Source organism: Henriciella mobilis (assembly GCF_003576315.1).
Classification (GTDB): Bacteria; Pseudomonadota; Alphaproteobacteria; order Caulobacterales; family Hyphomonadaceae; genus Henriciella; species Henriciella mobilis.
In genome coordinates, this window is sequence record NZ_QWFZ01000033.1 from 1 (window position 1) to 55017 (window position 55017).

Below are 55017 nucleotides of genomic sequence, written 5' to 3' on the forward strand. Positions count from 1 at the left end.
CCACCACCGCCGCCGCCTCCGCCACCGCCGCCGCCGCCACCGCCGCCGCCTCCACCGCCTCCGCCGCCGCCACCGCCGCCGCCGGAAGAGGTTGAGGAAGCGCCGGTCGCAGCCTGCTCGACGCTGAACCAGGCCTTCGTGGTCTACTTCGAGTGGGACAGCTCCGACCTGACGAGCCAGGCGGCTGCCGTGATCGACCAGGCTGTTGCCAACATCCGGGCGCGTGAAGACTGTGCCCCGGGCTCGGTGACGATTGTTGGTCACACCGACACCTCGGGTGCAGCGACCTACAACGCCCGCCTGTCGCAGCGCCGTGCGGCTTCTGTCGCAACAGCACTGACGTCGCGTGGCATCGGGTCTGACATGATCTCGACCGAAGGCCGTGGTGAGAACGATCTCGCCAAGGCGACGCGCGACGGTGTTCGCGAGCCGCTGAACCGTCGTTCGGAAGTCACGATCATCGTCCGCTAGGACGGCGATCCGACAACCAGAAACAGGAATGGCCCGGCAATGCGCCGGGCCATTTTTTATGGTGCAGACTGTTGGAAACTCCGGGGATGGATGGGGCCGAGGGCGACCCGTCCGACGGTGTTTGAACGGTCTTATTTCCGTATGATTCCAGTACAATTTCAGTCTGATTCCGGTCTGGACCGGCGACCGACGCGCTGCCGGCGATAAAAAAAGCCCGCGCCGATCCTGCCGGCGCGGGCTTTCCTCATTTTCTTCCGGGACGTCCCCGTCCGGTCAGTCTTCGGCCGCGCGCGAGACGTCGAGCCCCTCGGCCTTGCCGACGGCGGCGAGCGCGAAGGCGTATTCGACCGCCGTTTCCTTCAGGCCTTCGAAGCGGCCGGTCGAGCCGCCATGGCCGGCGTCCATGTTGATGCGCAGGAAGTAGGGCCCGCCTTCAGGGGCTTCATGGCGCAGCTTCGCGGCCCATTTCGAGGGCTCCCAATAGGTGACGCGCGGGTCCGACAGGCCGCCCGTGATGAGCATGGCCGGATAGTCCTGATCGGAGACCTGGTCATAGGGGCTGTAGGCCATGATCGTGTCATAGGCCTCTGCATCGGTGATCGGGTTGCCCCATTCGGGCCATTCCGGCGGGGTGAGCGGCAGGCTCTCATCCGACATGGTGTTGACCACATCGACGAAGGGCACGGCCGCGACGATGCCGCCGAACAGGGCCGGGTCCATGTTCGAGACCGCGCCCATCAGCAGGCCGCCAGCCGAGCCGCCCATGCCGACCACGCGGCCTTCAGAGCCATAGCCATTCTCGACGAGATAACGGCCCGAGGAGACGTAGTCCTTGAAGGTGTTCTCTTTCTTGTCGAGCTTGCCATCGAGATACCACTGATAGCCCTTGGCCTGCGACCCGCGCACATGCGCGATGGCATAGATGAAGCCCCGGTCGACCAGCGACAGCCGTGACGAGGAGAAGCTCGCCGGGATGGTGATCCCGTAGGAGCCATAGCCGTAGAGCAGCAGCGGCGCGGAGCCGTCGACCGGCGTATCGGCGCGGCGCAGGATCGTAACCGGCACCGTCTCGCCGTCCCAGGCCGGTGCCTGCAGGCGTTCGACGACATAGTCTTCCGGATTATGGCCGGACGGGATCTCGCGCGTCTTGCGCAGCACCCGCTTGCGCGTTGCCATGTCATAATCATAGGTCTGGTCGGGCACGGCCGGGGATTCGTAATTGTAACGCATCACCGTCGAGTCGTATTCGCCCGAGCCGAGGCCCAGCTGGTAGGCGGCCTCGTCCATCTCGATCGTGTGCTCGTCGCCGGACTCGCGTTCGCGGATCACGATGCGGGGCAGGGCGTTCTCGCGCTCCAGCCGGACGAGGTGGTCCTTGTAGGCATCGAGGCCGAGGACAAGCGTGCCCGGCCGGTGCGGAATGACTTCTTCCCAGTTCTCGCGGCCCGGCTGGTCGATCGGGGCCTTCATGACCTTGAAGTCGACCGCGCCATCGGCATTGGTCAGGATATAGAAGGCGTCGTTCCAGTGGGTGACGTCGTATTCTTCATCTTCCTTGCGCGGCGCGATGAGCTTCGGCTCAGGCGTGCGCGCATCGGCGGGGAAGAACCAGACTTCGCCCGACGTGTGCCCGCCGGTCTCGATCATGATGTAGTCTTCGGACTCGGTCTTGCCGACGCCGACGAAGAAGCCAGGATCCTCTTCGCGATAGATCTCAACATCCTCACCGGTGTTCAGGTCGCGCTGGAAGACAGCCGTCGGGCGGCCCATATCGTCTCGCTCGACCCAGTAGAGCAGGTCGGAATCAGCGCCCCATTCAAAGCTGCCATAGGTGCCCTCGATCGGTGTGCCGACCGGCTCGCCGGTTTCGATGTCGCGGACGCTGATCGTGTAATATTCGCTGCCCTGGGTATCGATGGCATAGGCCAGCCGCTTGTGATCGGGCGAGTTGTCCATGCCGCGGATCGAGAAGTAGCTCTTGCCTTCGGCTTCCTTGTCGCCGTCGAAGAGCAGGGTTTCGGGCGCCGAGTCGTCAAAGGCCTGATCGGCCGGACGGCGGGCGTAGATCGGATATTCGCCCCCCTCGCGATAGCGCACATAATAGGCGTATGGGCCATCCTTGGCCGGCACCGAGCTGTCATCTTCCTTGATGCGCCCGCGCATTTCCTTCAGCAGCGTTTCGCGCAGGCCTTCGGTCGGATCTTCGAGGGCGGCCTTGGTGTAGGCATTCTCGGCTTCGAGGTATTCGCGGATGTCGGCGCGCAGCACGGACGGGTCGCGCATAACCTGCTGCCAGTTCTCATCCTTCATCCACTGATAGGGATCGGTGCGCGTGCGCCCAACCTGTTCGATGGTGACGGGCTCGCGTTTTGCCGTGGGCGGGGTGAGGGCGGTGCTCACCGTGTCTTCGGCGTCGTCTGCCTGTGGCGTGGATGCTGCGGATTCGGTCATGTTGTCGCTCAGCTCGGTTGCTCCGGTTTGCGTGGTGCACCCTGCAAGTAGGGCTGCGCCGGCGGCACTTGCCAGCAGAAATTTCAGACGCATGGATCAGGCTTCCCCTTCTTATCGAGAAACGAAAACCTAAGGGCTTTGAGGGGGCTGTCCAGATGATCCCTGCGCTGGGGCGGGCGAATTTTTGGTCAGCCGGTCAGGGGGCGGGTGTAAGTGGCCATGTCGAAATAGTCCCGCCACACGGCGATCTTGCCATTCGACATCTCGAAAACACCGCAGCAGGGAAGGTCGACCTTCGTCTCGCCGACCATTGTACGGTCGAGCCGTTCGGCCATCACGATGTTGCCGCTGGCTGCGATGTTGAGAAGGTCCCATTCGGTGCTGGTCCAGTCCGCAATGAAGCGCTGGATGAAGACCTTCAGCGCATCCTTTCCCTGCACGGGCTTGATCGGCATGTTGTGATAGACGCCGTCATCGGTGAAGAAAGAGACGATCTCGTCGGCGTCCAGCCGCGTCCAGGCTTCAATGAATGCCTTGATGGTCTCGATGTTGTTGGCTTCGCTCATCGTGCCGGTCCCTCCAGATAATGCTTTTGCGCTGATCCTATGGGCAGACAGGCTGCCCGGCCAGAGGGGCTTGCCAGATCAGGCGGGCTGCCCGGACGTCTTGTCCGGCTTTCGGCAGCCTTTCTGGAAGAGATTGGAATTGCTGTTGCTGACTTTCCATCGCGGCACGAAGGGCGCGTTGCAGGCCATGGTATACGGCCTGCCCGTCAGCGCGGTGTCGAGCGTCGCGGTGAAGGCCTCGCCCGGCGCCAGCGTCTGGAAGGCGCAATCGTCATCCGGGCGCCTTGTGCCATCGGCCTCCCGGCAGAGGGCGGCGACAACCGGTACATCGCATGTGTTGGCGAGGGCGCCATCGACGCGGCTTACGCAGTGGCCGGCATAGGCGGTGCGCTCGGGATAGGCGAGGCGTGTCCCGATCCAGGCCAGTGCCGAAAAGCCGATGAAGCCCGCAATGATGGCGAGCGTGCGCCGGTTCATGCAGGCCGGAAGTCCAGCACGACGCCGTTGATGCACCAGCGCTCGCCGGTTGGCGGCGGGCCGTCCTTGAAGACGTGGCCCATATGCAGCCCGCAGGTCGCGCAATGGCATTCGGTGCGCGGCATGATCATCTTGAAATCGCGCTTGGTGTCGACGGCGGTTTCGCGGATCGGCTTGTAAAAGCTCGGCCAGCCGGTGCCGGAGTCGAATTTGTGCTCCGACGACCAGAGCGGCGTCCCGCAGCCGACGCAGTGATAGACGCCGTCGCGTTTCTCGTCATTCAGCGTCGATGTGAAGGCGCGCTCGGTGCCGTCCTTCACGCCGACGCGGAACTGTTCTTCCGTCAGCTGTTCGCGCCATTCCTTCTCGGATTTCGAGACGCGCTTGAAATTGTCAGCCGGTTTCGGTGGAAGCATGGGGAGGCTCCTTTGTCTGCTGGGCTGAATATAGGGCTGGCGCGGCCAACAAAAAAGCCGGGCATGGTGGCCCGGCTTCCTGTCGGTTGGTCAGGCATCCGCGCCCTAGCCGTACACCACGGTCAGCGTCTCGGCGACGAGGGCCGGGCGGTCCTGGCCTTCGATCTCGATCGTCGCTTCCATGCGGGTCTGCTTGCCGCCAGCCTTCGGCTCGACCGCGAGGCATTTCTGGCGCAGGCGGACCTTGGAGCCGACCGGGACCATGTTGGTGAAGCGCACCTTGTCGGAGCCGTAATTGATGCCGCGCGTCGTGCCTTCGATGCGCAGGACCTCCGCGCCGAGCATGGGCAGCAGCGACAGGGTCAGGAAGCCGTGCGCGATCGGGCCGCCCATTTCCTTCGTCGCGCGCTCGACATCGACGTGGATCCACTGGTGGTCGCCGGTCGCGTCGGCGAACTTGTTGACGCGGTCCTGGTCGATCGTGACCCAGTCGGACACGCCGACTTCCTGGCCAGCGATGGATTCAAGGTCGTTGTAATGGACTTTTTTCGGGTCAGCCATTTCTTCTGTTTCCTTCCTCAAGGCTTTGAATCTGATAGCGCTTTATTGCGTTGTAATGGCACCGGGTGCAAGCACCAGCCGGGCTTGTGCGCTATACAATCGTCGAGTCTTGCTTGCCCCAGTAGCGGTCGCGCACGAGGCGCTTGTACAGCTTGCCGGTCGGATGGCGCGGCAGGGCCGGATCGAAATCGACCGATTTCGGGCATTTGATCTTGGCAAGCTTGGAGCGGCAGAACTCGAGCAGCTCTTCGGCCACCTCCTCGTTCTCGGCAACGCCCTCAGCCAGCTGGACGACGGCTTTCACCTCTTCGCCGAACTCCTCGTTCGGAACGCCGATCACCGCGACATCGGCCACTTTCGGGTGCGTGATGAGCACGTTCTCGGCTTCCTGCGGATAGATGTTCACGCCGCCGGAAATGATCATGAAGGCCTTGCGGTCGGTGAGGTAGAGGAAGCCGTCCTCGTCGAGCTTGCCGACATCGCCGAGCGTCGACCATTCCGGATGCTTGGGGTTGAGGGCGCCCTTCGTCTTCTCCGGGTCGTTGTGATAGTTCGGCGGCGTCGTGCCGCTGTAATAGATCGTGCCCGGCTCGCCGACGGGGAGTTCGTTGCCTTCCTCGTCGCAGATGTGAAGCTCGCCATGCACCGGCCGTCCGACCGAGCCCTTGTGGTTCAGCCAGTCGCTTGAGTTGATCCAGGTCATGCCATTGCCTTCCGAGCCGGCATAATACTCCTCGATCACCGGGCCCCACCATTTGATCATCTGCTCCTTGACCGGGATCGGGCAGGGCGCGGCGGCGTGGATGGCAGAGACGAGCGAGGAGACATCATACTTCTCGCGCACCTCTTCCGGCAGCTTCAGCATCTTCACGAACATGGTCGGCACGAGCTGGGTGTGGGTGACCTTGTACTTCTCGACCAGGGCCAGGAATTTCTCCGGGTCGAACTTCTCCATGATGATCAGCGTCGCCCCGAAACGGGTGAACGTCATGCACCAGCGCAGGGGGGCAGCGTGGTAGAGCGGGGCGGGCGACAGGTAGACCATGTCCGGTCCGTCGGCCTTGGCCAGCGCCTTGGCGAGGGCGAGCAGCACGTTCGGCTCGTCGATCTTCTGGCCAAGTTCCAGCGGCGGGCGGATGCCCTTCGGCCGGCCGGTCGTCCCCGAGGAATAGAGCATGTCGGTGCCGGCCATCTCGTCGGCAACCGGCGTGTCAGGCTGCTGCGCGCGGAGCTCTTCAAGCGACTGGTACTCGACGATGTCGCCATCGATGGACCAGTAGGCGTCGAGGTCCGTGATCTGGCGCACCTCGGTGGCGACACCACTGAGTCCCGCCGACGCGATCAGCACCTTTGCGCCTGAATCCTCGACAATGTACTGCACCTCGGGCGCCGTCAGGCGGGACGAGATGCAGACATAATAAAGGCCCGAACGCTGCGCGGCCCAGGCGATCTCGAAATAGCGCGGGCTGTTCTCGGCAAAGATGGCAATCGTGTCGCCGGGATTGACGCCATGCGCGCGGAACAGGTGGGCAATCTGGTTCGAGCGCTGGTCGAGCTGCTTGAACGTAACCGTCTCGCCCGAACTGGCCATGATATAAGCGGGGGCGTCCGGTTTGGACTTGGCAAGATGACTGGGATGCATTGGCTGTAGGTCTCCTCCGGTCGGCGTGCGCTCTAGCGGCGCAGGTCGCGCTTGTGATCTGCTGCGTTTTTAGCAAGACCGGGGGCCTCGTCCATGCCCGACGCTGGGGAAGGATGCGGTGTCTGGCTGTAGCGCCGGTGGCAAGGCGGAGGACCGGGCCTATTCGGCGGCGATCTTCATGGCTTCCGGCGCGGAGTCCTCTTCGATGAGGTCGTCTTCATCCGCGGCCAGGCCAGCCGCCATGCGTGCCCGCCATTCGGCCTTCAGCTCTTCGCTGCGCTGGTGATCGCCATCGGGTGACCAGCCGGGCGGATTGACGGCGCGCCGTGCCCAATGGTGCGGTTTCAGCCCGTCGCGCCAGAAGTCGGCAAACAGGCCGCCAAACCCATGAAAGGCGACGACGAGCGGGTTGTGCGATCGCAGCGGCCTGACGATGCCATAGCGCGTTGCCTCATCGGCTGCCTCCGGCACGAAGCTGCCGAACAGCCGGTCCCAGATGATCAGCGTGCCGCCGTAATTTGAATCGAGGTATTCCGGATTGGTCGCATGGTGCACGCGGTGATGCGACGGTGTGACGAAGATCGCCTCGACCCAGGCGGGCAGCTTGCCGATGGCTTCGGTATGGATCCAGAGCTGGTAGGCCAGGTGCACGCTGGAGGCGCCGAGGACAATGACGACCGGAAAGCCGAGCAGGACCATCGGGATGCCGGTGAACAGGAGGCCGGTCAGCGGCCCTGTCCAGGGCTGGCGCAGCGCCGTTGTCAGGTTGTAGTGCTCGCTTGAATGGTGGGTCACATGCTCGGCCCAGAACCAGCGCATGCGGTGGCCGGCGCGGTGTTTCCAGTAATAGAGAAAGTCATGCAGGATATAGCCGGTGACGCATGTGGTCAGGCTTACGCCCAGATCGATCACGCGCCAGTGCGCCGCCAGCGCCATGCCGCCCAGCGACAGGAAAGCCAGCGCGGAATTGATCATGATATTGCCGGCACACATGGAGATCGAGGTCGCCGCGTCCCTGGCGCAGTAGCGCCCGTTGATCCGGCCCTTGCGGACCGCCCACCATTCGATTGCAATCGCAGCCAATACAACAGGTGTGGCGATCAAACCCAGTACTGGCAATTGCGTCATCGGCCGCGAACCTCGTCATCTACTCAAACCCGGATCACGTAAACGTGAAGTCATTTCGAGGCTCAAGGGTTCCACTGTGCGACAAGCTGTCGGGCAGGCCGTCTGGTCAGGTTTTTGGCAGGCCGGGCGTGCCCGCATCCTCGGGGTGCGCGGCGACCCAGGCGGCTTTCAGTTCGGCCGAGCGGTTATGCTTGCCGTCCGGGCTCCAGCCGGGCCCGTTGATGCAGCGGCGCAGCCAGCGGTCCGGCCGCAGACCATCGTGCCAGCAGTCGCGCATCAGGCCGAACGCTTCATGGAAGGCGACCGTCAGCGGGTTGTAGCTGGCGAGCGGCTTGACGATCCCGTAGGTCGGCGGGTCGCTTTCAAGCTCGGGCACGAAGCTGCCGAACATCTTGTCCCAGATGATGAAGACGCCGGCATAATTGCTGTCGAGATAGCGCGGATTGATGGCGTGGTGGACGCGGTGATGGGAGGGTGTGTTCATCACCGCTTCGAACCAGGCCGGCATTTTCCCGATGGCCTCTGTGTGGATCCAGAACTGGTAGACGAGGTTCAGCCCGCCGACGAAGAAGATGAAAAGCGGGTGGAAGCCCAGGAAGACCAGCGGCAGGCCGATCCAGATCAGGCCGGTGAACGGTCCGAACCATGGCTGGCGAAGCGCGGTGGTGAGGTTGTAATGCGTCGAGGAGTGGTGGGTGACATGCTCCATCCAGAACCAGCGCATGCGGTGGGCGAGGCGGTGCTTCCAGTAATAGACTAGGTCATAGGCGACGAAGAGGCCGATCAGGCTCCACCAGGTCACCGGGATCTCGGCCACGCGGAACGGCCAGACCAGCATCATCATCCAGAGGGCGATCGTGCCGGTCAGCGTGTTCACGACAAGATTGCCAATCCCCATCGCCATCGAGGTGATGGCGTCCTTCGTCTCATAGCGCCCGCCAGCACGCCCGGTCTTGACCGCCCACCATTCCCAGATGACGGACAGGACGAAAGCCGGCGCCGCCAGCGTGGTCGGTGATGGCCAGTCGATCATGACTTGCGCGTGCCCGATGCGCCGCTGGCGCCGCTCATGCCGAAGAACAGGCCGGTCCCGATGATAAAGCCGAGATTGTAGGTCCAGCCCGAATTCGGCACGGCGTAGAGTGCCATGTCCTCGACGAAGAACGTGCCGATGAAGGCGAAGATGATTCCAAAGCCCTGAACGAGGCCGAGGAAGAAGCCGGGCGGGTCGCCCGGTGTCACGACAATCTCGGGCTGGCGCGCGCAAGCGGTGGCCGCCAGGGCAAGCGACAGGGCCAGGGCAGGCCGCCAGATTTTACGCAGCAGGGCTCTCATGTGCGTAAATCTGACACGAGCGTCAGATTTTTTGAAGAGCGAAAAGCCGTCCGATTGGTGCTTGACGGACGTGGGGGAAATCCGCCTCTCTGGCGCCATCGAGACGATCAACACCAATTGGGAGAGCCGCCGATGAGCGCAACTGTCATCAAGGAATTCGAGCAGATCAAGCTGGAGAAGGAGAACGGCATTGCCGTGCTGACGCTCTACCGGCCGGACAAGATGAACGCGTTCACCGGCAAGATGATGCAGGAAATGATCGCCGCCTTCGACGAGACCGACAAGGATGACGATGTGAAGGTCGTCATCGTGACGGGCTCTGGCGAGCGGGCTTTCTGTGCCGGGGCAGACCTCTCGGAAGGCGCGAAGACGTTCGACTATGACGCGCGCGCCTCCTCGGGCGAAGCGGGCCGGACGGACAAGACCGACATCCAGCGCGATGGCGGCGGACGCGTGACGCTGCGCATCTTCGAAAGCCTGAAGCCGGTCATCGGCGCGATCAATGGCGCGGCCGTCGGTATCGGCGTGACAATGCAGCTGCCGATGGATATCCGCATCGCCTCGGACAATGCCCGCTTCGGCTTCGTCTTCAACAGCCGCGGCATCAATCCGGAAGCCGCCTCGAGCTGGTTCCTGCCGCGCCTGGTCGGCATCTCCAAAGCGCTGGAATGGTGCTATACGGGCCGCGTCTTCCCGGCCTCCGAAGCGCTGGCCGGCGGGCTTGTTTCCGAAGTCGTGCCGCAGCCCGACCTGATGAAGCGGGCCAAGGAACTGGCCACCGAGATCGCCACCAAGACCGCGCCGGTCTCCAATGCGCTCACCCGTCACATGATGTGGCGCATGCTGGGCGCGTCTCACCCGATGGAAGCGCACATCGTCGATTCGGCAGCCATCTATGAGCGCGGCCAGTCGCCGGATGCGAAAGAGGGTGTGATGAGCTTCCTCGAAAAGCGGGCCGCCGAGTACACCGTGCCGGTGTCGAGCGGCATGCCGACCTTCTTCCCGTGGTGGGAGGATCCGTCCTTCAAGTGGATTTCGAAGAAAGGCGGCTGAGGCGCCTTGGCGGCTTGAACGGGTAGCCGGCCGCAATGGCCAGGCTACCCGCTCCAGGAGGCCGGCTCGGGCGTCGAGGGGAGGGAACGCCGGCTCCTGACTTCCGCATGTGGAAAATCAGACGCCCGGCGCAAGGGATTCCGTCGCCCCCGGCTGCATTAAATGTCGTTCATTCAAGAGACTGCGCCGACAGCCAGCCCCATCAGGCGCGGCCTGGGCTCACATTCTTCATGTTCCAGATCGGCGTGCGGATCACCATCCAGATGATCAGGATGGTCATGCCGAGGGCCGGGACCACGGCCACGCGCTGCGGCTGGTCGGGGAAGAAGTCGACCAGCCAGCCCATCAGCGCCGCGCCGAAGGGGGCGCCCGCCATGAAGCCGAGCTGGTAGATCGACAGCACGCGCGCCAGCTGGTCCTTCGGGGCGGCATCCTGCACGATGGAGCGGCTCATCGCGATGGAGACCCCGGCAGCAAGACCCCATGCGAAGACAATGCTGAGGAAAACCCAGTGGGGCGGTTTGGCCAGCATGATCAGGATGGCGAGCGAGCCGAGCAGTTGGGCGGTGAGCAGCAACCGGCCCTGACGCTTGATATGGCGGAACACTGACAGCGCCACCGATGACACGAAAGCGCCGAGCCAGAAGGTCACGAACATGTCGCGGATGCCGTCCGAAGCAAGACCGTAAATGTCCCGGTTGATGATTGGCAGGACGACGAGGAAGGAGCCGATCACGAAGATGCCGACGCCGAACATCAGCGCCGTCATCGCCCACAGCTTGGCATTGGCCAGCACCACCTGGAAGCCTTCATGAATGTCCCCGAACGCCGCACCGAGGCCCGAGCGGCCCGTCTGGACGCTGCGTCCGCGCGCCAGGAAGATCGCAAAGCCGGTGCCCAGGGCGACAATGATCGCCTGGAAGGTTAGCAGTTCCCAGCTCGGGATCGGGCCGATTGAGAAGCCGCCGAGAAAGTCCGGCATCCGGGTCAGCTTGTCGGCATAGCCGCCAATGATGAGGCCGGCGATCTGTGCAGCGAACTGCGCAATCGTTGCGAAGGCGACGCCCTGCTGCAGGGTCACGCCTGACCCGACCCGCGAGCGCCGGTCGACCACCTCATTGAGCACCGAATCGCGCGCCGGCATCATGAAGGCGCCGACCGTGCCCATCGCGATTCCGTAGATGATCATGAATCCATAGGCGAGATTGCCGGTGGCCAGCACGAAGGCGAGGCCGGCCGCGGGCAGGGCGGCGGCAAAGTGCAGGATCATCAGGAGCGGCTTGCTGCGCGAGCGTTCCGCGATCACCCCGCCCAGCAGCAGGAAGATCACCGACGGGCCGGACAGCGCCATGTTGGCAAGGCCAAGCTCGGTCCCGTCCAGGCCCAGCCGGTTGGTGATGAGATAGGGGAACAGCACCATCTGCAGCCCGAAGGCCATGTACCAGCTGCACTGGATCAGGAGGTAGGCGGGCAGTTCGGATTTCACCCAGCGATGCGTGCGCCGGGCAAACAGCGAGCGGGCGGTGAATTCCAGCGAGGTGCCAGCACCGGTCGCGCTGTCGATGCCGCTGACCGGAGACTTGATCTGGACGGTGCGGTCGTCCTCGAGGCCGTCGAGGTCGATGTCTTCCTCGCCGGTTTCCGCGTCGCGGTTGTCATCCGTCATTCGGTACGCTCTCACCTCTGTATTGGGGCAACTTATAGGCCGCGTTCCGATAGAAAAGCAAAAAGGCGCAGTCTCGCCTTGCGTAAGCTTCGCAGCGCAGTGTGGTTAACGTGTCATTGTTTTCTGCGAGCATGTCGTTATCCTCCGGAATCTGTCGAGTTGAGAGGGACAAACCGGCCATGCGTGGACTGCGCCTTCTGGCGAGCTGGGTGCTCGCGCTGTTCCTGATCTTCATGTTCCTGCAGGCAACGGTCCACCCGCTGCCCAATCCCCCCGAGGGGATGGTGAAGCTGTTCGACCGGCCAAGCGAGAACATCGTCTTCCAGACCATGGCGACGAAGACGGGCATGGACTGGCTCGAACCGACGGGCCGCGTCCTGATTGCGATTGCGGAGCTTCTGGCCTGTCTTTTCCTGCTTATCCCGTACTCACGCCGGTTCGGCGCGGTGCTGTCCTTCTTCATCCTGGCCGGCGCGCTGACGGCGCACCTGATGCCTGATGTGCTTGGCCGTGAAGTGCCGTTGGCCATAGGCTCCAGCGAGACTGATGGCGGGCGGCTCTTTGCCCTCGCGATCGCGATGCTGGCGGTGTCGATGTTGTTGATCTTCGTCCACCCCGGCAAGCGCCGGAATCCGTTTCGCTAGCAGCTGAAGCGGACGTCAACCAAACTCAATATTAACGACTCCCTGCGAGGTTCGGCGCCTGATAAGTTGAACCCGGTCCAGTCATGGCAGACATTGTAGAGCTTCCCGACTCCCCGAAGATCGGCCGCGCCCGACGCGTACTGCTGCGCCGGCTGATCGACTTCGTCGCGCTGCCTGCCACGGCGGCCGCCCCGCAGGACCGGTCCATGGCCGGTGACATCCTGCTCGACATGCTGTTTCACGCGACCGAGGAAGAACGGATTTTCTGTGCCCAGCGCCTGAAGATCACGAAGGAAGCGCCGCGCCGCCTGATGCGCTACCTTGCCCAGTGCAAGGTCGAGGTGGCGCGCTATGTCCTTGAAGACAACGAAGTCTACGACGGCTCAGACCTTTGCGAGTTCATCGACAACACCACGCTTGAGCACCGGCTGCTGATTGCCCGGCGCAAGCGTATCGACCCGGCTGTCGCCGAGCGGCTGTGCAAGCGCGACGAGCCGGCCGTTCTGAAGGCGCTGCTGCAGAATAATGGAGCAGTCATTCCCGAAGCTGGCATGGACCAGCTGGTTGAGCATTCGCGCAAGCACGAATCCCTGACCGCCCTCATCATCAAGCGGCTTGAGCTGATTCCGAGCCAGGCCATGGCGATGTTCTGGTGGTCCGATGGGGCGACGCGCCGCGCGATCCTGCAGCGCCAGGCGGCTGACCGCCTGGAGCTCGTCGATCTGTGCTCCGACGTCTTCGCCATCGCTGCCGAGGAATCCTGGAACGATCCGATTGCCACCAAGACGCTGCAGCTGATCGAGCGGCGCCAGCGCAACCGGCGGGCCATTCGCCAAAGCGAGTTCGACAGCCTCGAGCATGCTGTCGAAGTGGCCGCGGAAAAGGGGCTGAACCCCGAAATTGCCCAGGAGATCGGTTTCCTGGCCGGGGTCAAACCCGTCACCATCGCCAAGATCCTGTCGGACGCAGGCGGGGAAGGGCTGGCCGTGCTCTGCAAGGCAACCGGCCTGAAGCGCGCCTACCTGCCGCTGCTCTGGAAGGCGCTGCGCCGGCCGATGGAACTCGATACAGGCGAGCCGCATCCGCAATTTGCCTATGTCCGGGAAACCTATGAGCTCCTGTCGGTCGCCAAGGCGCAGACAACCCTGCGGTACTGGAACTGGTCGCTGTCTGCCTCCTATGCGCCGCGACCGGCTGCGGATGTATCCAGTGAAGAGGAACTGGCGCCGGCCCAGGAGCAGTATTCCGCCTCCGAACGCACGGCCCGCCTGGTTTTCGGGCGCTGAGACGTAGTTCTCCGTTGCCGCAAAAACAGCCATTGCGTCAATTTGGCCACTGACAGCTGCTTGGGTCTGGTCAAACCTTGCCCGAGCAATTAACAGCGACGATAAACGTGCAGCAGCAATTGTCGGAGCGGGTTTCGCGTGGGCTACTTTCTGGGGCTGATCGTTGTCTTGGGCGCGCTTTGGCTCGGTTTATCGGGCATGTTCAAGCCGCTGCTCCTGACACTGTCCGTCATATCGATTCTGATTTCGATCCTTCTGGCCGCACGGCTTAACACCGTCGACAGGGAAGGCGTGCCCTATGCGCGCACACCAAACCTGTTTCTCTACTGGGGCTGGCTGGTCATCGAGATCTTCAAGGCGAACTGGCCGGTCATCCGCGCCTGTGTCAGCGCCGATCTCGACATCAATCCGGCGCTGGTGAAGGTGAAGACACGCTGCGAAAGCGACCTCGCCAAAACCATCTTCGCGAACTCCATCACGCTGACGCCGGGTACGGTGACGGTCGAGGTCGAGGGCGACAAACTACTTGTCCATGCCCTGTTCGAGGAATCGGCGACACCGGACGCCTTCACGGAAATGGATGAACGCTCGTGGCGGGCCGCCGATGGCCGCCAGGCGGGCAAGACAACACAGGTGAAAGCATGATCGGTGCTGCCGCCATCGCCCTGATCGTCGCGATTGCCCTGATGCTGATCCGGGCGCTGCGCGGGCCGACCCTCTATGATCGCGTGCTCGCGGTGAACTCGCTCGGCACCAAGATCGTGCTGTTCATCGGTATTCTCGGCTTTGTGCTGGGACGGCCGGACTTCCTTGATATTGCGGTGCTTTATGCGCTGATCAACTTCGTTTCGACGATCGCGATCCTGAAATTCTTCCGCTATCGCTCCTTCCAGGTGCCGCTGATGCGCCGGACGGTGGCGCGCCAGACACAGCCGGAGGGCGACGATGTCTGAGATCCTGAACGTGATCATGACGATCAAGCCCATCCTGGGCGCGCTGCTCTGCCTGATCGGGGCCGGCCTGGCGGTGATCGGCACGGTTGGCGTCCTGCGCTTTCCCGATTTCTACACCCGCCTGCACGCCGCCAGCGTGACCGATACCGGCGCGGCGACCATTGCGATTGTCGGCATGGCGCTGCTGGCGCCGAGCTGGCTCATCGTGTTCAAGCTCGCCGCGATCTGGCTGTTCCTGTTCCTGACCGGCCCGACAGGGTCGCATGCGCTTGCCAATGCGGCGCACACGGCTGGCCTGCAGCCGGTCATCGGCCGCCAGCGCGACCGGGCCGGGGAGTCCGACTCTGAGGAGGCATCATGACCGGATACGAAGGCGCCGACCTCGCCATTGCGCTGATCAATGTCATCCTGCTCGGCCTGCTATTTGTCGTGGCGATTGCGATTGCCCGCATGCGCAGCCTGTTCGCCATCGTCATGCTGTCGGGCATCTATTCGCTGATCTCGGCGACCTGGTTCGTGGCGCTGGATGCGGTCGACGTGGCGTTTACCGAAGCCGCCGTGGGCGCGGGCATTTCCACGGCGCTGCTGCTCGGCGCGATGCTGCTGACCTCGCGCACCGCCAAGCCGGAGAAGCGCTCGACGGCCATCGTGCCGCTGCTCGTCGTGATCGCTGTGGGCTGCATGCTGGTCTATGCGACCATCGACCTGCCGGCCTTCGGCGATCCGGACAGCCCGGCCAATACCTATGTCGGCACCGCCTATATTGAGCGCACACCGCAGGATATCGGCGTTCCAAACATCGTGACCGCCGTGCTCGCCTCCTATCGGGGCTTTGATACGCTGGGCGAGGTTGGTGTTGTTTTCGCCGCGGCGCTGGCGGTGATCCTGCTGCTCGGCTTCGGTGAGCGCTCGCTCTCGGCTACGATCGGCCGCAAGGACAAGGGAGGACGCGGATGAGCCAGAAGACCGATCATCACGTGATCCTGCGGGTTGTCGCCAAGCCGCTGATCCCGATCATTTCACTGTTCGCCTTCTATGTGCAGTTCCACGGCGACTACAGCCCGGGCGGCGGCTTCCAGGCCGGCGTCATCTTTGCCGTGGCCGTGATTCTCTATGCGCTGATCTTCGGCATTGCGCCGGCCATGCGGGCGGTGCCGCCGGTCTTTACCCGGTCGCTCGCTGCCTTCGGCTTCCTGCTTTATGCCGGTGTCGGCGTCTGGGCACTGATCATGGGCGGGAATTTCCTCGACTATGACGCGCTCTTCAACGAACCGCCGGGCGGCCATGACGGCCAGCACTACGGCATCCTGCTGATCGAGCTTGGCGTGCTGCTCGCCGTGGCCGGGTCGATGCTGTCGATCTTCTACGCCTTTGCCGGGCGGGTCACCGAAATCAAGGATGAGGACTGGTAATGCTGGAATTCATCCTGGAGCGCGGCAATTACTGGGCGATCATCGGCCTGATGATGATCGGCCTCTATACGCTGTTTGCGGCCACCAATCTGATCAAGCGGCTGGTCGGTCTGTCGATCTTCCAGACTTCGATCATCCTGTTCTACATCTCGCTGAGCCGTATCGATGGCGGCACCGCGCCGATCCTCTACGGCAAGGATGCCAAGGGCCATGGCGGCGGACATGGCGAGGAGGCAGCCGCCGCCTATGGCGCCGATGCGGCGCATGGCGCTGCCGATGCGGCTCATGGTGCGGCCAGCCACGGCTTCGAACACGTCTATTCCAACCCGCTGCCACACGTTCTGATGCTGACTGCGATTGTCGTGGGCGTCGCCACCCTGGCGGTCGGCCTCGCCATCGTCGTGCGCATCCGTGAAGCCTACGGGACCATCGAGGCCGACGAGATCCGCGACATGGATCTCGACGTGGCGCTGGCACAATACGCTGAGGACCATCCAGGCGAGGCGAATCCGGCATGATCGAGTGGATTCTTGAACTGGCGCCGGCATGGGCCGAAGCGCATGCCCCGGCTCTGATTGTCGTCCTGCCGCTGCTGGCCGGTCCGATTTGCGCCTTCCTGCCCGGGCAGGGCCGCACGGCCTGGCTGTTCACCGTCCTTGTGACGGGCCTTTGCACGCTGCTCGCACTTGTCCTGCTCGCGCAGGTCCAGTCGGTCGAGGGCGGGGCGATTATCTCCTATGCCATGGGTGGCTGGGAGCCGCCCTTCGGCATCGAGTTCCGCATCGACGCGCTGAACGTGCTGGTCCTGCTGCTGGTCAGCGTGATCGCCTTCCTTACCAGCATCTTTGGCTGGCCGTCGATCCAGGCGGAGATCAATGAGGAAAAGCGCGCCATGTTCTTCGGCGCCTTCCAGGTCTGCTTCATGGGCCTCTTGGGCGTGACGGCGACGGGCGACGCGTTCAACCTCTTTGTCTTCCTCGAGCTGTCCTCCATCGCGACCTATGTGCTCGTCGCACTCGGCTCCGGCCGTGACCGGCGCGCGCTGCCCGCGGCGATCAATTATCTCCTCATGGGGACAATCGGCGCGAGCTTCTATGTCGTCGGCGTCGGCTTCCTTTACGCCTCGACGGGCACGCTCAATATGGCCGATCTCGCCGTGCGCCTGCAGGATGTCGGCGGCAACCGCGCGGTGCAGGTCGGCTTTGCCTTCATCCTGGTCGGGCTTGGCCTGAAGGCCGCGATGTTCCCGCTGCACCAGTGGCTGCCCAATGCCTATTCCTACAGCCCGAGCTTCGTGACCGCTTTCCTCGCCGCGACGGCGACCAAGGTGGCGATCTATGCGCTGGTGCGGTTCCTGTTCTCGGTCTTCTCGCTGGAATACATCTTCGAGGGCGCCAGCCTTGCGCTGATCCTCGCGCCGATGGGGATCGCGGCGATGCTCGCCTGTTCGTTCCAGGCCATATTCCAGAGCGACATTCGACGGACGCTGGCCTACTCATCGGTTGCCCAGGTTGGCTACATGCTGCTCGGCATTTCGCTTGGCACCGCAGCCGGCGTTTCGGCGGGCATGTTTCACCTCGTCAACCACGCCCTGATGAAGGGCGCTCTATTCATGGCGGTGGCCGGTGTCGTGCTGACCTATAAGGGGACACGCATCCATGATTTCGCGGGCCTCGGCCGCTCGGCGCCGTGGACGATGACCGCCTTTGCGATTGGCGCCCTGTCGCTGATCGGCGTTCCGCTGACGGCCGGCTTCCAGTCGAAATTCGCCCTGGTCTCCGCGCTGTTGTCGAGCGGCTGGTGGTGGGCGGCGATGATTGTCGTCTTCTCCTCGGTCCTGGCGGTGATCTATATGGGGCGCATCCTGGAGGCGGTCTTCTTCCGCCCACCGAACAACCCGCAAAAGCGCCACAAGGAGGCGCCGATGCTGCTGCTCGTGCCGCTCTGGATCCTGGCGCTCGCCAATATCTGGGTCGGTATCAATGGCAACTTCGTCTCGGGCCTGGCTGACAATGCCGCCGCCGCACTCTTCGTGGGAGGCGCCCAATGACCGGTGAAACCCTGATTATTGCGGCGCTGCTGATCCCGCTGGTCACGGCTGCCGGTATCTTCTTCGCCGGCAAGCTGCCGGATGTCCGCGAAGGCGTGACGCTTCTCGGTGCAGGCGCGCTGTTCGTGGTGTCTGTCTGGCTGGCGGGCACGGTTACCAGCGATGCGCCGGCCGAACTCCTGCTTGGTACCTCGGTGCCGGGGCTGGACTTCGCCTTCAAGATGGAGCCGCTGGGCGCGATGTTCGCGCTGATCGCGAGCGGGCTGTGGATCGTCAACAGCTTCTATTCCATCGGCTATATGCGCGGAAACCGGGAGCGGAATCAGACGCGCTTCTATATCTGCTTCGCCATTGCGCTGCTGGGCGCTGTCGGCGTCGCCATGGCCGCCAACCTGTTCACCCTGTTCGTCTTCTATGAAGTGCTGACCCTGTCGACCTTCCCGCTGGTCGCGCACAAGGAAGATTCCAACGCCCTGCGCGGCGGGCGTATCTACCTGATGACGCTGCTCGCGACCTCGATCGGCCTGTTCCTTGTCGCCATCATCTGGACCGCCACCCTGGCTGGCGGAATGGATTTCGTACCAGGCGGCCTGCTCGCCAATGCTGAAGGCGTCACGCCCGTCATCGCCAGCGCGCTCCTGATCCTGTTTGCCTTCGGGATCGGCAAGGCGGCGCTGATGCCGGTCCATTTCTGGCTGCCCAATGCCATGGTGGCCCCAACGCCCGTCTCGGCGCTGCTGCACGCTGTCGCCGTTGTGAAGGCGGGCGTGTTCACGATGGCGAAAGTCGGCCTCTATGTGTTCGGCTATGACCTCCTGAAGGAGACTCCGGCGCGCGATTTCGTGCTCGGTGTTGCCTGCTTCACCATTGTGGTCGCGTCGCTGATTGCGCTCACCAAGGATGACCTGAAGGCCCGGCTTGCCTATTCGACCGTCGGTCAGCTCGCCTATGTCACTGCCGGTGTAATGCTGGCCACGCAGGCCGGCATGATGGGCGGGGCGCTGCAGATTCCAGCCCACGCTTTCGGCAAGATGACGCTCTTCATGTGTGCAGGCGCGATCTATGTCGCGACGGGCAAGAAGGCGATTTCGGAGATGCGCGGCCTCGGGCGGCGTATGCCCTGGGTGTTCGGGGCCTTCCTTGTCGGCTCGCTCTCGATCATCGGGATTCCGCCTTTCGCCGGGGCCTGGCCGAAAGTGCTGCTGATGCTCGGCTCTTCCGATTCCGGCGACAGCTATGTTGCCTGGGTGCTGATCATCTCCTCGCTTCTCAATATTGCCTACCTGCTGCCGATCGCCATTCTCGGCCTCATGCCGCCCAAGGGTACGCCGGAACCGGCGCCCTACAAGCGGCCTGAGGGTGCACCGATCTTCACGGTCGCGGCGCCGGTTTTCACCGCCGTCGGCACGCTTGTCCTGTTCTTCTTCATGGGCGAGCTCTACGACTTTCTCCTGCCAGCCATCGGAGGCCAGCCATGAGCGACTCCACCAAGCCGCCCCATCTGAGCGATCATGGCGAGCATGCGCTGCCTGATGACAGCCAGACCTCGCCGGTTGCCAAAGTCCTGTTCGGCTGGACGTCGAAGCCGTGGACGGGACGTGTCCTGTTCATCCTTCTGGGTGTTGTTTCGCTGGGCCTGGTCCTGGTTGAGCCGCTGCTCGAAGCCATGGCCGGGGAGGGGCATCACTTCCGCCACACCTATTTCAACATCGACGGCATCACCGCCTTCCATGCCTGGTGGGGCTTCGGCGCCTTTGCGCTGGTCGTGCTGGCCGGCTGGCCGCTCGGCCGGCTGATGCGCCGCGACGAGGACTATTACAAGGACGAGGCCGAACCGGCCGGTGAGGAGCCCCACGAATGAGCGGACTTCTCTCCACCATCAATCCGGGTCTTGTCCTGATCCTGGCCGGCGTGATTGCCGGACTGACGCCGATCCAGCGCGTCCGCCAGGGGCTTGCGCTGATTGCGCCGGTCCTGGCCCTTGTGATGCTGCTGGCCGCACCGCGTGAGACCGACCTCGCCACGATGAGCCTGATGGGCTTCGACATGGTGCTCTACCGCGTCGATTCGCTGTCCTTCATCTTTGCGCTCGCCTTCCTGATCGCGGCCTTCATCAACGCTGTCTACGCGCTGCACAATGACAACCAGCTCGAGGACTCCATGGCGATGTCCTATATGGGCGCGGCTGTGGCGGCCTGTTTCTGCGGCGACTTCATCAGCCTGTTCGTGTTCTGGGAGCTGACGGCGGTGACCTCCGTCTTCCTGATCTTCCTGTCGGGCACGCGCGCCGCCTACAAGGCAGGGATGCGCTATCTCGGCCTGCACGTCCTGTCGGGCGTGATGCTGCTGTTCGGGGCGATGCAGCTCTATTTCGATACCGGCGATATCAGCGTGCGCCAGCTCGAGCTCGGCAATCCGGGCGTGCTGCTCATCTTCCTCGCGCTCGGCATCAAGGCCGGGTTCCCCTTCCTGCACACCTGGCTGGCGGACGCCTATCCGAAGGCCACGGTGACGGGCACGGTTGTGCTCTCGGCCTTCACCACCAAGCTCGCCATCTATGCGCTGGCCCGCATTTTCCCCGGCGAGCAGAGCCTGATCTGGATCGGCGCGATCATGACCGTCTATCCGGTCTTCTTCGCGGTCATCGAAAACGACCTGCGCAAGGTCCTGTCCTTCTCGCTGAACAACCAGCTGGGCTTCATGGTCTGCGCGATCGGCGTCGGCACGCCGCTGGCGCTGAATGGCGCGGCCGCGCACGCCTTCTGTCACATCATGTACAAGTCGCTCCTGTTCATGAGCATGGGCGCGGTCCTCTACCGCACCGGCACGACCAAGGCGACGGAGCTTGGCGGGCTTTACCGCACCATGCCGTGGACGACGCTGTTCTGCCTGATCGGCGCGGCCTCGATCTCGGCCTTCCCGCTGTTCTCCGGCTTCGTGTCGAAATCGCTGACGATGAGCGCGGTGGCCGGCGGCGGATTCCTGATCCCGTGGCTGATGCTGCTGTTTGCCTCTGCTGGTGTGCTTGAGCATTCGGGCATCAAGATCCCGTATTTCGCCTTCTTCGGCCATGACAGCGGCAAGCGCCCGCGCGAGGCGCCGTTCAACATGCTGCTCGCCATGGGCGCGGCGGCTTTCATCTGCGTGGGCGTCGGCCTGCCGGCCATCATGCCGGGCTTCGGCTTCGACTGGCTGTACTCGATCCTGCCCTTCGCGGACGACCCGTATACGGCGCGGTACGAGCCCTATACGGCCGATCACATCCTGACGCAGATGCAGCTGCTGGTGCTGGCTATCTTCGCCTTCGCTGTGCTGCAGCGCATCGGGGCCTATCCGCCGGAGAAACGCGGGATCATCCTCGATACCGACATCCTCTGGCGCAAGATCGGTTACGGCCTCGCGCGCTGGTCGGGCACGGTCTGGACGAAGGTCGGACCGGCGATGACCGGCGTGGTCGGCGGCCTGACAGGGCGGGCTTTCAACCGGCTCGAGGCGGCGTTTAGCCCACGCGGCACAATGGCGCGGGGCGGGCTGAACAACAGCATGGCGATCTGGACGGTCGTCCTGCTTGGCCTGTCACTGCTCGTCGCCTTCTTCATCCGTTGAACAGGGCCCGGCATTGCCGGGCCTGACTTGCGCGATCTGCGGCAAATAATAGATAGATTTTGATTGCTGGCTGGGGCAGAAGTTCTGGCGAAAGACACTGCAGGGGACTAGGATCTGCAATGGAAGCAACTATTTACACGTCAATCCGTTTGTAAGTAGAAGACAAGATCAAGATAATTCTGTTGGAGTAAAAAGTGGACGCAACCGTAGATAATGGCGCTTCGCCGATGACCGACGCGCTTGAACTGACGACGGAGATCGTCGCGGCCTATGTCAGCAACAATCCTGTGCAGAGCAGCGAGCTCTCCAATCTCATTCGCAGCGTTCATGAGACCTTGCAGGGGCTGTCCGGGCCGGCTGCGGAGGTCACGGAAGCCAAGCCCGCCATTCCGGTGAAGAAGTCCGTTACCGACGATTACATCATCTGCCTGGAAGACGGGAAGAAGTTCAAATCCCTGAAGCGGCACCTGCGCGCCAAGTATGACATGACGCCGGAGGAGTATCGGGAGAAGTGGGGCCTGCCTTACGATTACCCGATGGTCGCGCCCAGCTATGCCCGCAAGCGCTCGAAGCTGGCAAAGCAGATGGGGCTTGGCACCGGTAAAAAGTGATAGACTAGGATGCCGTAATACTTTGTTTCGGACCCGAAACGGAAAAGTTACGAAACCGAAACAAAGTATTCATTCAGTCATAGTTAATTTTTTACATACAGAACTCTTGTCGAGGGAGTCGAATTCAGCCACACATGACGTATCACAACGTCACGGGGGTGGCTGAGATGACTGCTAAAGCAGGTTTTCGCGGGCTGAATGCCGCACAGAGGGAAATCGTTTCCCATTGGTATGAGGTCAAAGGCGACCGGCTCGTTCCGGGCAAGGCCGATATCGACCCGGGCGCCCTGAGGGCGCATCTTGCTTCCATTTCCATTGTCGAAGTCGATTTTCGCGGACAGGCGCGCTTCCGGATTGCCGGGTCGGGCCTGCGCCGGATCCTCGGCGGTGAGATGCGGGGCAGGCTTATTAATGAGCTCGAGCGTGACAAGGCCGACATGTGGTCGCTTGGCCTGATGGCGGCGATCGACCGGATCGAACCGGTCGGCGGAATCATCGACCGCGCCAAGGACCGTCATGCCTGGCTGCGCCTGCCGCTCGGCAGCGCCGGCACATCGAGCTTCGTGCTTTGCCACGATGTCCTGCTGGCGCATGAGGTGCCTGAGGAACCCAAGGGCTTTGGCCTGTTTTCCGCTGCGCCGTCTGGATTGGCCGCCTGATTCTTTTCGGATTGATTTCCTGAAATAGGAAAAATATCCTAATTATATACTTGACAAAGCACCGCCGTTGGGGCATCCCATAACCAACGGAGGCTGTCATGTCCATTGACCTTACAAATCCGATCTTCACCGACGAGGACGCAGCGCGCGAGCATCTTGAAGCGCAGCGCTGGCCTGACGGTCCAGTGTGCCCGCATTGCGGTGCCATGGAAGATCACGTGCATGCCATCAAGGGCGCGCGTGCCCGTCCGTCCAAGGCCCACCCGGAAGGCAAGGAGCGCAAGGGCCTCTACCAGTGCAATGCCTGTCGCCAGCAGTTCACCGTTACCGTCAAGACCGTGTTCGAGCGCTCCAAGGTGCCGCTCAACAAGTGGCTTGCCGCCACCTACATGATGGCGTCTTCAAAAAAGGGTGTCTCTGCTCACCAGATCCACCGCACGCTTGGCGTCACCTACAAGACCGCCTGGTTCATGATGCACCGCATTCGCGAAGCCATGAAGGAAGACACCGACTCTTCCGGCCCGCTGGGTGGCGAGGGCAAGATTGTCGAAGCTGACGAGACCTATATCGGCAAGCGTGACGTGCCTTACGTCTCACCGCGCCGCAAGAAGGAAGGCCGCCCCTTCATCAAGTCAGGCGGAAACCAGAAGCGCCCTGTTGTTGCTCTTGTCGAGCGTGGCGGCCGCGTGCGTTCCTTCCATGTCCGCATCGCAACCAAGTCTCAGGTCCGCGACATTCTGGTCCGCAATGCTGACCGCAAGTCGGTCCTGCACACCGACGAGTCACGCCTCTACACCACGACAGGCCGTGAGTATGCCGATCACAAGACGGTCAATCACTCGGCTGGCGAGTATGTCCGCGAGGGCGTGCACACCAACACGATTGAGAACGTCTTCTCTGTCTTCAAGCGCGGCATGAAAGGCATCTACCAGCACTGCGGCGAAGCTCACCTGCACCGCTACCTGTCAGAGTTCGACTTCCGCTATAACCGCCGTCAGGCCCTCGGCATCAATGACGAGGAGCGCCACAACCAGCTTCTCAAGAGCCTCGGTGGCAAGCGCCTGACCTATCGGCGGACTGGTGAAGCCGCGCTCGCCTAAGCAGAAGGCGAGAGCCTTCATGCGCTACAGGAGGCGCCAAAAGACTCGACTCAAGTGACCGATTTGCCGACTATTTCTCCCGCATAAGTGGGAGGGATAATGAGCAAAGACGATGAGTTTTTGCGTCAGCTTGATGAGCTAGGCGAAGCCGAAGTTGAAATCAGGATTGCGCAGCGCGTTTATGGTAATCGACGCAAGGCGTTGGCCGAGCAATGGCTCGCCAATCAAGAGCGCTCCCGCAATGAGTCTTCCCAAGCCGAGCAAATCGAAATTGCTCGTTCGGCCAAAGACGCAGCATGGGAAGCCGCGCGGGCAGCGCGGGAAGCAAACCAGCACGCAAAAACGGCCAACATTATCGCCACAATAGCGCTGATAGCGGCGCTAATCTCTATTGCGGTCACGATCTTTCGCCCCTTCCTTTTTGGAAGTCCGTGATTGTGACCGCCCCTTCTTCATTTCCTCCTGCGGCTTTGGCTCTTGAGCCATCATCCGCTTGAGGGTGTCGTTGAATTTATCGTCTTTGGAGTTGATCATGCCTCGTAATCCTACGTTCGAGTCTCGAAGCGCTCAAACGATTTTAGCGCACGCAGACCTCAGGCTGCGCGAGCTTGAAACCGCAGAAAAGGTATTCAACGAACGCTGTCCCTACAGACTCTTTACCGAGCGAGACTTTGATACCGGGCACATCCTTTTCAAAGCGAAGATCATTGAAAGCCCCCCCCTCAGTATGGTCCCTATAGCGTTCGACGTTTTGGGCGCCCTCAGATCCAGCCTCGATCATGTCGTCTACGATGCATCCAAGAGATTGGGAGGAAAGCCGCGCCCGAAATACACGAAGTTCCCGTTTGGAAAGACCAAGGGCGGAGCCAAAAACGACCTCGGGCGTAAGCGCTCTGAAGTTCCCGCCGCCCTCCACCCATATCTGCTCAGCTTCAAGCCTTATATGCGAGGAAATAAAACCCTCTGGGCCCTGAACGAGTTTCGCAACCACAAAATCCACAGAACACTTGGCCTTTTGGCTATGGCCACCACTACCTTTGCTATTAATACAGGACGCATTGGGGTGCTTCATTTCGATCAAGTTTCTGAGTGGGACGGCCGAAAACGTGAGCTTACCTACCTTCGCGCCACTAGGGTCGAAGACGTTAATGTGGAAATGCAAGTCTCCCTCAATGTAACCTTCCAGGAGATTCCTTCTCTTAAGCGAGAACCCGCGATCCGGCTTCTCCGCAAAATGCTTGCAGACTGCCAGAAAATCGTTTCCGGCGTCGAGAGCAAGACCGTCGATCTTCTGCGCGCCTGACTGTGACGGCCCATCGGCCATAGCGTAATCTCCTTACCGAGACTCCGCCCTTTCATGTTTGTGATTTGAATGCCGGCCTGTCGTCAGGAGAAATAGTCGAATCAGGCTGCTTTGTCACGTACATAATTAGGAAAAATATCCTACACCTGTTCCCGGTGCCCTAGGCTTGGCGCATCGATACTGAACAGGAGCAGGATATGAAACGTGCAGCCAGGCAGAAGGATGAGCTGAACGTGCGGCTGGCCGCCGGGATTACGGGGTTTTCGCTCGGGATTCCGTCAGAGGCGATTCTCAATGGCGAGCAGCGCGAACACCGGATTGCGCGGGCCCGGCAGGTCGCCATGTATCTCAGCCATGTCGTGCTCGGAATGAGTCTTGCCCGCATTGCCGCCGCTACGGGGCGGGACCGGTCCACCGTGGCCTATGGCTGCCACAAGATAGAGGATTTCCGCGACGACCCGCGCATGGATGACTGGCTGGATGATCTGGAGATTCGTCTTCGCAGCGCTGCAGGCCTGGACGCTGGAATGCGGCCGCCTAGTCCGCCACCGGCTGAGCATCTGCCGCTGACCTGATCCGGTCCAGCATGGCTCTCAGCCCGTTGGAGCGCTGGGCCGACAGGGCGCCCGTAACACCGATCTTCTCCAGGAAGGCCGGGGCGTCGAAGGCCTGGATTTCTTCACGGGGCGCGCCCGAATAGAGCCGGATCAGCAGGGCGATCAGCCCGGACACGATCATCGCGTCAGATTCGGCGCGGATGCTCAGCGTTCCGTCAGGCGCCTCGTCCAGCACCATCCAGACCTGCGAGGCGCAGCCCCGGACTTTCGTGTCTTCATTGCGTTCTTCGGGTTCAAGATGGGGATTGGCCTTGCCCAGGTCGATGATGTGGGCGTAGCGGGTTTCCCAGTCATCGAGAAACTCGAAGTCTGCAGCAATCTCGTCGGCGCGGTCCTGTATGGTCATGGCCCTTATTTGGTCCGGCTGGCTGCAAAAGAAAACCCCGGTCCGTCAGGAACGGCCCGGGGCAAGAGATTGAAAGAACTGTAATGCTTACTGGCTAACCTTGCTTATGCAACGGCCAACATCAGCAAGGGCATGCTCACCGATGCAAAAAGGCACTTCGAAGTGCTGGTGCGCGGCGGCCACACATTGCTGGAGGTTGAGCTGGGCCATGTTCAGGCAGCCTGCGGTTTGCTTCTCGGTCATCGCGCGCTGCATCGGAGCAGCGGCAGAGCCTTCGCCGCCAATGATGCGATAGGCGGCCAGCGTCGCGATCTGGTCGGCGATCGGCTCCTTGCCGGTCGCGATGCGGCGGTTGGAGATGCCGAGGGCGCCAGCGACGTCAGGCACGCGGATGGCGGATGCGGCGCTGGAAACATTCTCCCAGATCGACGGGGCGCCATTCTTGCCGGCGGTCACCAGGACCGTATCGATGCCCGGCGCGGAGAAGGCTTTCACCATGTCCTCATTGGCCGGCCGGCCGGTTAGGGCTGCCGAGTGGAGCTGGTTCGCGAGGGCCGACGAATCGCCGATCTTGCCCTTTGCCCAGCCTTGGCCTTGCAGCGAATAGGCCTGCTCCTTCACGAAGGCAGCTGTCGTCTCGAGACGTTCGGAGTCGGCATCGACCGCGCCGAGAGCGGCGAAGACGGCCGACTTGCCGCCGTTCAGCGAACGGGCATAGCGCACATCGTTCTGCAGGCCACGAACCAGCGTGTCCTTGCCGTAGAAGCCTTCGATGTCACGTACGGCAGCGCGGAATTCCGGGTTCTGCGATGCGACGAGGGCGGAGTAGGCCATCCAGCCGCGTGTCAGCTGTTCGGAGTTCTGTCCGCCGAGATTGGTCAGTGCCGACTGGATGTCGCCGGAGCTTTTGAAACTGTTCTGCTTGATGTCGGTGACGTCGCCATGGAACGTGGCATAGACGGCCGCCGCCGAAGAGAGTGGATCAGGTGCGAGGCTTGCTTCCGGAGCGGATGCATTCTGCACCTGGGGTTCGGGTTGCGTCTGGGCCGTGGCCGTAAAGGCCAGAGCGACTGCCCCCAGCGCCACCGCGTGTATACGGGTTAGTCTCATCGTCAGGCTCCCTCGCATTAGCTGACTATACACTGACCTATCTTTCCGGATTTTCAAAGCGTATCCTAGCCCCGGAAGACGGTTCAACTGAAACTGTAATCTTTCAGCCGAGCCTCGAGAGTGACTAACAAATCTGACCGGTCTGTTAATTCAATGCGTGAAACCTTTTTAACAGGCATTTTTCTTTTCTGGCTGGTCCTGGCCGGAATCGCGACGGCGTTCGTCGCCGTGCGGGGCATTGAATGGCCGATTGTGGCCATTGCGGCGGGGCTTTGCATCTTCCCGGTCGTCACCACCCTGCCGGTTGCGCATGGTGGCCGGCACTGGCCGCGCGGGCGACGGGCGATGCTGGTCTGCCTGCCATGGATCCTGATGAGCAGCGTCTTTGTCGCCGCCTCAGGCGGCATGGCGTCGCCGGCGCTGGTTTTCGTTGTCTTTCCATCGCTTTTCGCGCTGGCCTTCGGGTGGAAGAAGCTGGCCGTGGAGACGTCCGTCTTCGCCTTGATCGCCACCCTGATGGCGGTCCTGGTGTCGAATGACGTGTCGGGCATGCCGGGCGCGGCCGCGCTGGCCAAGGCGAGTGAGATGTATGCGCTGGCGGGGCTCTGCCTGCTGCCCTTCCTTGTCGCGGGCTTTGTCCGCCAGGAGGAATTGAAGGCCGGGCCGGATCCCGCAGCATTACCCGTTTCGCACCTGACCATGCCGCGCGCAAATCGGTCACCCGCTGGGCCGCTGGTCGAGAGCGTACCTTCGGAAGGCCCAGCGGCCGGGCTTGATCCGATTGACGGGCCGGGCGCTGACGAGCCGGATGGCGAAGCGATCATCGATGTGACGCGGGAAGGGCGCATCCGGTCGGTATCGGGCGCGGTGCCGCGCGGGCTTCAGTTCCGGGTCGGGCGTGTGTTCGTCGAAAGCTTCCCGCCGGCCATGCAGCAGCCTGTCGCGACTGGCCTCAATCAGGGTGGAAGCTTCGTTCAGGCGCTCGGCGACGGGCGGGCCCTATCCTTCACCGTTGACCGGCACGATCTCGGCGTGCGGGTCTTCATGGCTGAGGCGGAAGCCAATAACGACAATGAAGCCCAGCCGTCGGGCGCGCAGGAAAGCGCGGATGCCGCCAGCGCCCGGGCCGAACTGGCCGAACGGACGGCCTTCTTCGCCGGGCTCAGCCATGAGCTGAAAACACCGCTCAATGCGATTCTCGGCTTTGCCGACATCATGCAGTCGGAGCTGCGCGGCCCGATGCCGGAGGCCTACAAGGACTATTCATCCCTGATCCATGATAGCGGCCAGGACCTGCTGCTCATGGTCGAGGACATTCTCGATTATGCCAAGACCGAAGCCGGCCACAGCCGCTTCGACAGCGAGCCCGTCGACCTTGTCGCGAGCGGCGAGTCCGTCATTGCGCAGCTGTCGGGACAGGCGCAGCGGGCCGATGTAGCGGTCAAACTGCTGGCGAAAGGCGAGGTGTGGGCGCAGGCCGATCCGCGCGCCGTGCGCCAGATCTGGCAGAACCTCCTGTCCAACGCGATCAAGTATTCCGACAGGGGCGGGACGGTCACGCTCGATGCGAAGGCCGGCAAGACCGCAGTCGCGCTGTCGGTGCGTGACGAGGGTGCCGGTATGGACAAGGAAGACCTCGACCGCATTGCCCGGCCGTTCCAGCAGGGCAGCAATTCACGCGGGCGGGCGGGCACAGGCCTCGGGCTGGCCGTTGTGAAATCCTTTGCCGATGCCATGAAGGGGCGCGTCGTGATCGATACCGCACCCGGTCAGGGCACGCGCGTGCGGGTGGTCCTGCCAAAGGCCAATGCGGACGATGTCTCGGCGATTGACGACGCTGCCGAGTAAGCGCGAGGCCGAAGGCCCGCCGCTTAGAGTGAGGTGTTGTTCTCGATCCGCGATTCCCGCGCCATCAGCACGAAGCCGGTCACCATCAGGCAGCCCAGCACCACGAAGGCGACTTCCAGCGGGAAGAGGCCGGACATGGCGGTTTCATGGGCGCGGGCGGCGAGGGCTTCGGTACTGGCCGATGCGATACTCGCGGGTTCCTGCGGCGCTGCGCTTGCCGTTGCAGCGGCCATGGAGTTGAGAAGCGTAAGGAACGGGGTCATGGTGCGAGCCTCGCCTTTGGTTACCGAGAGTTTAATCTGAAACAGGCGGTGCAATCCCCGTGCCGGATGCCCCGCTGAGGGGAAAAATCCCGATCATGATGCATGAAGAACAGCTTCCGACATGGCTCTGGGTAGATGCGCTGATCCGGCGCGCGCAAGTGGCCGGTGCGGCCTGCTTTGTGGTGCAGAAAGGCGACCGGGAGCGGGGCGATGTCCTGATCAAGGTGTCCGACCTGCATGGCGGTGCCCGCGCCTATGTCCCGCGAACCAGCATGGAGAATGAGCGCGTCTTTTCCGATGTCCGCCTGCAGGGCATTGGCGAGAGCGACGACGACGTCGAGGACTATATCCGGCGGGCCCGCTCACGCGACAGCGACCTCTGGGTGCTCGAGATCGAGGATCGCGAAGGCCGTCATTTCCTGACAGAACCCGTGGAAAGACCGGACGGCGAATGATCGATCCGCAGAATCGGGCTTGGCACCGGCGCTTCGTCTTCGCATAGGAAGACCGGTGGCGGGCTGTTGAGGCCCGTCAGGGATCAAGAGGCGCGCTCATGGCAAAGCTCTACTTCATCTACTCGGCCATGAATGCCGGCAAGTCGACCATCCTGCTCCAGTCGGCCTACAATTACCGCGAGCGGGGCATGCAGGTCATGCTGTGGACCTCCGGCCACTATCGCGATGGTGAGACGGACACGGCCGAGATTACCTCGCGGATCGGTCTCAACGCCGAAGCCCGGCTCTACCGCCCGGATATCGATCTCTTCGAGGCCATCGCCGCCCGCAAGAATCAGGGCCCGCTGGACGCGGTCTTCGTGGATGAGGCGCAATTCCTCGAAGCCGAGCAGGTCTGGCAGCTGGCGCGCGTCGCCGACCGGCTGCATGTCCCTGTCATGTGTTATGGGCTGCGCACCGATTTCCAGGGCAAGCTGTTTCCCGGCTCGGCCGAGCTTCTGGCCATATCCGACCAGCTGCGCGAAGTGCGCACCATTTGCCATTGCGGGAGCAAGGCGACGATGACGGCGCGCGTCGATGCAGAGGGCAGGGCGATCACCGAGGGCCGGCAGGTCGAGGTCGAGAAATCCCACTATGTGTCGCTGTGCCGCCAGCATTGGGAAGAGGCAACGCACATACATCCGGAATGATGCTGCAGCGCAAAATGATTCTGCGCTGACAAATTAAGGCCGGCCTGCGCGCAATATTTTCTCGTCATTGCCTCTGCGCGGTCCGCTTTTTGCCCCAATTGCCCCGGACAGTCGCCTCATGGGAAAGAGGAGATTGACCCATGGGTGCCCGCCGTAACACGATACTTGGACTGGCCACGATCGCCGCTTTCGTCGCGACAGGCCTGCTTGCCAATGCCGGTGCACAGGAGCGCGGTGGCGCGCCTGGATCAGCAGAGATCGACTATCCGGGATTCGCAGCGATGACGGATGACGTCATGGCCTATCGCGAAACCCGCCTGGTCAGCCTCGATGATTTCAACGCCATGAAGGATGAGCCGGACACGATCATCCTAGATACGCGCAGCGCCATGGCTTTCGAGATGGGCCATATCGATGGCGCGATCCACCTCAACTTCGCTGAATTCACGGACGAGAAGCTGGCCGATGTGATCCCGTCGAAGGACACGCGTATCCTGATCTACTGCAACAATAATTTCGAGGATGATGTCGAGCCGATCGTGCTGAAGCGCGCGCCGCTGGCCCTCAACATCCCGACTTTCATCAACCTCTATGGCTACGGCTATGAGAACGTCTACGAACTGGGCGAACTCGTCACCACAACCGATGAGGATGTGAACTGGGTAAGCACGCTGCAGACGCCCTGACCCCCTTGCAGCGTCTACCCTGGGAGCGGGCGTGAGGTTGAACCTCGCGCCCGTTTCTCGCATTTAGTTCTGCTAATGCGATCATTTGTTGCCTTGCACAATCGTGTTGGCGCCGTCATCTGACGGTCGCGACTTAACCTGTTTCGAGATCAGAGCATGACATCTGCCAGCACAGAGACAACGGCGCCGCGCGTCAATCCGAATGCCCCGACAGAGGAAACCGTCCTGTCGGTGCACCACTATACCGACCGGCTGTTCAAGTTCCGCCTGACCCGTCCGGCGAGCTTCCGCTTCCGCTCGGGCGAGTTCATCATGATCGGCCTGCCGCGCGATGACGGAAAACCGATCCTTCGTGCCTATTCCGTCGCCTCGCCGAGCTGGGACGAGGAACTGGAGTTCTACTCGATCAAGGTGCAGGACGGCCCGCTGACCTCGCGCCTGCAGAAGATCCAGCCGGGCGACAAGGTACTGCTCGGCAAGAAGCCGACCGGCACGCTGGTGCATGACGCGCTGGTGCCGGGCAAGCGGCTCTGGTGTTTCTCGACCGGGACGGGCTTTGCGCCCTTTGCCAGCATTGTGCGCGATCCGGAGACCTATGAGAAATTCGAGGAAGTGATCGTCACCCATACCTGCCGGGATGTGGCCGAGCTTGCCTATTCCCGCGAGGTCGTGGACGAGACGCTCAATCACGAATTCCTTGGCGAACTGGCTCAGGGCAAGCTGCGCCGCTATGCGACCTGCACACGCGAGGCGTATGAGCATTCCGGCCGGCCGACGGACCTTATCCGGTCGGGCAAGCTGTTCGAGGATCTCGGCGTGCCGCCGCTCGATCCGGCTGTCGACCGGGCGATGATCTGCGGCTCGATGCCGATGACGCTCGAACTGAAGCAGCTGATGCTGGAGGCCGGCCTGACGGAAGGGTCCAATGCAGCGCCTGCTGAATTCGTGATCGAAAAGGCATTTGTCGGCTAGACACCGCAGAATATGCTTGGCCGCGCGCCGAGGGCGCTTCTAGGGTTCGCTCCTGTCTTGAACGGGGGAGCTCATGAGCCGCAAATGCCGGATTGCCGCACTGGTTGCGATGTTTGGGATGGCGCTTGCCGCCTGCTCGCCTGCTCCGGATGCCGGTGCGGCTGCGAATGACACCATAATTGAAGCCGATACCGGCGCCGTGGTGGTGCGACCGATTGCCGGGACGCAATACGGTGAAGTCATGGGAAAGGTCGAGGACGGCATCTCTGTCTTCCTCGGCATCCCCTATGGCGGAGACACGGCAGAACGCCGTTTCCTGCCTGCCGTACCGCCCGCAAGCTGGGATGGCTTGCGCGAGACGACGGACTGGCCTGATTCCTCCCCGCAGACGATCATGGACGGCGAACTGTTTGCCAGCTGGGACCATGATCCGCCGCTGCCCGAGAGCGAGAACATGCTGGGGCTGAATGTCTGGACGCCCGGCACCGATGACGCAAAACGCCCCGTCATGGTGTGGCTGCATGGCGGTGGTTTCACCAATGGCTCAGGCTCTTCGAAAGTCTATCAGGGCACCCGCCTTGCGAAACGCGGCGACGTTGTTGTCGTGACGATCAACCACCGCCTCAACATGCTGGGTTATCTCTATCTCGGCGGCCTGCCGGGCGGTGAGGCCTATCCCGATAGCGGCAATGTCGGCACGCTCGACATGGTCATGGCGCTGGAATGGGTGCGCGACAATATCGCGAATTTTGGCGGCGACCCCGACAATGTCACGATTTTCGGCGAGTCCGGCGGAGGCATGAAAGTTTCCGCACTGCTCGCCATGCCCATGGCCGAGGGGCTGTTCGACAAGGCGATCGTGCAGAGCGGATCGATGATTTCAGGACTGACGCCGGACGCAGCGGCGCAGAACACGAATGACTTCCTCGCCGCCATCGGGATTGACGACGCCGACCCGATCGCCGCGCTCAAGGCGCTGCCAGCCAGTGAGATCAGGGCGGCTGTTGGCAAGTGGAACCCGGCCGGCGGACTGGGCTTCATGCCGGTCGTCGATGGCCGCTCGCTGCCGCGTGATCCGTTCAGCCCGGACGCGCCGGAGACGGCCCGGGACATCCCGATGCTGATCGGCACGGTGGACGATGAGGCCTCTATCTTCGTGATGTACGACCGCGAGGCCATTGATGCGATGAGCTATGAGGATGTCGTCGCCCGCATGGCCGCGACCATGCCCCAGGACAGGGCGCAGGCACTGGTCGATGGCTATCGCGCGCTCTATCCGGAGCAGTCACCCAAGGACATCTACATCACCATCTTCTCCGACCAGTTGTTCACCGCCAATGCTGTTGAGCAGGCCGAACGAAAGTCCGGGCAGGGCGGGGCGCCGGCCTATGTCTATCTCTTCGACTGGGACACGCCGAAAATGGATGGCTGGCCCGGCGCGATGCATGCGCTGGAAGTGGGGTTCGCTTTCGACCAGCTCGCCAATTCCACCTCCATGGTTGGCGATGTCGAGGCGGCCCAGCCGCTCGCCGACAAGATGGCCGATGCCTGGATCAGCTTTGCCCGCGACGGCGATCCGAACACCGCCAGCCTGCCGGACTGGCCGGCCTTCGACGAAGGGACGCGCGCCATCATGCGGTTCACGCTCGAGCCGGCGGTGGAAACCGGCTATTTCGAGGGCGAGAAAGCGGTCCTGTCAGCGCTTGACTGAGCGGGCGGGGCGCGGCTTAAGACGGCTACATGAGTGGAGCATCCTCGAGCGTTCGCGTGCGCGATTTCCGGCCGGATGACGGGCCGGCCTTCAAGGCATTGAACCTCGCCTGGATTGAGCAACTCTTTGAAATCGAGCCATCGGACCTGGCCCAGCTTGAGGACCCTCAGGGACAGATTATCGACCGGGGCGGACGTGTCCTGATGGCCGATCTGGACGGCGTACCGGTCGGCACGGCCGGGCTCCTCGTCGGGCATGAGCCGGCTACGCTCGAGCTTGTGAAGATGAGTGCCCGCGAAGACCTCCGCGGTCTGGGGATCGGAAAGGCCCTGATCGCTGGCTGCATCCAAGCGGCGCGTGAGATGGGGGCTGCGAGAATCTGGCTGGAATCCAACCGCAAGCTGGATGCGGCGCTCGGACTTTACCGGGCTTCGGGCTTCCGCGAACTGACTTGCGATGAGATGGCATCCAGCCCGTACAGCCGTTGCGACATCCAGATGGTGCTGACGCTATAAGCCGCTAGCTGTCGATGCCCCAGCGTTTCAGGGCCTCTTCTCCGCCCTCGCCGGGGGCTGCGGCCTTGCCCTGCAGGGCGCCGGGCGTCCGCGAGAAGCGCGGCGCCGGGGCCGGCTGGAAGAAACCGTCAGCCTCGACATAGACCCCGCGCGACGCATTGTGGGCATCGCTGGTCGCCTCTTCGAGCGTCAGGACCGCATTGATGCAGGCATCGAGCGGTTCCAGCAGGGCGAGCCAGTCGGCCAGCGGGCGGGTCCGGAATTTTTCCTCAAGCTCAGCCGACATGGCCGGCCAGTGCGCCGGGTCACGCTGCTCGCGGTCGGCATAATGCTGCATGTCCATCGCCTCGATGAAGCGGGCATAGAATTGCGGCTCCAGCGAACCAATCGCGATATGGCGGCCATCGGCGCATTCATAGGTCCGGTAGAAGGGCGCAGCGCCTGACAGGACGTTGTTGTCGTAACCGCGTTTCAGCGAGCCGGACTGGTAGGCGCCGGCCACCATGCCCATCAACGAGGCCGTTCCCTCGATAATGGCGGCATCGACGACCTGCCCCTTGCCGGAGGTGTTGCGCTCATGCAGGGCCGCGGCGATCCCGAAAGCGAGGTAGAGCGCGCCGCCGCCGAAATCACCGAGCAGGTTGAGCGGGGCACGCGGTTCCTCCCCGGGCTTTGCGATGGCATCGAGCGCCCCGGCCTGGGCGAGGTAGTTGATGTCATGCCCGGCGGTTTTCGCCATAGGGCCGTCCTGGCCATAGCCGGTCATGCGGGCATAGATGAGGCGCGGATTGTCGGCCATCAGGTCGTCGGGGCCGAGGCCGAGCCGTTCCATGACGCCGGGACGGTTACCCTCGATCACGACATCGGCAGCTGTGGCCATACGCCTGGCGAGGGCGACGTCGGCCTCGGCCTTGAGGTCGAGCGTGATGGACGGCCGGCCGCGTTGCAGGACAGGGTTCGGCCCGGTGCCGCCGACGCCGCTCGGCCGGTCGATGCGGATGATGTCGGCGCCCATGTCGGACAGCAGCATGGTGCAGAACGGCCCGGGGCCGATGCTGGCGAACTCGACGACACGAACGCCGGAAAGGGGTCCGCTCATCCGACCTGGCCCCGGTGCCTGAGCTTCGCATCGGCGAGAACGCAGGCGAGCATTGCCTCGGCGACCGGTACGCCGCGAATGCCGACGCAGGGGTCATGGCGCCCCTTGGTGCGCACATCGACCTCTTCGCCGGTCCGCGTCACCGACTGGGTCGCCGTCAGGATCGAGGAGGTCGGCTTGATGGCGATGCGGACGACCACATCCTGGCCGGTGGAGATGCCGCCAGCGACGCCGCCATTGTTGTTCGACAGGAAGCGCACGCCTTCATTGCCCATGCGCATCTCGTCAGCATTCTGCTCGCCAGAGAAGGCAGCCGCCGCGAAGCCTGCGCCGATCTCGACACCCTTGGCGGCATTGATGCTCATCATCGCGCCGGCGAGTTCGGCGTCGAGCTTGCCATAGACCGGCGCGCCCCATCCGGCCGGAACGCCGGAGGCCTGGACCTCGATCACGGCGCCCGCGCTGGAGCCGGCCTTGCGGGTCTCATCGAGGAAGTCTTCCCACCTGGCCGCCGCCGCCGCATCCGGGCACCAGAACGGGTTCTTCGCTGTCTCGTCCCAGTCCCAGGCGTCGCGGTCGATGGCATGCGGGCCGATCTGCACGACGGCGCCGCGGATCAGAACGTCCTCGCCGAGGACACGCCGCGCGACGGCGCCCGCGGCGACACGGGCAGCCGTTTCCCGCGCCGAGCTGCGCCCGCCGCCGCGATAGTCGCGAACGCCGTATTTCTGGTCATAGGCATAGTCGGCATGGCCAGGGCGATAACGGTCGCGGATTTCCGAATAATCCTTCGAGCGCTGGTCGACATTCTCGATCATCATCGAGATCGGCGTGCCGGTCGTGACCTGGCCATCGGTGCGGTCATCCTCGAAGACGCCGGACAGGATCTTCACCTGGTCGGGTTCCTTGCGCTGGGTGACGAAGCGGCTGGTGCCGGGCTTGCGCTTGTCGAGGAAGGCCTGGACGTAAGCCTCGTCCAGCTTGAGGCCGGGCGGGCAGCCATCCACGACACAGCCAAGGGCGCGCCCATGGCTCTCGCCCCAGGTGGTGACACGGAAAAGATGGCCGAACGTGTTATGCGACATGGCCCGCCTTCAAGCGCAATTTGACGGGTTTGAACAGTCCCCTGATGACCGCCAGGCGTTTGCCTCGCGCTGCAAACACAATACTGTCGGCCTCAACCATATGCGGAGGAATTATTTTGACTTACGACTTTTCCGGCAAGAATGCCGTCGTGACCGGCGCCAGCCGAGGCATCGGCGAGGCGATTGCACGGACGCTGGCCGAAGGCGGTGCGCGCGTCGCCCTGGTGGCCCGCAATTCCGAGGCCCTGGAGAAACTCGCAAAACAGCTGCCGAACGACCCGGTCGTGCTGCACGCCGACCTGTCCTCCCCGGAAGGCTGGAAGCCGCTCGCCGAGGCGATCCTCGAACAGCTCGGCCCGGTCGACATTCTCGTCAACAATGCGGGTGTCGCGGTTCAGGAGCCGGCCGGCCAGGTGACCGAGGAAGGGCTGGACACGACGCTGACCGTCAATGTCCGCAACCTGATCCTGCTGACCGATGCGCTGAGTGACAGCCTGAAGTCGCGCAAGGGCAATATTGTCAGCATCTCTTCAGTGTCGGCCTTCTCCGGCAGCATCGGCCAGATTGCCTATTCGGCCTCGAAGGGGGCTGTGAACTCGATGACGCGGAACCTGTCGCTGGACCTTGGCCGCTCGGGCGTGCGGGTAAACGCGGTGGCGCCGGGCGTCATCGATGATGGCATGTGGAAGACGGCCTTCGATGCCGGGCTCGACCGCGAGAAGACGATGGAACGGATCGGCAAGGTCGTGGCGCTGGAAGGGCGCTGGGGCAGTGCGCAGAATGTCGCGGATGCCGTCGCCTTCCTTGCCTCTGACAAGGCAGACTATATCACCGGCCAGGTGCTGCGTGTGGACGGGGGCATCATGGCGTGATCGGTTCGCCAGTCAGAGGTCAGGCAAATGAGCGATTCAGAAACGAGTGACATCATCCCACCAAGCCCCAGTGCTGAAGAGTACAAGGACAGCGCCGGAAAGCCGCTGATCCCGGAAACCGACGATCCGTTGCCGCTCTTCCGGGACTGGATGGCGGCGGCGCGCGAGAGCGAGCCGAACGATTCCAATGCCATGTCGCTGGCAACGGTCGATGCGCATGGGCGCCCGGATGTCCGGATCGTCCTGTTGAAGGATGTCTCGGAGAAGGGGTTCGCCTTCTATACCAACTTTGGCAGCGCCAAGGGCGACCAGCTGAAAGCCAACCCGGTCGCCGCGCTCGGTTTTCACTGGAAGTCGCTGCGCCGCCAGGTCCGCATTCGCGGCCATATCGAGCCAGTTTCTGCCGAGGAGGCGGACATCTATTTCGCCTCGCGGGCCCGTGAAAGCCGGATCAGCGCGATCGCCTCAGACCAGTCGCGCCCGCTGCCATCGCGCGCCGTCTTTGATGATCGCATTGCTGCGCTCCAGGCCCAGTATGAAGGACGAGACGATATTCCGCGCCCGCCAAACTGGGGCGGCTTCAGGCTTGTGCCCGATGAGATCGAGTTCTGGCAGGACCAGGCTTTCCGCATGCATGACCGGCTGAAATTCGCCCGCAAGGAAGGTATCTGGACGCATGAGCGCCTTTACCCCTGAGCGTTCGCCCTAAAGCGCGTGGACGTCGACGCCGCGCGCTTCCAGGACAGGGCGCATTTCCCAGTAGGCCTTCGGTGTGCGGTAGAGCGGGATGCGCGGGTGCAGGTGGTGCACGATGTGATACTGCATGCCGAGTGAGCCGATATTGCCGAGCATGGAGCGGAAGACGCGTGTCCTGCCATAGCGGCTCTTGTCATCGCCCGGATGGTGGGGCGCCCAGCTCAGGAAGAACTGGAGATAGGTGTAGCCCAGATGGTGCGGCAGCCACCACAGGCAGGCCGCCTCGATCGCATGGCCTGACCAGGCCAGTGCAATCAGGGCCGCAAACCAGCCTAGCCGGTAGAGGGCACCTTGCAACAACACGTCGCGCCGATTGATTGCCAGCAGCGTGCGTCCATAGGCGTTGAATGCCCCTTTGCCGCGTGGCTGACGGTTCTGGATTGAGCGCCAGATGGCATGCCACGGACCATTGGCATGGGCCGAATAGTCCGGATCGAGGTTCGGATCGTTTGTATGCTTGTGATGCTGCTGGTGCGTCAGCTTGGCGACGCGGTAGGGTAGGGCCAGCGGGAGGGTCGACAGGTGGCCGACCAGTTCATTCAGCCAGTACAGTTTCGAGCCCGGCCGGGCGATGATGTCGTGCTGGGCCTCGTGCGAGGGCAGGTAGCTGGCGGTTGCATTGATCGTGGCGATGATCAGGCCCAGCCAGACCGGCATGATGCCCATGAAGACCAGCGGCCAGAGCGACAGCCAGATCGCAAGATTGGTAAATGCCCAGACGACGGCCAGCCACGGAAAATGATCAATATGGCGCCGGGCGATATCGGTCTCCAGCTTGTGGAGGTCACGGTCGCTAAGCTGGCTTAGGTCACGATTACTCATCAGATCCAGCGTCCCCTTATCTGGGCGGGGATGCCGAGGGCGGCCGCGACGATGAACCCGCAGCCAAGCGGGCTTAGCCCGAATGGCGGCGTCCATCCGCTTGCGGCGATGACCTGCGCGGTCAAAGGCGCAAGAAAACCGGCCGCAAACATCAGCGGACCAAAATAGAAAAGGAGCTTAAGTCCCCTGGCCACCCAACATTCCCCATCCCCGAGCCATGCCGGCCCGGTCTTCGGCTGCCATGCGGCAACCGCTTGTCTTGTATGGGGCGTGTGTAGCCAAAAGACCTAAACAGCAGGTTTCCATTTCCAAAAATTCCGCGAGAAAATCCGCGGGCCGGTTAACGTTAATGCGCCTTAAGCTAAGACCTTCCTGCCGATCTAGACGAGAAAGGTTTCCTCGCGCTGGACGATCAGGTGCGGGACGCCGTCGCTGGTCTTGTCCCAGGACACGCCATCCTCGGAAACCATTGCACTGACGCGCTGTCTCAGCCCGGAAAAGCTTTCGAACTCAACGACATCGACAGGCTCGTCGAAGTGTAGCGTGACTTCGAAACCGAGCCCGCCCGCAAGTTCCCGCACAGCATGGACGCGGCCGTTGAAAGCCTGCTTCAGGTAACGTCCTGAAACCCGTTCGCCAACCTGAAGTGGAATTTCGGACTGGTTGGAAAGCCGCGCAGAGGCGGTATTCCAGTCGCGATAGCCAAGTTCATGGGCAACCGCTTCGAGCGCGCGGGCGTGGCTCAGGCTCTTGCCTTGTTGTCGGGCCTCTGCCCGCAATTCCATGGCGCGGGCCTTGGCCTGGCGCCTTGTGGTGATGGTATTCGTCATGGTCTGGCCTTTCGAAGCCGGTGACCGGTCAAGACATGCGGGCGTTCGCCTTGCCGCGAGACCGGTCCGACAGAAAGGACAGGTTCGTCAGGTCGGGGTTTCAGGCCCCGGAGATCTTCACCATCGAAGCCATCGGCTCCGGCGAACGGCAGGCGTCTCTCACCTGGCGGCGGCAGATACGCCTGTCCGCGCCAATGGTCAAGATGCCTCTATTGTCCAGGCTCACCAAGGCAGCGCGTGCGTGCGGTGTCTGCTGCCTGGCGAATGCTGCCGCCCGCCTTCAAAAGACGATAAGGTGTGTCGGTTGCCAGCAGGACAAGGCCATCCTCGATGAATGCTTCGTATTCGGACGGATCGCCATCGGCCCAGTATTGGTCGTCGAGGCGTTCGTCGGCGCGCCCGAGTGTGCCGAATGCACTTTCGATCCCCTTGGAGGCAAGCCCGCGCCATTTGCCGGGGCTGGGCCGCTCGGTCCCGGTCCAGGCGATGAGGCGGTCGGCATCCAGTCCCCGCGCCAGCATGTCCGCCTCATGGGCGCGCCCGCCGATCCCGGCGGTCATCATCATTTCCGGCGCAATGTCGGAGACGTGCAGCGCCTCGTCGTCATTATAGGTGATCAGGACGACATTGCTTTCTGCCCCGGCGCCCTGGACGGCCTGCACGATGTTGCGGAAGCTGGTGGTTTCCTTCCGGTCGAGCTCAAGGATCGCGCCTGTCCGCATCGCCCAGAGGAGAGCCTCATGCAGGGTCGGGACGGCGTAGGGCGTGACCAGGCCGTCATTGTCGACCGTGTCGAGCTTGCCAATCTCATCCCAGTCGCTGTCCGACACGGGCCCGGAACCGGTCGTCGTGCGTCCAAGCGTGCGGTCGTGCATGAGGATGAGCGTGCCGTCGCGCGTCTGCGCCACGTCCACCTCGAACACGCGAATGCCGTGGTCGAAACCGTTCTGGAGGGTTTCGAGCGTGTTCTCCGGGAAGCCCTTCGCGGGCCCGCCGCGATGGGCCGCGATCAGCAGCCCGCCTTCCTCGCGCACGCAGTCAAAGACGGCCGGCAGGTCGAACGGGGCGCGGACGGTCTCGCCAGCCTCCTGCATCTGCCCGGCGAGCGCTGTTCGCGGGTTCTCGGCTGGCTTGGCCTTTGATCCGTCACAGGCAGCGAGCAGCCCGAACGTGATCAAGGCCAGACCGGCGAACGCACCGGGACATCTCTTTGCGATCATGGGCCTTCCTTCCATGGCTGGCGGCAGTCCCCGGGTCATAAAAGCAAGGCGGCCATTCCGGAAGCCTGCACGTCAGGGCCGTCCGCTGGGCGTTCCTAGTCCCGGAAGCCGTACATGCACTCCTTGCGCGAGATGTCCTGTGCGGTGCCGATCCAGCCATCGGCGCGCGCCAGCCTGTAGGGCACGTCGGTCGCCAGCAAGGTCAGGCCGTCGCGTGCAAGCTGGCTGTATTCGGACGGGTCGCCATCGGCCCAGTACTGGTCATCTAGGCGTTCACCCTCTGCGCCGAGTGTGCCGAAAGCGCTTTCGATGTCGGCTTCGGCAAGCGCCGCCCAGACCGCCGGGTCCGGCGAGCTTGTGCCCGTCCAGGCGATCAGCGTCTGCGGATTGAGCGTGTTCTCAAGCAGGCCTGAATCCTGCGCCGCGTCACCGAGATCTGCCGTCATCATCAGGTCCGGTGCGAGCCGGGCAACCACCCGGGCCTCGGCATCATCATAAGTGATCAGGACGGCATTGGCTTCGGCGCCGGCCTCGCGGACCGCTGCGATAATGTCGTCAAAACTAGTCGTGTCCTTGCGGTCGAGTTCGAGAATCGCCCCATGGCGCACGGCCCAGTCCAGCGCTGCCGTCAGCCGTGGCGGATGGAAGTCCGTCACCGTGCCTTCATTGTCGACCAGGTCGAGCGTCGAGATATCCGCCCAGTCGCTGTCGGCGACTGCGCCGGTGCCGCTGGTCGTGCGGTCCAGCGTATCGTCATGCATCAGGAAGAGCACGCCGTCGCGGGTTTCAGCCACGTCAACTTCCATGATGAAAGCAGCATTGGAAAGCACATGGTCCAGCGTCTCGATCGCGTTTTCGGGATAGCCGGGCGCCGGGCCGCCGCGATGGGCTGCCAGCAGGATACCGCCTTCTTCGCGCACGCAATCGAACAGACCAGCCAGCGGCGTCACGTCCGCCGGGGACTGAGCTGCCGCCGTGTCGGCGCCGACCGCCTGCGAGCCGGTCACCTGTTGGCAACCAGACAGCGTCAAAGAGCCCATGGCGATTGATATTGCGAGGGTTTTTGCGTGTTTCATGTCGCAAGACACCTTTCAATTGCTTGCCGCGTACCCTAACGGGACATACAACCAATTTAAACGGTGCGACCAGCGCCCGCCGAAAGAGCGTCCGGAGGAGAAACATGCAAGGATTGATGCAGAACTGGCAACTGACCGTGGACAAGGTTCTCGATCATGCCGCCCATAATCATGGTGACCGCGAAATCGTGACCCGCGCCGTCGAAGGCGGGATCCGGCGGACCACTTACGCGGAACTTCGCCTGCGGGCCAAACAGGTCTCCACGGCGCTGCTCGACGAGGGCATCAAGCTGGGCGACCGGGTCGCCACGCTGGCCTGGAACACCGACCGCCACATGGAAGCCTGGTATGGCACGATGGGCATCGGGGCGGTCCTTCATACGATCAATCCACGCCTTCACCCCGACCAGATTGCCTGGATCGCGAACCATGCCGAAGACCGTATCCTGATGTTCGATACGACCTTCCTGCCGCTGGTCGAAGCAGCCAAGGACCAGCTGAAAACGGTCGAGAAATTCATCATCCTCACCGACCCGGACAACATGCCGGAGAACTCGCTGAATGCGGTGTCCTATGAGCTCTGGATCGACGGCCGCTCGCAGGATGTCGAATGGGGCAATTTCGACGAGAATACCGCGTGCGGGCTCTGTTACACGTCGGGCACGACGGGCAATCCGAAGGGCGTGCTCTATTCGCACCGCTCCAATGTGCTTCACACCTTCATCACCATGGGTGTCGACACGCTCGGCATGGGGGCGGCGGACGTCGTCTTGCCGGTGGTGCCGATGTTCCACGCCAATGCCTGGGGGCTTGCCTTCGCCTGTCCGGCCACTGGTGCCAAGCTCGTCATGCCGGGCGCCGACATGTCGGGCGCAGCCATCTATGAGCTGCTCGACAAGGAAAAGGTGACCATCACTGCCGCCGTGCCAACGGTCTGGCTGCTGCTGCTGACCTATCTGGAAGAGAACAAGCTCAAGCTGCCGCACCTGCGCAAGGTCGTGATCGGCGGTTCGGCCGTACCGGAGCGAATCCTGCGCGCCTTCGAAGAGAATTACGATGTCGAGGTGTTCCACGCCTGGGGCATGACGGAGCTTTCGCCGCTCGGCACGCTTGGTGCGCTGCCGGCCCATCTCGTCGATGCACCGCACGAAGAGCAGATGGCCTACAAACTCACCCAGGGCCGGCCGCCTTTCGGTGTGGAACTCAAGATCCTCGACGATGATGGCAACGAGCTGCCGCGCGATGGCAAGACGTCCGGCCGGCTGGTCTGCCGCGGCCCGGCGATCTCCTCGGCCTATTTCAAGGGCGATGGCGGCAAGGTGCTCGATGAGAATGGCTTTTTCGATACCGGCGACGTTGCCACGCTGGACGAGCATTCGACCATGCAGATCACCGACCGCGCCAAGGACGTCATCAAGTCCGGCGGGGAGTGGATCTCCTCCATCGATATCGAGAACTTCGCTGTCGGTCATCCCAAGGTCGCCAACGCGGCCGCGATCGGTGTCTACCACCCGAAATGGGATGAGCGTCCGCTGCTGATCGTGCAGCCCGCGCCGGGCGAAAAGCCGACCAAGGAAGAGGTGCTCAAGCAGCTCGAGGGCAAGATCGCCAAATGGTGGACGCCGGATGATGTCCAGTTCGTCGATGAAATTCCGCTTGGCGCGACCGGCAAGATCAACAAGCTGAAGCTGCGCGAAATGTTCAAGGACTACACGCTTCCAACGGCCTGATCCGGGGCGTACCCAACAGTGTGGACGCTGCGCGAGGCCTTGCTCTCGGGTGCGGAGGCGCTAAGTCTTCGCACCTTAGCAAAAGCCGGGGAGCTGGTTGAATGAGTGATACGACCCAAAGCGCCGGATGGCGCCTGAAGCTGTCAGCTGTCGCCCTTGGCGTGTCGATCTTCGCGGTCCTCTGGTTCGCGGCCGCCGCCCTCGGCACGAAGTACGGCCTGTGGGGCTGGCAGTTCGGGCTCGGCAAGATGACAATCGGCTGGGGCCCGATAATCGCGTTCGGCTCAGCCGGGCTTGCGGTGATCGCGCTGATCATCGGCTTCATCAAGTCTCCGCGAACACAGCCGGTTATCCTTGCCCTGGGCGCGCTACTGATCGGCTTGATGCTGGTCTTCCGGCTTGTAGGTTTTGGCGCACAGGCCGCAAGCCTGCCGCCGATCCATGACATCCAGACTGACTGGTCGGACCCGGTCCGTTTCTCCGAGGCGCTGCTCGCCCAGCGCAAGTCGGACGACGCGATGAACCCGGTCGAGGACGCGCCGGTCATTCCGCAAGCCCCCGGTATCGAAGAGCGCTGGCCCGGCATGGGCGGGCGTCTGGTATCGGAGGTCCAGGAAGAGGCCGAAAGCGAGCGCACGGTCGATGGCGAGACGGTTCCGCCAGCCTACGACCGGCCAATCGAGCCGCTCTATTTCGACCAGTCGCCCGGCGAGGTCGCCAGCTATGCGCTGAGCATCGCAGAAGATCGAGGCTGGGATATTTTCACCCGACCGGAAACAGGCGAGGATGTCGAGCAGACCATGATCGAGGCAACGGCCACGACCGGCTGGTTCGGCTTCAAGGACGATATCGCGGTGCGCATCCGGGCCGTAGAGGGCGCGACCCGTGTCGACATGCGCTCGATCAGCCGCGTCGGCCTGTCGGACCTTGGCGCCAATGCGCGGCGAGTATCGGCCTTCATGGATGAGCTCGCCGACCGCGCGGACGGACGGCGCGAGCCCTGATCGACGACCGCCGGAAAACAGGGTAGACTCCGCTTCGCTGCGTAACTGGCGCATGAGGTGGATCACCACCGGGAAGCGCGGCGAAGACACGCCGGGCGCCTGGGCATGAACCTCAACTCAAGGAGGGCTGCCCATGCCCGAACTGTCTCCGATTTCCGTCGCATTCCTCGTCTTTCCGAATGTCACCCAGCTGGACCTGACCGGCCCGGCGCAAATCCTCTCGCGGCTCGGCAATACGTCCGTCGATCTCGTCTGGAAGACACGCGATCCGGTGCCGACCGATTCCGGCTTTCCGCTGTTGCCGACCAAGACGTTCGATGAAGTCGGTCAGGCCGACATCCTGTGCGTGCCCGGCGGGTTCGGGACGGTGGATGTCTTGCAGGATGATGAAGCGATTGGCTGGGTCCGGTCGATGGGGGCGGGCGCTGACTGGGTCACGAGCGTGTGCACCGGCGCGCTTGTTCTCGGCGCGGCTGGGCTCTTGAAGGGCTATGAGGCAACCACGCATTGGGCCTCGCATGAGCAGCTCACCTTTTTCGGCGCGACCCCGGTCAAGCGCCGCATCGTGCTAGACCGAAACCGCCTGACGGGCGGCGGCGTGACCTCGGGCATCGATTTTGCCCTCGCCCTCGTCGCCCGTATCCGTGGTGAAGCACATGCGAAGTTCGTCCAGCTCTCGGTCGAATACGATCCGCATCCGCCTTTCGATAGCGGGGCGCCGGAAAAGGCCGATGCGGAAACGCTGGAGCGCTATTGGGCGCTTGTGAACAAGGCCGCGCCGGGCCGGGTTGAAACCGTCAGGGCAATTGCGCGAAGGCGCGGCTTCGACACCTGATTCAGCGTGCCACCTTTCGGAAATCGGCCCGCTTCAGCTTGTCATCCACAGGCTTTTGATCGATGATCCAGATTGGTGGTGTGGGAAACAGGCATGTCCCGTTGGCTTGTCACGGCTCTTTCGGCGTTGGTCCTTGCGGCCTGCGCGACCACGCCTGCGGAAACGCCATCAACCCAGCCTTCTGGCCCAGCGCCAGGCGGCGGACCGCAGACCCAGCCGCTCGCCTATCCGGTTTCCGATGATTTCACGCCGCAGACCTTTCTGAATGTCTGCCCCGGCATGATTGCGACCAATGTTCCCGCGCGCGACGCAAATGGGAAACTCGTCGATTATTCGCCCTTCATCCGCGTTGACGGCGTTGTTGTCGCCGTGGCGCCGGTGAACGGGGCCTGTCTCAGCTCAGGCTTCGGGGTGCGCGGCACCAGCCTGCACAAGGGGATCGACCTTTTTTCCCGCGAGTCGATCCCGATCCATGCCGGCGGTAACGGCAAGGTGATCGAGTCCGGCTATCGCGACGACTATGGCAACTACGTTGTCATCGACCATGGCGGCGGTGTCTTCACGCGCTATGCACACCTCGCCTCGCGCGAGAGGGCTGCGGGTAAAGGCAAGGATATCGCCTTCGGTACGTTGCTCGGCCTGATGGGCAATACCGCCTCCTATCCGATCCCGATCCATCTTCACTATGAAGTGCTGACGGGCGACTACGACACGCCGAAGAAATCCTTCGGGCTCGACGCAGTCGATCCGTTCGCAGCGGTCTGGGTACCGGTGGAGTAGCCTGTCCTCAGGCGGACTTGCGCAGGGCTGTCCAGGTGAAGGTCGAGCGCACGGTTGGCGTGGTGTCCGGCGTGGTGACGCGACCTTCCTCGATCAGCTTCAGCATGTGGCCAAGCACCGACATGGCGGCTGCCGGATGCAGGCGCTTCTCGACGTCGGCATACATCGTCTCGACCATGCGCGGAATGTTGGTTTCGCCAGCCTTCAGATGCTTGATGATCGCCGCTTCCCGGTCCAGCCGGTGCTGGCGGTAGGCCTGGATGAAGCCTTTCACATCCTCGCGGACCGGCGAACCATGCGTCGGCCAGAGAATGCCGAAGTCCATCGCCTCGATCTTGTCGAGCGAGCGCATATAGTCGGCCATGTTGCCATCGGGCGGGGCCACGATCGTCGTCGACCAGCCCATGATATGGTCACCTGTCAGGCAGGCATTCTCTTCACGCAGGCCGAAACAGAGGTGGTTGCTTGTGTGGCCGGGGGTCTCGATCACGTCGAGCGTCCAGCCCGGGCCGGAAATGACATCACCATCACCGACCAGAACATCCGGCTGGAAGCCTAGATCGTCGGCTGAGCCCAGTTCGCCCTTGGCGGTCGGCACGCCGCAATTCTTTGCGTAGGTCTTGCAGCCAGCCCATTCTGCCAGCGGCTGGGCGAGCGGTGAGTGATCGGAATGGCCGTGGGAAACGAGCACATGGGTGACCGTTTCGCCGTCCAGCGCCTTCTTGAGCGCTTCGAAATGCTCGTCCTGCATCGGGCCTGGGTCGAGCACGGCAACCTCGCCATGTCCGATAATGTAGACACCCGTGCCGACATAGGTGAACGGCCCGGGATTGTTCGCGATCACGCGCCGGATCAGCGGTGAGACCTGTTCGACCTCGCCGTATTCAAAGTCTATTTCTTTGACGAATGGAATGGCCATGGGACCCCTTCGGCAGATTTCAAACCACCCGATAGTGAGTGATTCTAGGCTGACCGCTTCCCGGTGAACGCGGTGACAAATGCGCGCGCCATGCGGCGGGTGGATTTCAGCTTGTCGCCAAGCTTCAGTGCCACGGGCGGACCCATATCTGTCTTGTTTGCGTCCACAATGTAGATGCGGCCGGAAGTCCGGTCGCGTAGCACGTCAACACCGCCCCAATCCAGACCCAGCTCTGCAGCAAATGCCCGGATCACGGCAATTTCATCAGTTGTGTAGCAATTCTTGGGCTCGTCGAGCAAAACTTCGGCATTCTCATTGAGGAACCGGCGCGCAAGCGGGCGGCGCTTGCGGAAAACGAGGGTCGGTTCACCGCCGACAATGCAGCAGCGAAGATCCTCGACCAGCCCGCCATCGATCTCATTGTCGATCAGGCGCTGATAGGTCTTGTCCTCGAGCGGCTCCATCGGCCCCTCGATGATCCGCCCGTCATGGCAGGCATTCTTTTCGGACTTCTCTACCATTGGGCCGGGATAGGTGCGTGGATCGACCTTGAGGCCGTATCCGGCAGCGCGCTCGAAGGCGACCGCGACGTTCGATTTGGAAATGTCGGTGCAGCCGAAATTGACCAGCGTCGCGCCGGCCTTGGTTTTCGGCGTGTCGTGGCGGACCTGTGTGGAATCGTCAAACTGGAAGACGATATCGGCGGCCGACACGTCGGAAATCAGCTTGGCGCCGGAGGCATGCATGACCGGCCAGATGAAGTACCACGGGCGCGGCTTGTCCGGGTGGAAGGCGATGGTCGGTCGCTTGTGCCCTGTGATCCGGCGCCAGGTGCGCCAGGACTGGGCCAGTGTGTAGAAGGTCAGCCAGGTGAAGATGTCATTCGCGAGCTGGAAATTGGCCGGCACGCGGTGCCCGGTCTTTTTCACAAGCCAGGCGCCGTCTTCATACTTGAAATCTGTCAGCCAGTTACGCGACATCCAATTTCTCCTCACCGCCCCCTCAGACAGTTAACTGTGAATCGCACGCCACATCCCGGGGATCAACCGTTTAGGGCTGTCGTCAGCGTGGCAGGCTCATCAATAAACGGTGTGTTTCCGTGACTAGAGCAGGCGCTTCATGCTCGACAGGTCATAGCCTGCATCTGCGGCAGCATCTACGATTTCTTCCGGCTGGCCCTGGCCCGCATGGGTCAGCGCCCAGGCCGTGATCGACCGCGTCCCGGTGCGGCAATAAGCCAGCACAGGAGTCGGGGCTTCATTCAGAATCGACTGTGTCCGTTCGATGATCTCGGGGGTCGGCGCGCCGGAAAAGGGCAGGGCGACAAAGGTCAGGCCAAGTTCCTCGGCCTTGGTGCGAATCGCGCCCATGCGGGGCTGATCCACACCGCCTTCGCCATCTGGCCGGTTCGCAATGATCGTCTTGTACCCCTTGGCGGCAATCTCTTCCACGTCGGATTCGTCGATTTGGGGGGCGACTGCGAAATATTCCGTCACCTTGCGGATGTCAGCCATGTGTTACCTCGGTGTCATGTGGCGTTGACAAGCGAACGCGTCGCGTGAACCTAGGTTCGCGCGGTCGCACTTCCAAGTGCCGATAACCGCTTCGGGTGAAACGGAAAAGAGAAAAGCCACACGTGTCAGCGCTACAGAGAAGTCTTTCCCGAATTCCCTGGGCCTACGTCACACGCAGGCTGCTGTTTGCGATTCCGACCCTCCTGGTCATTATCGCCGTCGCCTTCTTCATGATGCGCATGGCGCCGGGCGGGCCGTTCGATGGCGAGCGGAAGCTGAATGCGGCGACCGAAGCGGCGATCAAGGCCAAGTTCGGCCTCGACCAGGCGCTCTGGAAACAGTTCCTGGATTATCTGCTCGGCGTGCTGCAGGGCGATTTCGGCCCGTCGATGAAGACGCTTGGCAAGTCGGTCAACGATCTCATCGCCGATGGCCTGCCGGTCAGCCTCGCAATCGGCTCGCTGGCCATGCTGGTCGCCCTTGTCGTGGGCACGGCGCTCGGCGTCTTTGCCGGCCTGCGCCAGAACACGGCCGGTGACTATACCGTGATGGGGATCGCCATGGCCGGGATTTCCATCCCGACCTTCGTGACGGGCCCGATCCTGATCCTTGTCTTTGCGCTCGGCGCCGGACTGTTCGCGGTTGGCGGGCTCGGCGAATACCCGAATATCGGGATGAACCCCTACAACATGACGCTACCGGTGCTGACGCTGGCCCTGCCGCAGATCGCGATCATTTCGCGCCTGATGCGGGCCTCCATCATTGAGACAATGCGCTCGCCGCATGTGCGCACCGCCCGCGCCAAAGGGCTGGCCGAGCGCAACGTCATCATGAAACACGTCCTACCGTCGGCTGTCCTGCCGCTCGTTTCCTATGCCGGCCCGGCCATGGCGCGGGTGATGACAGGCTCGCTCGTCATCGAGCGGATTTTCGGCCTGCCGGGCATGGGGTCTTACTTTGTCGATGGTGCGATCAACCGCGACTACACACTCGTCATGGGCGCGCTGATCATCTATGCGACGCTGATCGTGCTGTTCAATCTTGTCGCCGATATCCTTTATGCGCTCCTGGACCCGAAGGTAAAATACGACTGATGGTCGATACGCTGGACATGACGGGCCGGAAGGAACCGGTCGAGCAGGCGCTCGCAGGCGGGCGTTCATTGTGGGACGATGCCCGCCGCCGGCTGTTCAACAATAAGGCAGCCGTTTTCTCGATGTGGGTGCTGGGCATCCTGATTTTCCTCGCAGTCTTCGGTCCGATGCTGTGGGTCCACGACTACAGCAAGATCTCTGCCGACACGGAGCTGGCGCCGACGATGCAGGACTGGCACTGGCTCGGCACCGACGAACAGGGCCGTGACCTCGTCGCGCGCAACCTGCTCGGCCTTCGCATTTCCATGGCCGTCGGTCTTGTCGCGACCATCGTGTCGCTGATTATCGGCGTCACCTGGGGCGCGATTGCCGGCTATGTCGGCGGGCGGGTCGACAATCTGATGATGCGGTTCGTGGACGTGCTCTACGCCATGCCCTTCATCTTCTTCGTGATCCTGCTGCTGACCGTTTTCGGACGGAACATCATCCTGATCTTCGCCGCGATCGGCGCAGTCGAGTGGCTGACCATGAGCCGGATCGTGCGGGGCCAGACGCTCGCCATCAAGGGCAAGGAATTCATCGAGGCCGCCCGCGCCGCCGGCGTGCCGGGATCTGCCATCATCCGCCGCCACATCCTGCCCAATGTCGTCGGGCCGGTCGCCGTCTATGTGACGCTGACCATCCCGGTCGTGATCATGGCGGAGAGCTTCCTCTCCTTCCTCGGCCTCGGCGTGAACGAGCCGCTGACCTCGCTCGGCGTGCTGATCTCGAACGGCGCAAAGGAAATGCAGGACAAGCCCTGGCTGCTGATGGCGCCGGCCGTGCTGATGGCGGTGACGCTGCTCTGCCTCAACTTCATCGGCGACGGCCTGCGCGACGCGCTCGATCCGAAAGAGCGCTAGAGCCAACCGCCATGAGCAAGACCTCCTTCATCGACCTTCAGTCGACGCACAATCCCCATCGCTGGTACCTGAATGTGGAGCCGAGCATCTGTGTCGGCCCGCCGGGGCAGAAATTCCTGTTCGGCGGTGTTGGCCTCGCCTCGGCGATCACCGCGCTGGAGCAGACCACAGGCCGGCCGTGCATCTGGGCGACGGCGCAATACCTCTCCTTCGCCAATCCGCCCGACATTGTCGATCTCGACGTGCGCGCACCCATCGTCGGCAAGAACATCACCCAGGCGAGAGTCCTCGCGCATGTGAAGGACCGGGAAATCTTCACGGTGAATGCCGCGGTTGGCGAACGCGATTCCGACCAGTCGCACCAGTGGCTCACCATGCCGGACGTGCCGCCTGCAGACGACTGTCCGCCCATGCCGCGCTTTGACGAGACAACGGAAGACCTGCATTCACGGCTCGACATGCGCGTGGCGCAGGGGCGCTATTCGGCGCGCCGCGACGTCCAGGGCGGGCGCAGTGAGGATGGGCGTGTCGTGCTGTGGGGCCGGGCGAAGAATGGCGCGCCGGTCGATTCGGCGCTGCTTGCCATCATCAATGATTTCGTGCCCTCAGGCACCAGCCATGCGCTAGGCCTGCCAGCAGGCGCCAATTCCCTGGACAACACGCTGCGTATTCGCCGGATCGTTGAAACCGAATGGGTCTGCTGCGACATCCAGATTGAAGGCGTTCATAATGGCTTCGTGCATGGGCGAATAGCGATGTTCGCCGATGACGGTACGCTGATGGCGACGGGCAGCCAGTCTGGCATCATCCGCATTTTCGATCCCGAAGCCTTCCGGCAGCGGTTCAAGAAGGACGCGTAGTTCGATTCCGATCATTTCAGGGCTGCCTTTGCTGCTGCTGTGTTGACGGGACAGCTGGCAAGGCCGCTGTCGAGGGCGGGTGTTGCGCGCAGGGCCGACTGTGTGGCGGCTGCGGCGATGACTTCGGCATCGGAGAACATGACCGCCAGGCGCAGCAGGCTGTCGCGCGTGTCGCGGGTGTTTTCGGCCTCTTCCAGTGCGTCGAGCTGGACAACGCCTTCTTCGGCCATGCCGCGGAAGATGCAGCCAAGGTCGGACGGGCCGTCATTGCCGTCGATCCAGCGGCCAAGCTGTGTGGCGGCATAGGCGAAACGCTCGATTTCGGTCTGAAAGGCTGGTGAGATGTCGGCCTTGCCGGATGTGTCCAGCGTCTCGATCAGACTCGCTGTCTGCTCGCGCAGGTCGCCCGCTTTCAGGCCCCAGTCACCGGCCAGTTCAGGCGAGGCTGCCGCACTGAAGGGCAGGGCGGCTGCGGCGATGGCAAGCAGGATGCGTTTCATGACGGCACGGTCTCCGGAATTCTCCTGAGACGCGAAGCAAGCGCTATGCCGACTCGCCCATTGCGCGCATCACCGCCCGGCCCGCCGGTTTCGGTTCGCCGACTTCCCAGCGGTCCTCATCGTTCTTGTGGACGCGGTAGAGGCCCATCTTGCCTTCGAAGTCGTCCCAGTAGGGCTCGTCGAGAAGTTCATAGATGAAGGCGGCGTCCACGCGGTACTTTTCGCGCATGCTCCGGTAGTAGGCGATGCGCTCGGTCAGCATGCGCGCATTGTCTTCCTCGGTCTCGAACCCGCCGCCGCCAGCATTGAATTCGGTGATCCAGATCGGCTTGCCATAGCCGGCCAGGGTTTCGAGGAAGCTTTCGCGCACCTGCTCATAGTCATGCCAGATGGTGATGTCCCATTCGAGGCCATCCTCGACGAAGCGCTCGAAGGCGCCGAGATGGCCCCAGCCAGCAGTGCCGATGGCATATTTCGCATCCGGATCGCCTTCGCGGGCGCCGTCCAGCAGGCCGGCCAGGGAGGCGGAGACCTTTTCCCAGCGCGGTCCGTAATAGTCGAGCTTGTACATTCCGCCCGCCGGGCCCCACTCGCAGGGGTATTGCGTGCCATCGTCGCGCATTTCGCAGGGCTTGATGATGGCGTGGTTCTCCAGCTCATTGCCCAGTTCCCAGATGGCGAACTGGCCGCGATAGCGTCGCGTGCGCCAGCGGGCGCGATTGTAGCTGTCGCGATAGAGCTGCTCCGGCGTCTTTTCCTTGAGCGGTCCGTCCGGATGGATGATCGGCAGCAGGGTCACGTCATGCTGGTCGGCAATGGTCTTCAGGCGCGCCATCTTCTCGTCATGCGAGCCGATGCGGTAATGCGTCATGCCAAGCTCGCGCACCAGCCGGATCTGCGTTTCCAGCGGGATGTCGGGATAGGCCTGGAAGGGGTGGCCGTTGACGCCCCAGATGAGGTCGCCCTCGCGCTTCAGCGGCGTCAGGGCACGGCGGCTGTCGCCGGCGCATGCGGCCAGCAGGCTTGCCGCGCCGAGCCCGGCCAGGAAGCTGCGTCTGTCTTGTCCTTGCATCCCAGGGAGTATCAACCGTGCGGCCCGGCTTGGAAAGGCGATTCCCCTCAGACTTGACTTTGGCCCGGCGCCTGCATATCCACCGCCCACAATGAACACGACGCTGCATCACCATCATCACCACGCGTGACGCGCCGCACGAGGCGCGAACCGGTCCGGCTGCGCCTCTCTCCAAGTGTTCATCTTCTACTCATTGAACCGCCAGAGGCAGACGCCGGATGTCCCGGTCTCGCGCCTTGTCCAGCGCGCCCGCTTCACACTGGCACCGGCTTCGTCTAAGCGGGGCCGGGCTGAACAGACAGGACGAGCATGAGCAAGAAGAAACAAGACCCGGATGCTCCCAAGAGCGGCAAGGACCTCGCCCGCAAGCCACGCGGCTTTCCCGACCGGCGCGAGGCGCTCATCCATGCCCAGGGCGAGATGATCGACCGGGTCACAGCCGTCTATCGCCGCTGGGGCTTTGAGGCGCTGGACACCGGCGCATTCGAATATGCCGACGCGCTCGGCAAGTTCCTGCCCGATGATGACCGCCCGAATGCCGGGGTCTTCTCGCTCCAGGACGATGACGAACAGTGGATCTCGCTGCGCTATGACCTGACGGCGCCGCTTGCGCGCTTTGCGGCCGAGAACTGGCAGACGCTGCCCAAGCCCTTCCGCCGCTATGCCGCCGGGCCGGTCTGGCGCAATGAAAAGCCGGGGCCAGGCCGCTTCCGGGAGTTCCTGCAATGTGATGCCGACACGGTCGGTGCGGCTGGCGCGCATGCCGATGCGGAGATGGTCGCCATGGCCGCTGAGGCGATGCGGGCCGCCGGGGCAGGCGATGGCGAGTTCGCCGTCCGTGTGAACACGCGCCGCCTGCTGAATGCCGTGCTGGACGGCGTCGGCGCCAATTCGGATGCCGCGCGCCTGACAATCCTGCGCGCGCTCGACAAGCTCGACCGGCTTGGCGAGGACGGCGTGAAGCTTCTCCTCGGGCCAGGCCGTGAGGATGAGAGCGGCGACTTCACCAAGGGCGCAGGCCTTGATGCAGGCAGCATCGACAAGGTCATGGCTTTCGCGCAGGCCGGGCGGGCGACGCGCGGCGATACGCTGGAAGCGCTGGGCCGGGCGGTCGGCACGGGCGAGGAAGCGTCGGCTGGGCTCGATGAACTCGCCGCCATTGCGCGCGGGCTGGAAGCCTTTGGCTGCCCGGACAGCGATGTCCTGTTCGACCCGTCCGTTGTGCGCGGACTGGAATACTATACCGGCCCTGTCTTCGAGGCCGAGCTCCTGAAAGAGACGGTCGACGAGGATGGCAATGTGGTGCGCATCGGCTCGGTCGGCGGGGGCGGGCGCTATGACGATCTCGTTGCGCGCTTCACCGGAGAAAAAGTGCCCGCGACCGGCTTCTCGGTCGGCATCTCGCGGCTGGCGACGGCCTTTGCGATTTCAGGTGACATTGAAGC

At 62.9% G+C, this 55017-nt stretch carries 62 protein-coding genes and 1 riboswitch (1 of these 63 only partly in view); of the genes, 37 read left to right on the forward strand and 25 right to left on the reverse strand.

Features of this window, described 5'->3' with window-relative positions:
- Positions 1–471, forward strand: a 471-nt coding sequence (locus D1227_RS14640) for an OmpA family protein (protein ID WP_147373323.1), incomplete at its 5' end; no start/stop codon positions are given.
- Positions 472–744: 273 nt separating this feature from the next.
- Here D1227_RS14640 and D1227_RS14645 read toward each other — a convergent pair.
- The 9 genes from D1227_RS14645 to D1227_RS14685 form a co-directional block, all read right to left on the reverse strand.
- Entirely contained in the window at positions 745–3015 is a 2271-nt protein-coding gene (locus D1227_RS14645) for a S9 family peptidase (protein WP_233350139.1), read from the reverse strand.
- A 95-nt stretch (positions 3016–3110) separates the two neighbouring features.
- Positions 3111–3488: a limonene-1,2-epoxide hydrolase family protein gene (locus D1227_RS14650; protein ID WP_119405135.1), complete on the reverse strand. Its 378-nt coding sequence runs from the start codon at positions 3486–3488 to the stop codon at positions 3111–3113.
- Positions 3489–3566: 78 nt separating this feature from the next.
- Entirely contained in the window at positions 3567–3965 is a 399-nt protein-coding gene (locus D1227_RS14655) for a hypothetical protein (RefSeq protein ID WP_119405136.1), read from the reverse strand.
- The gene (gene msrB / locus D1227_RS14660) at positions 3962–4381 is read right to left on the reverse strand and encodes a peptide-methionine (R)-S-oxide reductase MsrB (protein ID WP_119377114.1); all 420 of its coding nucleotides are present in this window, start codon (positions 4379–4381) and stop codon (positions 3962–3964) included. Before msrB ends, D1227_RS14655 begins: the two co-directional genes overlap by 4 nt.
- A 105-nt stretch (positions 4382–4486) precedes the next feature.
- Positions 4487–4942, reverse strand: a complete 456-nt coding sequence (locus D1227_RS14665; RefSeq protein WP_119405137.1) for a MaoC family dehydratase — start codon at positions 4940–4942, stop codon at positions 4487–4489.
- A 91-nt stretch (positions 4943–5033) separates the two neighbouring features.
- Positions 5034–6584 (reverse strand): acyl-CoA synthetase, encoded by a 1551-nt coding sequence (locus D1227_RS14670; protein WP_119405138.1) that lies wholly within the window; start codon positions 6582–6584, stop codon positions 5034–5036.
- A 159-nt stretch (positions 6585–6743) separates the two neighbouring features.
- Positions 6744–7712, reverse strand: coding sequence for a sterol desaturase family protein (locus D1227_RS14675; protein WP_119405139.1), 969 nt, complete (start codon positions 7710–7712; stop codon positions 6744–6746).
- A 106-nt stretch (positions 7713–7818) separates the two neighbouring features.
- A complete protein-coding gene (locus D1227_RS14680; RefSeq protein WP_119405140.1) occupies positions 7819–8745 on the reverse strand; it encodes a sterol desaturase family protein in 927 nt (308 codons plus the stop codon).
- On the reverse strand, positions 8742–9047 hold the full coding sequence (locus D1227_RS14685) for a hypothetical protein (RefSeq protein WP_119405141.1): 306 nt from the start codon (positions 9045–9047) through the stop codon (positions 8742–8744). Before D1227_RS14685 ends, D1227_RS14680 begins: the two co-directional genes overlap by 4 nt.
- Positions 9048–9179: 132 nt before the next feature.
- Here D1227_RS14685 and D1227_RS14690 point away from each other — a divergent pair, with 132 nt between their 5' ends.
- The gene (locus D1227_RS14690; protein ID WP_119405142.1) at positions 9180–10100 is read left to right on the forward strand and encodes a crotonase/enoyl-CoA hydratase family protein; all 921 of its coding nucleotides are present in this window, start codon (positions 9180–9182) and stop codon (positions 10098–10100) included.
- 202 nt (positions 10101–10302) lie between these two features.
- Here the strand turns inward: D1227_RS14690 and D1227_RS14695 are convergent, their stop codons facing one another.
- Positions 10303–11766, reverse strand: a complete 1464-nt coding sequence (locus D1227_RS14695) for an MFS transporter (RefSeq protein WP_119405143.1) — start codon at positions 11764–11766, stop codon at positions 10303–10305.
- Positions 11767–11945: 179 nt separating this feature from the next.
- Here D1227_RS14695 and D1227_RS14700 point away from each other — a divergent pair, with 179 nt between their 5' ends.
- The 18 genes from D1227_RS14700 (at position 11946) to D1227_RS14785 (ending at position 25965) form a co-directional block, all read left to right on the forward strand.
- Positions 11946–12410 (forward strand): hypothetical protein, encoded by a 465-nt coding sequence (locus D1227_RS14700; RefSeq protein WP_233350138.1) that lies wholly within the window; start codon positions 11946–11948, stop codon positions 12408–12410.
- An 83-nt stretch (positions 12411–12493) separates the two neighbouring features.
- Positions 12494–13696 (forward strand): DUF2336 domain-containing protein, encoded by a 1203-nt coding sequence (locus D1227_RS14705; RefSeq protein ID WP_119405144.1) that lies wholly within the window; start codon positions 12494–12496, stop codon positions 13694–13696.
- Positions 13697–13834: 138 nt separating this feature from the next.
- Positions 13835–14341 carry a Na+/H+ antiporter subunit E gene (locus D1227_RS14710; protein ID WP_119405145.1) on the forward strand — a complete coding sequence of 169 codons (507 nt, stop codon included), beginning with the start codon at positions 13835–13837 and terminating at the stop codon, positions 14339–14341.
- Positions 14338–14649, forward strand: coding sequence for a monovalent cation/H+ antiporter complex subunit F (locus D1227_RS14715; protein WP_119405146.1), 312 nt, complete (start codon positions 14338–14340; stop codon positions 14647–14649). The genes D1227_RS14710 and D1227_RS14715 overlap by 4 nt, the downstream gene beginning before the upstream one ends.
- On the forward strand, positions 14642–15010 hold the full coding sequence (mnhG, locus tag D1227_RS14720; RefSeq protein ID WP_119405147.1) for a monovalent cation/H(+) antiporter subunit G: 369 nt from the start codon (positions 14642–14644) through the stop codon (positions 15008–15010). Before D1227_RS14715 ends, mnhG begins: the two co-directional genes overlap by 8 nt.
- Positions 15007–15606 (forward strand): DUF4040 domain-containing protein, encoded by a 600-nt coding sequence (locus D1227_RS14725; RefSeq protein ID WP_119405148.1) that lies wholly within the window; start codon positions 15007–15009, stop codon positions 15604–15606. Before mnhG ends, D1227_RS14725 begins: the two co-directional genes overlap by 4 nt.
- Positions 15603–16061: a Na(+)/H(+) antiporter subunit B gene (locus D1227_RS14730; RefSeq protein WP_119377101.1), complete on the forward strand. Its 459-nt coding sequence runs from the start codon at positions 15603–15605 to the stop codon at positions 16059–16061. Before D1227_RS14725 ends, D1227_RS14730 begins: the two co-directional genes overlap by 4 nt.
- Entirely contained in the window at positions 16061–16579 is a 519-nt protein-coding gene (locus D1227_RS14735; RefSeq protein ID WP_119405149.1) for a cation:proton antiporter subunit C, read from the forward strand. The genes D1227_RS14730 and D1227_RS14735 overlap by 1 nt, the downstream gene beginning before the upstream one ends.
- On the forward strand, positions 16576–18111 hold the full coding sequence (locus D1227_RS14740; protein WP_199288332.1) for a monovalent cation/H+ antiporter subunit D family protein: 1536 nt from the start codon (positions 16576–16578) through the stop codon (positions 18109–18111). The genes D1227_RS14735 and D1227_RS14740 overlap by 4 nt, the downstream gene beginning before the upstream one ends.
- On the forward strand, positions 18108–19589 hold the full coding sequence (locus D1227_RS14745; RefSeq protein WP_119405150.1) for a proton-conducting transporter transmembrane domain-containing protein: 1482 nt from the start codon (positions 18108–18110) through the stop codon (positions 19587–19589). The genes D1227_RS14740 and D1227_RS14745 overlap by 4 nt, the downstream gene beginning before the upstream one ends.
- Entirely contained in the window at positions 19586–19972 is a 387-nt protein-coding gene (locus D1227_RS14750) for a hypothetical protein (RefSeq protein ID WP_119405151.1), read from the forward strand. The genes D1227_RS14745 and D1227_RS14750 overlap by 4 nt, the downstream gene beginning before the upstream one ends.
- The gene (locus tag D1227_RS14755; protein WP_119405152.1) at positions 19969–21717 is read left to right on the forward strand and encodes a Na(+)/H(+) antiporter subunit D; all 1749 of its coding nucleotides are present in this window, start codon (positions 19969–19971) and stop codon (positions 21715–21717) included. The genes D1227_RS14750 and D1227_RS14755 overlap by 4 nt, the downstream gene beginning before the upstream one ends.
- A 227-nt stretch (positions 21718–21944) precedes the next feature.
- A complete protein-coding gene (locus D1227_RS14760; protein WP_119405153.1) occupies positions 21945–22328 on the forward strand; it encodes a Ros/MucR family transcriptional regulator in 384 nt (127 codons plus the stop codon).
- 167 nt (positions 22329–22495) lie between these two features.
- The gene (locus D1227_RS14765; RefSeq protein ID WP_158586665.1) at positions 22496–22987 is read left to right on the forward strand and encodes a PAS domain-containing protein; all 492 of its coding nucleotides are present in this window, start codon (positions 22496–22498) and stop codon (positions 22985–22987) included.
- Positions 22988–23085: 98 nt separating this feature from the next.
- Positions 23086–24087 (forward strand): IS1595 family transposase, encoded by a 1002-nt coding sequence (locus tag D1227_RS14770; protein ID WP_119405155.1) that lies wholly within the window; start codon positions 23086–23088, stop codon positions 24085–24087.
- A 99-nt stretch (positions 24088–24186) separates the two neighbouring features.
- Positions 24187–24522 (forward strand): hypothetical protein, encoded by a 336-nt coding sequence (locus D1227_RS14775; protein ID WP_119405156.1) that lies wholly within the window; start codon positions 24187–24189, stop codon positions 24520–24522.
- Between the two features lie 97 nt (positions 24523–24619).
- Entirely contained in the window at positions 24620–25390 is a 771-nt protein-coding gene (locus D1227_RS19835) for a hypothetical protein (RefSeq protein WP_147373324.1), read from the forward strand.
- Positions 25391–25587: 197 nt separating this feature from the next.
- Positions 25588–25965, forward strand: coding sequence for a helix-turn-helix domain-containing protein (locus D1227_RS14785; protein WP_119405158.1), 378 nt, complete (start codon positions 25588–25590; stop codon positions 25963–25965).
- Here the strand turns inward: D1227_RS14785 and D1227_RS14790 are convergent.
- Both D1227_RS14790 and D1227_RS14795 read right to left on the reverse strand, forming a co-directional pair.
- Entirely contained in the window at positions 25928–26353 is a 426-nt protein-coding gene (locus tag D1227_RS14790; protein WP_119405159.1) for a SufE family protein, read from the reverse strand. The two genes, D1227_RS14785 and D1227_RS14790, sit on opposite strands and share 38 nt — an antisense overlap.
- 87 nt (positions 26354–26440) lie before the next feature.
- Positions 26441–27463 (reverse strand): hypothetical protein, encoded by a 1023-nt coding sequence (locus D1227_RS14795; protein ID WP_147373325.1) that lies wholly within the window; start codon positions 27461–27463, stop codon positions 26441–26443.
- Between the two features lie 153 nt (positions 27464–27616).
- Between D1227_RS14795 and D1227_RS14800 the strand changes: the two genes are divergently transcribed.
- A complete protein-coding gene (locus D1227_RS14800) occupies positions 27617–29311 on the forward strand; it encodes a sensor histidine kinase (protein ID WP_119405161.1) in 1695 nt (564 codons plus the stop codon).
- Positions 29312–29334: 23 nt separating this feature from the next.
- Here D1227_RS14800 and D1227_RS14805 read toward each other — a convergent pair whose 3' ends face one another.
- Entirely contained in the window at positions 29335–29574 is a 240-nt protein-coding gene (locus D1227_RS14805; RefSeq protein ID WP_119405162.1) for a hypothetical protein, read from the reverse strand.
- A 95-nt stretch (positions 29575–29669) separates the two neighbouring features.
- Between D1227_RS14805 and D1227_RS14810 the strand changes: the two genes are divergently transcribed.
- The 6 genes from D1227_RS14810 to D1227_RS14835 all read left to right on the forward strand — a co-directional run bounded on the left by D1227_RS14810 (position 29670) and on the right by D1227_RS14835 (position 34602).
- Positions 29670–30029, forward strand: coding sequence for a DUF1491 family protein (locus D1227_RS14810; protein ID WP_233350137.1), 360 nt, complete (start codon positions 29670–29672; stop codon positions 30027–30029).
- 98 nt (positions 30030–30127) lie between these two features.
- Complete coding sequence (locus tag D1227_RS14815; protein ID WP_119405163.1) at positions 30128–30718, forward strand: thymidine kinase; 591 nt, start codon at positions 30128–30130, stop codon at positions 30716–30718.
- Positions 30719–30858: 140 nt separating this feature from the next.
- Positions 30859–31404: a rhodanese-like domain-containing protein gene (locus tag D1227_RS14820; protein WP_119405164.1), complete on the forward strand. Its 546-nt coding sequence runs from the start codon at positions 30859–30861 to the stop codon at positions 31402–31404.
- A gap of 156 nt (positions 31405–31560) precedes the next feature.
- Positions 31561–32376 (forward strand): ferredoxin--NADP reductase, encoded by an 816-nt coding sequence (locus D1227_RS14825; protein ID WP_119405165.1) that lies wholly within the window; start codon positions 31561–31563, stop codon positions 32374–32376.
- Positions 32377–32449: 73 nt separating this feature from the next.
- Positions 32450–34087 carry a carboxylesterase/lipase family protein gene (locus D1227_RS14830; RefSeq protein ID WP_119405166.1) on the forward strand — a complete coding sequence of 546 codons (1638 nt, stop codon included), beginning with the start codon at positions 32450–32452 and terminating at the stop codon, positions 34085–34087.
- 29 nt (positions 34088–34116) lie between these two features.
- Positions 34117–34602, forward strand: coding sequence for a GNAT family N-acetyltransferase (locus D1227_RS14835; RefSeq protein WP_119405167.1), 486 nt, complete (start codon positions 34117–34119; stop codon positions 34600–34602).
- A 4-nt stretch (positions 34603–34606) separates the two neighbouring features.
- On the opposite strand, the gene D1227_RS14840 is transcribed toward D1227_RS14835, so the two are convergent.
- Together D1227_RS14840 and aroC are read right to left on the reverse strand one after the other, a co-directional pair.
- Positions 34607–35701, reverse strand: a complete 1095-nt coding sequence (locus tag D1227_RS14840; protein WP_119405168.1) for a CaiB/BaiF CoA transferase family protein — start codon at positions 35699–35701, stop codon at positions 34607–34609.
- Positions 35698–36786 carry a chorismate synthase gene (aroC, locus tag D1227_RS14845; RefSeq protein WP_119405169.1) on the reverse strand — a complete coding sequence of 363 codons (1089 nt, stop codon included), beginning with the start codon at positions 36784–36786 and terminating at the stop codon, positions 35698–35700. Before aroC ends, D1227_RS14840 begins: the two co-directional genes overlap by 4 nt.
- 116 nt (positions 36787–36902) lie before the next feature.
- Here aroC and D1227_RS14850 point away from each other — a divergent pair, with 116 nt between their 5' ends.
- Both D1227_RS14850 and pdxH read left to right on the forward strand, forming a co-directional pair.
- Positions 36903–37658 (forward strand): SDR family NAD(P)-dependent oxidoreductase, encoded by a 756-nt coding sequence (locus tag D1227_RS14850; RefSeq protein WP_158586666.1) that lies wholly within the window; start codon positions 36903–36905, stop codon positions 37656–37658.
- Positions 37659–37685: 27 nt separating this feature from the next.
- A complete protein-coding gene (gene pdxH / locus D1227_RS14855; RefSeq protein ID WP_119405171.1) occupies positions 37686–38354 on the forward strand; it encodes a pyridoxamine 5'-phosphate oxidase in 669 nt (222 codons plus the stop codon).
- Positions 38355–38363: 9 nt separating this feature from the next.
- Here pdxH and D1227_RS14860 read toward each other — a convergent pair whose 3' ends face one another.
- The 5 genes from D1227_RS14860 to D1227_RS14875 form a co-directional block, all read right to left on the reverse strand.
- Positions 38364–39236 (reverse strand): fatty acid desaturase, encoded by an 873-nt coding sequence (locus tag D1227_RS14860; RefSeq protein WP_119405172.1) that lies wholly within the window; start codon positions 39234–39236, stop codon positions 38364–38366.
- Entirely contained in the window at positions 39236–39430 is a 195-nt protein-coding gene (locus D1227_RS19840) for a hypothetical protein (protein ID WP_147373326.1), read from the reverse strand. Before D1227_RS19840 ends, D1227_RS14860 begins: the two co-directional genes overlap by 1 nt.
- A gap of 186 nt (positions 39431–39616) precedes the next feature.
- Positions 39617–40066 (reverse strand): glyoxalase superfamily protein, encoded by a 450-nt coding sequence (locus D1227_RS14865; protein ID WP_119405173.1) that lies wholly within the window; start codon positions 40064–40066, stop codon positions 39617–39619.
- Between the two features lie 209 nt (positions 40067–40275).
- Positions 40276–41286 carry a glycerophosphodiester phosphodiesterase family protein gene (locus tag D1227_RS14870; RefSeq protein WP_233350136.1) on the reverse strand — a complete coding sequence of 337 codons (1011 nt, stop codon included), beginning with the start codon at positions 41284–41286 and terminating at the stop codon, positions 40276–40278.
- Between the two features lie 95 nt (positions 41287–41381).
- On the reverse strand, positions 41382–42362 hold the full coding sequence (locus tag D1227_RS14875) for a glycerophosphodiester phosphodiesterase family protein (protein ID WP_233350135.1): 981 nt from the start codon (positions 42360–42362) through the stop codon (positions 41382–41384).
- A 104-nt stretch (positions 42363–42466) separates the two neighbouring features.
- On the opposite strand from D1227_RS14875, the gene D1227_RS14880 reads away from it, so the two are divergent.
- The 4 genes from D1227_RS14880 (at position 42467) to D1227_RS14895 (ending at position 46711) form a co-directional block, all read left to right on the forward strand.
- Positions 42467–44092 carry a long-chain-fatty-acid--CoA ligase gene (locus D1227_RS14880; protein ID WP_119405175.1) on the forward strand — a complete coding sequence of 542 codons (1626 nt, stop codon included), beginning with the start codon at positions 42467–42469 and terminating at the stop codon, positions 44090–44092.
- A gap of 101 nt (positions 44093–44193) precedes the next feature.
- Positions 44194–45096 (forward strand): DUF1499 domain-containing protein, encoded by a 903-nt coding sequence (locus D1227_RS14885; protein ID WP_119405176.1) that lies wholly within the window; start codon positions 44194–44196, stop codon positions 45094–45096.
- 31 nt (positions 45097–45127) lie between these two features.
- Positions 45128–45208, forward strand: a riboswitch (ZMP/ZTP riboswitch).
- Positions 45209–45229: 21 nt separating this feature from the next.
- Positions 45230–45931: a DJ-1/PfpI family protein gene (locus D1227_RS14890; RefSeq protein WP_119405177.1), complete on the forward strand. Its 702-nt coding sequence runs from the start codon at positions 45230–45232 to the stop codon at positions 45929–45931.
- Between the two features lie 93 nt (positions 45932–46024).
- The gene (locus tag D1227_RS14895) at positions 46025–46711 is read left to right on the forward strand and encodes a M23 family metallopeptidase (RefSeq protein ID WP_119405178.1); all 687 of its coding nucleotides are present in this window, start codon (positions 46025–46027) and stop codon (positions 46709–46711) included.
- 7 nt (positions 46712–46718) lie between these two features.
- Here the strand turns inward: D1227_RS14895 and D1227_RS14900 are convergent, their stop codons facing one another.
- The 3 genes from D1227_RS14900 to D1227_RS14910 form a co-directional block, all read right to left on the reverse strand.
- Positions 46719–47630, reverse strand: a complete 912-nt coding sequence (locus D1227_RS14900; RefSeq protein ID WP_119405179.1) for an MBL fold metallo-hydrolase — start codon at positions 47628–47630, stop codon at positions 46719–46721.
- Between the two features lie 44 nt (positions 47631–47674).
- Positions 47675–48610 (reverse strand): ATP-grasp domain-containing protein, encoded by a 936-nt coding sequence (locus D1227_RS14905; protein WP_119405180.1) that lies wholly within the window; start codon positions 48608–48610, stop codon positions 47675–47677.
- Between the two features lie 123 nt (positions 48611–48733).
- Positions 48734–49144, reverse strand: a complete 411-nt coding sequence (locus D1227_RS14910; protein WP_119377072.1) for a protein tyrosine phosphatase family protein — start codon at positions 49142–49144, stop codon at positions 48734–48736.
- Between the two features lie 122 nt (positions 49145–49266).
- Between D1227_RS14910 and D1227_RS14915 the strand changes: the two genes are divergently transcribed.
- Genes D1227_RS14915 through D1227_RS14925 form a run of 3 tightly spaced genes read left to right on the forward strand, consistent with a single transcriptional unit; the run spans position 49267 to position 52000 of the window.
- Entirely contained in the window at positions 49267–50238 is a 972-nt protein-coding gene (locus D1227_RS14915) for an ABC transporter permease (RefSeq protein WP_233350134.1), read from the forward strand.
- Positions 50238–51140, forward strand: coding sequence for an ABC transporter permease (locus D1227_RS14920; protein WP_119377071.1), 903 nt, complete (start codon positions 50238–50240; stop codon positions 51138–51140). Before D1227_RS14915 ends, D1227_RS14920 begins: the two co-directional genes overlap by 1 nt.
- An 11-nt stretch (positions 51141–51151) precedes the next feature.
- Positions 51152–52000 carry an acyl-CoA thioesterase gene (locus tag D1227_RS14925; RefSeq protein WP_119405181.1) on the forward strand — a complete coding sequence of 283 codons (849 nt, stop codon included), beginning with the start codon at positions 51152–51154 and terminating at the stop codon, positions 51998–52000.
- Between the two features lie 11 nt (positions 52001–52011).
- On the opposite strand, the gene D1227_RS14930 is transcribed toward D1227_RS14925, so the two are convergent.
- Positions 52012–52500 carry a hypothetical protein gene (locus D1227_RS14930; RefSeq protein ID WP_119405182.1) on the reverse strand — a complete coding sequence of 163 codons (489 nt, stop codon included), beginning with the start codon at positions 52498–52500 and terminating at the stop codon, positions 52012–52014.
- Positions 52501–52543: 43 nt separating this feature from the next.
- On the reverse strand, positions 52544–53572 hold the full coding sequence (locus D1227_RS14935; RefSeq protein WP_119405183.1) for a glycoside hydrolase family protein: 1029 nt from the start codon (positions 53570–53572) through the stop codon (positions 52544–52546).
- Positions 53573–53881: 309 nt separating this feature from the next.
- On the opposite strand from D1227_RS14935, the gene hisS reads away from it, so the two are divergent.
- Positions 53882–55017, forward strand: partial view of a histidine--tRNA ligase gene (hisS, locus tag D1227_RS14940; protein WP_119405184.1) — the 5' portion only. 355 nt of this gene lie beyond the right edge of the window; only the first 1136 of its 1491 coding nucleotides appear in the window; the start codon lies at positions 53882–53884; its stop codon lies off the right edge, out of view.

Coding starts and splice junctions, on each gene's coding strand:
- D1227_RS14805 (WP_119405162.1), bottom strand. CDS start 29,574: ATGACCCCGTTCCTTACGCTTCTCAACTCCATGGCCGCTGCAACGGCA.
- D1227_RS14865 (WP_119405173.1), bottom strand. CDS start 40,066: ATGACGAATACCATCACCACAAGGCGCCAGGCCAAGGCCCGCGCCATG.
- D1227_RS14745 (WP_119405150.1), top strand. CDS start 18,108: ATGACCGGTGAAACCCTGATTATTGCGGCGCTGCTGATCCCGCTGGTC.
- msrB (WP_119377114.1), bottom strand. CDS start 4,381: ATGCTTCCACCGAAACCGGCTGACAATTTCAAGCGCGTCTCGAAATCC.
- D1227_RS14700 (WP_233350138.1), top strand. CDS start 11,946: ATGCGTGGACTGCGCCTTCTGGCGAGCTGGGTGCTCGCGCTGTTCCTG.
- D1227_RS14870 (WP_233350136.1), bottom strand. CDS start 41,286: ATGATCGCAAAGAGATGTCCCGGTGCGTTCGCCGGTCTGGCCTTGATC.
- D1227_RS14900 (WP_119405179.1), bottom strand. CDS start 47,630: ATGGCCATTCCATTCGTCAAAGAAATAGACTTTGAATACGGCGAGGTC.
- D1227_RS14705 (WP_119405144.1), top strand. CDS start 12,494: ATGGCAGACATTGTAGAGCTTCCCGACTCCCCGAAGATCGGCCGCGCC.
- D1227_RS14830 (WP_119405166.1), top strand. CDS start 32,450: ATGAGCCGCAAATGCCGGATTGCCGCACTGGTTGCGATGTTTGGGATG.
- D1227_RS19835 (WP_147373324.1), top strand. CDS start 24,620: ATGCCTCGTAATCCTACGTTCGAGTCTCGAAGCGCTCAAACGATTTTA.
- D1227_RS14835 (WP_119405167.1), top strand. CDS start 34,117: ATGAGTGGAGCATCCTCGAGCGTTCGCGTGCGCGATTTCCGGCCGGAT.
- D1227_RS14880 (WP_119405175.1), top strand. CDS start 42,467: ATGCAAGGATTGATGCAGAACTGGCAACTGACCGTGGACAAGGTTCTC.
- mnhG (WP_119405147.1), top strand. CDS start 14,642: ATGTCTGAGATCCTGAACGTGATCATGACGATCAAGCCCATCCTGGGC.
- D1227_RS14895 (WP_119405178.1), top strand. CDS start 46,025: ATGTCCCGTTGGCTTGTCACGGCTCTTTCGGCGTTGGTCCTTGCGGCC.
- D1227_RS14815 (WP_119405163.1), top strand. CDS start 30,128: ATGGCAAAGCTCTACTTCATCTACTCGGCCATGAATGCCGGCAAGTCG.
- D1227_RS14695 (WP_119405143.1), bottom strand. CDS start 11,766: ATGACGGATGACAACCGCGACGCGGAAACCGGCGAGGAAGACATCGAC.
- D1227_RS14750 (WP_119405151.1), top strand. CDS start 19,586: ATGAGCGACTCCACCAAGCCGCCCCATCTGAGCGATCATGGCGAGCAT.
- D1227_RS14690 (WP_119405142.1), top strand. CDS start 9,180: ATGAGCGCAACTGTCATCAAGGAATTCGAGCAGATCAAGCTGGAGAAG.
- D1227_RS14770 (WP_119405155.1), top strand. CDS start 23,086: ATGTCCATTGACCTTACAAATCCGATCTTCACCGACGAGGACGCAGCG.
- D1227_RS14730 (WP_119377101.1), top strand. CDS start 15,603: ATGAGCCAGAAGACCGATCATCACGTGATCCTGCGGGTTGTCGCCAAG.
- D1227_RS14680 (WP_119405140.1), bottom strand. CDS start 8,745: ATGATCGACTGGCCATCACCGACCACGCTGGCGGCGCCGGCTTTCGTC.
- D1227_RS14930 (WP_119405182.1), bottom strand. CDS start 52,500: ATGAAACGCATCCTGCTTGCCATCGCCGCAGCCGCCCTGCCCTTCAGT.
- D1227_RS14645 (WP_233350139.1), bottom strand. CDS start 3,015: ATGCGTCTGAAATTTCTGCTGGCAAGTGCCGCCGGCGCAGCCCTACTT.
- pdxH (WP_119405171.1), top strand. CDS start 37,686: ATGAGCGATTCAGAAACGAGTGACATCATCCCACCAAGCCCCAGTGCT.
- D1227_RS14670 (WP_119405138.1), bottom strand. CDS start 6,584: ATGCATCCCAGTCATCTTGCCAAGTCCAAACCGGACGCCCCCGCTTAT.
- D1227_RS14755 (WP_119405152.1), top strand. CDS start 19,969: ATGAGCGGACTTCTCTCCACCATCAATCCGGGTCTTGTCCTGATCCTG.
- D1227_RS14650 (WP_119405135.1), bottom strand. CDS start 3,488: ATGAGCGAAGCCAACAACATCGAGACCATCAAGGCATTCATTGAAGCC.
- D1227_RS14655 (WP_119405136.1), bottom strand. CDS start 3,965: ATGAACCGGCGCACGCTCGCCATCATTGCGGGCTTCATCGGCTTTTCG.
- aroC (WP_119405169.1), bottom strand. CDS start 36,786: ATGTCGCATAACACGTTCGGCCATCTTTTCCGTGTCACCACCTGGGGC.
- D1227_RS14935 (WP_119405183.1), bottom strand. CDS start 53,572: ATGCAAGGACAAGACAGACGCAGCTTCCTGGCCGGGCTCGGCGCGGCA.
- D1227_RS14740 (WP_199288332.1), top strand. CDS start 16,576: ATGATCGAGTGGATTCTTGAACTGGCGCCGGCATGGGCCGAAGCGCAT.
- D1227_RS14875 (WP_233350135.1), bottom strand. CDS start 42,362: ATGAAACACGCAAAAACCCTCGCAATATCAATCGCCATGGGCTCTTTG.
- D1227_RS14685 (WP_119405141.1), bottom strand. CDS start 9,047: ATGAGAGCCCTGCTGCGTAAAATCTGGCGGCCTGCCCTGGCCCTGTCG.
- D1227_RS14925 (WP_119405181.1), top strand. CDS start 51,152: ATGAGCAAGACCTCCTTCATCGACCTTCAGTCGACGCACAATCCCCAT.
- D1227_RS14825 (WP_119405165.1), top strand. CDS start 31,561: ATGACATCTGCCAGCACAGAGACAACGGCGCCGCGCGTCAATCCGAAT.
- D1227_RS14820 (WP_119405164.1), top strand. CDS start 30,859: ATGGGTGCCCGCCGTAACACGATACTTGGACTGGCCACGATCGCCGCT.
- D1227_RS14785 (WP_119405158.1), top strand. CDS start 25,588: ATGAAACGTGCAGCCAGGCAGAAGGATGAGCTGAACGTGCGGCTGGCC.
- D1227_RS14905 (WP_119405180.1), bottom strand. CDS start 48,610: ATGTCGCGTAACTGGCTGACAGATTTCAAGTATGAAGACGGCGCCTGG.
- D1227_RS14760 (WP_119405153.1), top strand. CDS start 21,945: ATGACCGACGCGCTTGAACTGACGACGGAGATCGTCGCGGCCTATGTC.
- D1227_RS14775 (WP_119405156.1), top strand. CDS start 24,187: ATGAGCAAAGACGATGAGTTTTTGCGTCAGCTTGATGAGCTAGGCGAA.
- D1227_RS14795 (WP_147373325.1), bottom strand. CDS start 27,463: ATGAGACTAACCCGTATACACGCGGTGGCGCTGGGGGCAGTCGCTCTG.
- D1227_RS14725 (WP_119405148.1), top strand. CDS start 15,007: ATGACCGGATACGAAGGCGCCGACCTCGCCATTGCGCTGATCAATGTC.
- D1227_RS14765 (WP_158586665.1), top strand. CDS start 22,496: ATGACTGCTAAAGCAGGTTTTCGCGGGCTGAATGCCGCACAGAGGGAA.
- D1227_RS14675 (WP_119405139.1), bottom strand. CDS start 7,712: ATGACGCAATTGCCAGTACTGGGTTTGATCGCCACACCTGTTGTATTG.
- D1227_RS14885 (WP_119405176.1), top strand. CDS start 44,194: ATGAGTGATACGACCCAAAGCGCCGGATGGCGCCTGAAGCTGTCAGCT.
- D1227_RS14910 (WP_119377072.1), bottom strand. CDS start 49,144: ATGGCTGACATCCGCAAGGTGACGGAATATTTCGCAGTCGCCCCCCAA.
- D1227_RS14920 (WP_119377071.1), top strand. CDS start 50,238: ATGGTCGATACGCTGGACATGACGGGCCGGAAGGAACCGGTCGAGCAG.
- D1227_RS14890 (WP_119405177.1), top strand. CDS start 45,230: ATGCCCGAACTGTCTCCGATTTCCGTCGCATTCCTCGTCTTTCCGAAT.
- D1227_RS14715 (WP_119405146.1), top strand. CDS start 14,338: ATGATCGGTGCTGCCGCCATCGCCCTGATCGTCGCGATTGCCCTGATG.
- D1227_RS14810 (WP_233350137.1), top strand. CDS start 29,670: ATGATGCATGAAGAACAGCTTCCGACATGGCTCTGGGTAGATGCGCTG.
- D1227_RS14790 (WP_119405159.1), bottom strand. CDS start 26,353: ATGACCATACAGGACCGCGCCGACGAGATTGCTGCAGACTTCGAGTTT.
- D1227_RS14735 (WP_119405149.1), top strand. CDS start 16,061: ATGCTGGAATTCATCCTGGAGCGCGGCAATTACTGGGCGATCATCGGC.
- D1227_RS14800 (WP_119405161.1), top strand. CDS start 27,617: ATGCGTGAAACCTTTTTAACAGGCATTTTTCTTTTCTGGCTGGTCCTG.
- D1227_RS14860 (WP_119405172.1), bottom strand. CDS start 39,236: ATGAGTAATCGTGACCTAAGCCAGCTTAGCGACCGTGACCTCCACAAG.
- D1227_RS14840 (WP_119405168.1), bottom strand. CDS start 35,701: ATGAGCGGACCCCTTTCCGGCGTTCGTGTCGTCGAGTTCGCCAGCATC.
- D1227_RS14665 (WP_119405137.1), bottom strand. CDS start 4,942: ATGGCTGACCCGAAAAAAGTCCATTACAACGACCTTGAATCCATCGCT.